Below are 55,001 nucleotides of genomic sequence, written 5' to 3' on the forward strand. Positions count from 1 at the left end.
GCCGCATCGTGATCACAGGCGCCGGTGGCGCGCTGGGCCGCGCCGTCACCCAGGCGTTCGCGGACGAGGGGGCACGGCTGGCCCTGATCGACCGGGACGTGGAAGTCCTGCGCGCGCATGCGCCGATACCCGAGGCCGCGGGCTGGCATCTGTTGCTGGCAGCGGACGTGACCTCGACGGACAGCATGGCCGTGGCGGCGCGCAGCATCCTTGACGCCTTCGGCGGCGTGGATGTGCTGGTGCACGTGGCCGGCGGCTTCGAGATGGGCGAGCCCGTGCATGCGCTCAGCCGCGAGTCCTGGATGCGGATGATGGATCTGAACGCCTGGTCGCTGGTGGCGGTCACGCAGTATCTGGTGCCCGCCATGCTCGCGCAGGGCGCCGGCAAGGTCGTGGCTGTGACCGCGCGTGGCGCCGCTAGCGGCGCCGCCGCAATGGGCGCCTACTGCGCGTCAAAGAGCGCGTTGCAGCGTCTGGTGGAGAGCCTGTCGCATGAGGTGCGCAGGGCTGGCGTCAACGTCAACAGCGTCGCGCCGGGTACGCTCGACACCCATGCCAACCGCCAGGCCATGCCGGCCGCCGATCCGTCCGACTGGGTCTCGACCTCGGCGGCGGCGCGCGCCATCGCCTTCCTGGCCTCGGACGCGGCGCAGGCCATCCATGGGCAGCACGTGGTGCTGGATGGGCTGAGTTGAGTGGGGGAGTTGAGTGGCGTTGAGTTATGCCTTGCGCCGCGCCAGCGGCAATGTCGCCAGCCGCTCCAGCACGATGGCCCGCATGCCCGCCGGCGCTGGCAGTTGCTCCAGCAATGCTGGCCAGCGCTCGTGTGCCATCGCCACGGCGTCTTTCACGGCAGCGGTGGCGATGCGCTCGGCGATCCTGGCCTCGCGCGCGAATTCGCGGTAGGTCTGCAGGGTTTGCTCGCGCTGCTGGCGGTCGATGGCCACGTTCTGGCCGAAGCCGGCAAAGCCCGGCAGGGCGGCCACGCTGACGATGTCGTAGGCCGGCGAGAGCTCGGGTGCGATGCCGTTGCGGTACAGGAAGGAGAAATTCTTCAGGTGGGCGTCGCTGTTGCCCAGCAGTGTGTTGACGGCTTGGCGGATAAAAAACTGCCGCACGTCTTCGATGCCGCGCACGCTGAGGCGCTCCAGCAGTTGCACCAGGGCGACGTAGGCGTTGTGGCCGGCGTACTTGCGGTTGGGCATGCGGGTGAGCAACTGGCAGCCGTCCTCGGCATGCACGCGCCCGCCGGGCTCGCGGTCGAAGCGGTCCACGGCGAGGAACTGCAGGTCGGCGCCCAGGGCATCGGCCAGGCCTTCCACTTCGATGGCGGCAAGCGGCACGGGCCGGCATGGCGCCACCGCTACGCCGGCGGCCTGCGCCAGTTGCATCGAGACGTATTCGTTGAAGACCTGGCTGTCGTCGTTGCGTGCGGGCAGCTTGGCGATCAGGTCGGAGAGGTGCCCGTGGGTGGGCAGGGTGTAGCGCTTGCCGGCATGCGCGGTGGACAGCGCGAGCTTGTTCTGAACGCCCGAGACCGAGGCCGCGCCTTCGGTGGCGCCTTCGATCACGGCAATTTCCAGGTTGTCCGCGCCGCCCGTCACGCCGACGGTGCGCACGTGCTCGGGCAAGGCGTCGATGGGCGCGGGACGCACCACCACCGCGCCCGGCAGGTCGTCGCCGGCAGCGGCCAGGATGCCGAAATCGTCGCGGTCCTCTGGGCTGTGGCGAGTGGCTTCCAGGCGCTTGCGCAACTCGCTCTCGGGCAGCAGTCCGGCGAAGTAGGGCGGCAGCGCCGCGTTGGTGTTGTACAGCGCGGGATGGAAGGGGTTGGACAGCACCGCGGCGGTCAGCGTGTCGTTGCCGGGGAAAGTCAGCGACAGGCTGAGCGTGGGCCGCAGCGGGTCGCCGCGAAAGGCTTCTGCCGGCACGAAGCGGCAGGTGCGCTCGACCTCGCAGAGGTGGCCGCACAGCACGCCGTGCAGGTGCACTTCCAGGTAGCGGGGGCGCAGCCCGGCGCTCATGATGCCTGTTCCAGGAACATTTCCACCGAGGTCTTGGCCTCGCGGTCCGGCCCGCTGTCCTTGCCCTCGATCAGGCGCTTGACGGCGAGCAGGTGCTCGCGTGGCACCAGCACCCATTCCGCATCGAGCGCGGCGCCCACGGCTTCGAGTGTGGAGGCGCGCACATCGCTGCGGCCGCTCAGCGCCGTGGTCAGGTTGGACGGCGCCATGCCGATCAGCCGGGCCACTTCCCCCAGCGAGGATTTGCGCGCGGCGCGGCGTGCCTGGAGCTGATCGTAGAATGATGCCATGACATAGTTTCAGATCAAATGATATGAAATAGCATAGCACACGGCTTTGTGCTCTTATGTTAATACATAATTTATAACAACTTATTATGTCATGACATAGTATCGCGCGCGACATGCCGCAAAGGAAGATAGCCAGCGAGCACGGGGCCCGTCGACCCGATCAGGCCGCCTTGCTACGGGCGGCCGCTTGCTCTGCGGATTCCAGTATGCGGAAGCGGCCGAGCTCATCCGGCGCGCACTGCGCAATCAGCCCGGTTTCCCAGGCCAGGTAGGCGCGCGCGGCGTCCTTGTTGCCCTCGTGGCGGTCGTGCACAAAGAACAGGTAATCGATGCGCGCCTCGGGTGGCAGCCGCACCGGCTCGGCGGCCTCGGGGAGGCCCGCGGCCTGCCAGGTGCGGTAGCCCTCCGCCAGCCGGTACACATGCCGGTAGCCAGCGGCCTGCAGATCCTGACCGGCGAGGCTGGCAATGTGCGGCTCGCTGGCAATCAGGATGACCGGCTGGTCGCGGGCGGCGCCGAGGCGCTCGAGCGTGGCGGGCAGGCGCGGGCGGATCGACCAGACCGCGCCTTGCGCATGGCCGCGCGCGTATTCGGCGCTTTCGCGCAGGTCGATGCGCAGCGCGTCGGGCGCTTCGGCGTGCAGCGCGCGCAGCAGACTGGCGTCGAGCACCGGCAGGGCGTGGGCGGGCAGGGTGCGCGGCGGCGCGCTCGCCTTGACGGCGGCGTTGACGCCATGCGCGAGCACCGCGCTCTCATAGCCCAGCTGGTACAGCCAACTAGCTATCACCGGTGCGCGCACGCCATCGTCGTCGAACACGATCACGCGGCTGCCGCGCACGCCGATGTACTGGTCGGTGGCCTGCACCAGCTGGCCACCGGGCGCATGCCGCGCGCCGTCGATCGATCCTTGCGCGAACTCCTCGGCGGTGCGGATATCCAGCAAGTAGGTGGTGCGGCTGTCGTCGTCAAGCCACTGCTGCGCCTGCGCGGCCGACAGCGCGGGCAGGCCGGCGCGCTGCAGCAGCCGCGCCGAACGCGCGCGCCTCGGCCAGCTCGCTGGCTGCCGGGGCCGGCGGGTAGCGGCGCTGGCTGCCGTGCTCGAGCGCATGGCCGGCCAGGTACCAGCCCTGCGTGCCGTTCTCCAGCGCCAGCACGGGATTGGGCAGGCCAAGGTTGTGCAGCGTCTGCGCGCCGATGATGCTGCGCGTGCGGCCGGCGCAGTGCACCACCACGGTGGTCTGCGCATCCGGCACCAGTGCTGCCAGGCGCAGGGCCAGCTCGCCGTTGGGCAGGCTGTGCGCGCCGGGGATGGTCATCTTCTGGTGCTCTTCGAAGGTGCGGCCATCCACCAGCACCAGCGGTTCGCCGCTGTCGCGGCGCGCCACTAGCTCGGCAGCGCTCAGGCGCGGCGTGTGCTGCTGGTGCTCGACCAGTTCGCCAAACGTCTTCGATGGCACGTTGACGCCCCTGAACAAGGTATAGCCGGCCGCGGCCCACGCCGCAGCGCCCTCCGCCAGCAGCGTGAGATTGCCGTAGCCCAGGTCAGCCAGCCGCTGTGCTGCCCGCTCGGCCACGCCGTCGCCGTCGTCGAACAGCACGATGCGCTCGGCCAGGCGTGGCGCCAGGCGGGCAACATCAAGCTCCAGCCGGCTGTAGGGCAGGGGCACGGCGAAGAAGGGATGGCCCTCGCCATATTGGCCGTGCTCGCGCACGTCGAACAGCGCCAGGGGCTGGCCGTCGTTAAGCCAGCCGCGCAAGGTGACGGCGTCGATGGATTGGGTCATGGAGTGCTCCGCGTGAACAAGGGATTGGGGCCGTCGTCTTGGTCGCAATGTCAGGCTGCGGCTTTTTCGCTGCGGTTCAACTGGGTGGCGTTGTAGTTGACGATGCGCCCGGTTTCCAGCTCCACGCCGATGCGTCCAGTCAGCGTTTCGAGCGGCCGGCCATAGAGGTGGAAGTGCAGCGTGGGGGCGTCGCCCACCACGTGGATGCTGTGGATGTCCTGCGGCAGGAAGCTGATCGGCGTGCCCGGGCGAACCACCAGTTCGCGCTCCAGTTCGATGCTGGCGTGTTCGGGGTTGCTGCCGTCGTCGGTGCGGCGGTAGACGCGGTTGAGCTCATCGCCTTGCACCGCCACGATCACGGCCCACGTGTCATGGTTGTGCGGGATGGTCTTCTTCCCCGGCACGATCGAGTTGAGATAGAGCGCCGGCAACTGGCCTTCCTCGCTCAGGCGGTAGCGGGTGGAGGTGGTAGTGCCGTCGCTCGGCGGCGGGAAGTCGGCAAAGCCGAACAGGTCTTTCTGGTCGGCCAGTTTCTGCAGGGCGGTGGTTACCTGCCCGAGCGTGGCGCGATCCACTTCGTTGTGCGCCGTCAGTGCGCTGACCTCGGCGAGGGTGGCGGCAATGGCCGCATTACGCTGGTTTTGCTGGCTGGTTTGGCTGGTTTGGGTCGTCATGGGGGAAATCCTCTTATGAGTGCGATGCCGTGGCAGGTGGCGGCCGTGCTCCACTCTACGGAGTGCCGGGCCGTAGAAGAACTAACAATATCGCCGATGCATATTCGGTTTTGCTCCGGCACAAGGCGGCACAAGGCGGCACAAGGCGGCACAAGGCGGCATAAGGCCTGCGGCCGCGCATCACGCATTGCATTACCAACGGCGGAAAGATTCGTTGCCGTGGCCCGGGGCCGGCTCCTAGAGTGGGTCGCTAGTTCATACGGCACCCGCCAGGGAATCACCATGCTCCGCAAGCCCTTTTTTGCACTCTCAGCGCTCCTGCTCTCCACGCTGGCCGCCGGCCCTGCGGTTGCCGCCGCAGACCCGGCGACCGACGCATGGCCGTCAAAGCCCATCCGCTACGTGATCCCCTGGCCGGCCGGCGGCAGCGCGGACCTGTATGGCCGCGTGCTGGCGCGCGCGCTCAGCAAGGTCACCGGCCAGCCGGTGGTGATCGAGAACAAGCCGGGCGCGACGGGCTCGATCGGTGCGGAGGCGGTGGCGCGCGGTGCGGCCGATGGCTACACGCTGCTGCAGGCCAACAACGTGGTGATTGTCGGCAACACCGTGCAGAACAAGCACCTTGAGCTCAAGCCCTTGCGCGACCTGGCCCCGGTGGCAGTCACGCTGGAGTCGCAGGGCGTGATCTTCGTCAACGGCGAGCTTGGCATCCGCTCCTTCCAGGCCTTGCAGGCCAGGGCGCGTACATCGGGCGAGCCGATTGCCTTTGGCTCGTCGGGGCCGGGTTCCATCTCGCATTTGTCGGTGGAGCAGATCAGCAAGCATTTCGGGCTGAACCTGCTGCACGTGCCTTACAAGGGCACCGGCCCGCTGTATTCCGACCTGCTCGCCGGCCATGTGCAAGTGGGCATGGTCGACTATGCGCTGGCCGAGCCGCAGGTCAGGAACGGCCGCTTGCAGCCGCTGCTGGTGATCGGCTCGCACCGGCTGGCAGCGCTGCCCAATGTGCCGAGCACGGCGGAGTTGGGCGTGCGCGAGCCGGATTTCGGCGGCTGGAGCGGCATCTTCGTGTCGCCCCGCACGCCGCCGGCGCGCATCCAGGCCATCAGCCAGGCGCTGGCGCGCGCGCAGGCCGAGCCCGAGGTGAGGGCGTTCACGGCCAAGCCGGGCAACCGCGCGATCTTCCTTGGCAGCGCCGAGGCGCGCGGACGCATCGAGCGCGATGTGGCCGCCTGGGAGCGCTATGTCAACGGCAGCCAGGACAGCACGATCGCGCGCAACGACAAGCCAGAAGGCGCGGGCAATCGCTAAGGCGCCGCACCCCAATGAGAGAACCAGCATGAGCCAACCACTGCACGAACGCCTGCAACCCTATCCCACGGAGAAACTGCAGGCGCTGGCGGCGCAAACGCCGCTGCGTACCAGCCTGCCGCCGATCAGCTTCAGCTGGGGCGAGCCGCAACATGCCACACCGCGCCTGGTCGTGGAGGCGCTGGCCGAACACGCTGGCAGCATCGGCCGCTATCCCAAGGTCGCTGGCAGCGACGCGCTGCGCGAGTCCATCGCCGCCTGGATCGCGCGCCGCCACGGCGTGGACGGCCTCGACCCGGCGCGCGAGATCGTGCCCGTCAACGGCGCCAAGGATGCGTTGTTCAGCCTGGCGCAAGCGGTGCTGCGCGCCAACCGGCCGCAGGATGGCGCGCCGGTGGTGCTGGTCAGCAATCCCGGCTACCAGGTCTATGAAGGCGCGGCGCTACTGGCCGGGGCCGAGCCGTATTACCTCGACATCGACCCCGCGCAAGGGCTGGCCGCCGCGTTCGATGCGGTGCCCGCGCACATCTGGCCGCGCGTGCGGCTGGCCTACCTGTGCTCGCCGGACAACCCTTCCGGCCGCGTGTACGCGCTGCCCGACTGGGAGCACGTGCTGGCGCTGGCCGAGCGGCACGATTTTCATATCGTGTCCGACGAGTGCTACTCCGAGCTGTACTTCGATGAGGACGCGCCGCCGCTGGGCGTGCTGGCCGCGGCCCGCGCGCTCGGCCGGGACCGCCAGCGCATCCTGGCCGTGGCCAGCTTGTCCAAGCGCTCCAACGCGCCCGGCCTGCGCTCCGGCTTTGTGGCAGGCGACGCCGATGTGCTGGAGTGCCTGCGCCTGTACCGCAGCTATTCCGGCGGCGTGCTGAGCCCGGCAGTGCAGGGCGCCAGCATCGCGGCCTGGCAGGACGAGGCGCACGTGGTGGAAAACCGCCGCTTGTACCGTGAGAAATTTGCTTTTGCCATTCCACGGCTGCAGCAGGTAGCCCGCCTGCTGCAGCCGCAGGCGGGCTTCTTTGCCTGGCTCGACATCCGCGCCAGCGGGCTGGACGACGTGGCCTTCACGCGCGAGCTGCTGGCCGAGCAGAACCTTGCCGTGGTCCCGGGGACCTTCCTGGCGCGCACGGTGAATGACCACAACCCCGGCGCGGGCCATGTCCGCATTGCGCTGGTGGCCGGTGCCGAGGAATGCGCGCAGGGCGTGGAGCGGCTGGTGGCCTTTGCCCGCGAGCGGAAGCCCGTGGCGGCTGCGGCATGATGCCCGCGCCAGGCACGGCATAACGATCTGCGATCTGATTCGTTAGCGCCCGGCGCAACTTCTTTTAGGCTCCAACTTGCCCAGAATTTTCAAGAGCTTCTCGCCATGACCATTACCGACCTGTCCCAGACCTTGGCCGACGCCGACCCCGCCGCTGCCAGCCACGTGAGCGGCGCCCGCGCCGCAGCGGTGGCCGCCTTCATCGCCCGTGCTCGCGAGATCGCAGGCGGGCACGCCGCCGACAAGACGCCGCTGGCCGCGATCGCCGACGAACTGGTGGCACTGGCCGGCCAGGCGCATCTGTTCCCGCCGGCGCATTTCCCCGTGGATGCGGCCCGGCCCGCCGCGATCTACCGGCTGGCGGAAGACCCGGACGGCCGCTTCGCCTTGTTCGCCTCCGCCGGCCTGCCGGGCAAGGCGCAGCCCCCGCACGACCACACCACCTGGGCGGTGATTGCCGGCGTGCGCGGTGTTGAGCGCAACGTGATCTTTCACCGCAGCCAGGGCAGCAAGCCCGGGCTCGACACGCTGGAGCCGCTGCGCCAGCTCGACGTACAGGCGGGCAATGCCATTACGCTGTCGCCCACCGATGTGCACACCATCGAGCTGATCGGCGACACACCTGGCCTGCACCTGCACTTCTACGGCCTCACGCTGGCTCGCCTGACCGAGCGCGTAAAGTTCGACCCCGCGCCCGAGGGTGGCACGCAATACAGCTACCGGACCTTTGCCGCACCGGCGCTGATTCGCCATCCGCTGGTGAGCCCGGCCGCGCTCAAGCGCGCCATTGCCGAGGGGGAGGAACTGGCCGTGCTGGACGCGCGGGAGGAGGGCGCCTTCGCGCGCGAGCACCTGCTGTTCGCCGCGCCCGCGCCGCTGGGCCGGCTCGAGACCACGATCGACCGGCTGGTGCCGCGCCGCACCACGCGCATCGTGGTGACGGATCTGGTTGAGGATATCGCCCACGCTGCCGCCGCCAAGCTGCTGCGCGTTGGCTATACCAACGTATCCGTGCTGGAAGGCGGCACGCGTGCTTGGCAGGCCGCCGGCTATGAAATCTTCAGCGGCACCAACGTGCCCAGCAAAGCCTTCGGCGAAGTGATCGAGCACGAGCTGCAGACCCCGTGGATCACCGCCGAGGCGCTCAAGCTGCACCAGGAGCGCGGCGACAACGTGGTGGTGGTGGACAGCCGCCCCTTCACCGAGTTCCAGAACATGAGCATTCCCGGCGCGCTAGACTGCCCGGGCGCGGAGCTGGTCTACCGCATCGGCGAGATCGCACCCGATCCCGAGACGCTGGTGGTGGTCAATTGCGCCGGCCGTACGCGCAGCATCGTGGGCGCGCAGACGCTGATCAACGCCGGCATTCCCAATCGCGTGGTGTCGCTCAAGGACGGGACCATGGCATGGCTGCTGGCCGGCTACCAGCTCGACCACGGCCAGACCCATTTCGCGCCGCAGCCCGGCGAAACCTCCCAGGCCGCCGCGAGTGAACGCGCTGCCCGCGTGGCGCAGCGCGCCGGCGTGCAACATATCGATGCGGCGCAGCTAGCCGCCTTCGCGCAGCAGGCGAGCGAACGCACGCTGTACCGCTTCGATGTCCGCTCGCCCGAGGAATACGCCGCAGGCCACCTGCCGGGCTGGCGCAGCGCCCCCGGCGGCCAGCTGGTGCAAGCCACCGACGCCTACGCCGGCATCCGCCGTGCCCGCATCGTGCTGGCTGACTGGGACGGCGTGCGCGCACAGATCACGGCAGCCTGGCTGGCCCAGTTCAGCGGCCACGAGGTCTATCTGTTCCGTCCGGCACCGCTGGCACCGCGCGAATCCGGCCCGGAGCCCGTGCGCGTGCTGCGCGCCTCCGAAGTGGAAGCGCCGTGGATCGAAGCCGCATCGCTCAAAGCGCAGCAAACGCAGGGCGGGGTCACGGTGGTGGACGTGGATAGCAGCCTGGCATTCCGACGCGCACATGTGCCCGGTGCATGGTTCGCTACGCCGGAGAAGGTATCGCTGGCGCTGGAGCATGCGGGTGCCGACGACATCATCGTGGTGACGTCTTCCGATGGCGTGCTGGCGCAATCCGTCGCTGCAGAATTGCGTCGCACCAGCCAGCGCGACGTGCGCGCACTGCTAGGCGGCAACGCACGCTGGCAAGCACTCGGCTTGCCAGCGGAATCCGCCGAGGCCGGCGCTGCCGCGGCAGCGAGAGTGCTTACCGGTGACGAAGACGCGTGGTACAGCGCCTACGCTTACGAGGACGAAGGCCGCCGGAAGTCAGAGATGCACGCCTACCTGAACTGGGAAATCGGCCTGGTGGATCAGCTCAAGCGCGATGGGGACTTGCCGGTTCGGCTGGTGGATTACAGGCAGCAGTAGGCGCAAGGGCATCGCTTCGGCGAGCGCCCGCCCTCTCCCCCGGCCCCTCTCCCACAAGTGGGAGAGGGGAGCCAACCAGCGGGAAGCGAACGGATTCGCAAGCAACAGCGCAACCGCCAAATCCAGGTTCTGTGTAGCCGTGTGAAGCGCCCCCAGGCGGGGAACACCCAAGCGCGATGCGAAGCGAGCCGTCAAGGTGTGCCAAGGCCGTATGGGGCGCCTCGGGATTTCACGAAAAGAGCGGAAAAGAGGGACCCATGTCTGAGTATCCTCAAGGCGATGCGAGTTTGGGTCCCGGCCGCTCTTTTCGTGAAATCCCGAGGGGGTGTCGCCCCATCCGGCGCGCTTTTTTGCCTACTTTTTTGGCAAGCGGCAAGACAAAAAAGTAGGTCGCCGCCCCGCAGGGGTGGTGAAACTGCAGTTGCTTTTGACCTTGACGTTAAGCAGTTGCAGTTGCAGTTGCAGTTGCAGTTGAGCCAACCCAACCCAAAGCCCCTCACCGCAACGATATCCCCGAAGCCGCAATGACCAAAGCATACTTCGGCAAATCCCGCGACAACGTAGCATCCAGCTCCTGCGCCGAAGACCCCACCACCACATAGCCAGCATCCTCCAGCTGGCTACGCGTGGCCGGCACATTGAGCACAGCCGCTACATCGCGACTAATGCGATCCACCACGACCGTCGGCGTAGCCGCAGGCGCAATCAGCCCCTGCCAACTCTCTACGGCAAAACCGGTAGCGCCAGCCTCCGCCATGGTCGGCACCTGCGGCAGCGCCTTCGAGCGATAAGGCGTGGTAACCGCCAGCGCGGTCAGCCGGCCGGAGCGCACGTAATCGGTCACCGCCGCGAGCGTGATCAGCGTGGCGTCGATGTGCCCGCCAAGCAGGTCCACCGTGGCGGGCGCGCCCCCGGCGTAGGGAATGTAGTTGACCTTGATGCCGGTCTGGCGAGATAGCATTTCATGGGCCACGTGGGCAATGCCGCCATTGCCCGGCAGGCCAAGCGTGACCTCGCCAGGCTTCTTGCGTGCCAGCGCGATGTAGTCCTGCAGGTTGCGCACGCCAAGATCCGGCCTGGCGACCAGGATCTGCGGATTCACCACAGCCTTGCTGACACCGCGAAACGCGTGGCTCGTATCGTACGGCAGCGTCTTGAACAGCGAGGCGTTCAGCGTCACGCCTTCGCCGCCCAGCAGCAAGGTGTAGCCGTCCGGCCTGGCCCGCGCCACCTGCGCGGCGCCCATGGTGCCGCTGGCGCCCACTACGTTTTCCACCACCACGGGCTGGCCCCATTTCTCGCTGAGCTTGAGGGCCAGCGTGCGCGCGAGCTTGTCGGCGCTGCCACCGGGTGCCACCGGCACCACGATGCGCACGGGACGCGCGGGGAAGGTCTGGGTCTGCGTGGCCTCCGTGGCATGGCTGTAAAAGGGTACGCCCGCGATGGCAGCCGCGGCGGCGGCGACGGGCAGGCAGAGGAGGGTGCGGAGCAGGGTGCGACGTTGCATGACGGTGTTGCCGGAGGCGAATCGAGCGCAAAGCTTAGAAAGCGTGGCCCACGCCGCCAACGAATCTTTCCGCGCATGGATATGCGGCCACGCTGTGCTGCCGCGGGGCAACGGAGATCGCATAACGATCGGCTCTTTTATTCGTTCCCTGCCCGTCGGCGCTTGCGTACAGTTTGTCGACTGCATCACACAAACCGCGACTTAGCCAATAAGAACTCGAACACACCATGACCCGCACTCTTTCGCTGCGCTCCCCGCGTCCTCTCGTCTTCGCTGCCGCCATGCTGGCCGGTACCTTCTTTGCCGGCGCCGCGCAGGCCGACGCCACGCTCGACAAGATCCGCCAGCGTGGCAAGATCGTGGTCGGCATCATGCTGTCCGGCAGCGCCTTTGGCTCGATCGATCCCGCCACGCAGAAGCCCGTCGGCTTCAACGCGGACCTGGCGCAGGACCTGGCCAGGCAACTCAATGTGGAGCTGGAAACGGTGCAGGTGCAGCCGTCCAACCGCGTGCAGTTCCTGCAGCAGGGCAAGGTCGACGTGCTGATCGCGGCGATGGAATACAACGCCGAGCGCGGCGAGCAACTGGGCCACGTGCCCACGCCTTACTACCGCGTGGGCGGCGCCGTGATCGTGCCCAAGCAAAGCGATATCCGCCGCTGGGAAGACTTGAAGGGCAAGACGGTGTGCATCTCGCAGGGCAGCAGCTATACGCGGCCGGTGCAGGTGGAATACGGCGCCATCCCGAAGGGCTTCAAGGGCTCGGCGGAATCGCTGCTGGCGCTGCGCGGCGACAACTGCGCTGGCGCCGTGCACGACAACACGCTGCTGCAGCCGCTGGTGCGCGGCAACCCGGAATGGCAGAACTACCGCATCGTGCTGCCGGAACTGAACCCGGCGCCGACCGTGATCTGGACCCGCAAGGGCGAGCAGGACACCATCCAGGCGGTCGACCGCATCGTGCAGAACTGGCACCGCAGCGGCTGGCTGGTTGCCACCGAGAAGAAGGCTGGCATCCTGCCGCCGTCGCCGGCGCTCACCGAGCTGCACGACAAGTTCAAGGGCGGCCGTTCCTGATGGAAGCAGCGATTGCCTGGTGGATCGATGCGGCGCACCGCATCGGCTTGAACTATGCGTTCCTCGCCGATGCCTATGACCGCAGCGCATTCGTGCATGGTGCCTGGGTGACCATCCAGCTGGTGCTATGCACGCTCTCCGGCAGCCTGGTTGCGGGGGTGGGGATGGCGGCGTTGCTGACCTCGCGCAGCCCGGTGCTGGCCGGTGCCACGCGCGCCTTTGTGGAAGTCACGCGCAACACGCCCACGCTGGTGCAGCTGTATTGCGCCTTCCTGGTCTTGAACATGCTGATCACCCATGCCTTGCAGGACGCGCAGCGGACCAATCCGCTCACGCCGTTCCTCTGGGTGGTGGTGGTGCTGTCGCTGCACAAGGGCGTGTTTCATGCCGAAGCCTTGCGCGCCGGCATCGAGGCCGTGCCCAAGGTCACGCTGGAAGCGGCGGCGTCGCTCGGCTTCGATCGCCGCACATTGCTGTGGCGCGTGCAGTTGCCGCTGGCGGTGCGCTTCGCCCTGCCGGCCCTGGTCAACAACTCCGTGGAGCTGGTCAAGGCCACGGCGGTGGCGTCCGCGATTGCGGTGGGCGATATCACCTACGCCTCCATCATGATCTGGACCCAGCGCGACAACGTGCTGGAACTGATGGTGCTGTTGCTGCTGTTCTTCGGCCTGCTGACCTGGGTGGTCAGCCAGGCGGGCAGCTGGCTGGAACTTCGACTGAGGATGCCCGGCTATGGCGAGCGCTGATTCTACTGATCCCGCTTTCCCGGCGGCGCCGGCTTGGTCGCGTGCCGGCCGTTACTCGGGGCTGCTATGGCTCCTGCCGCTGGTGGCGGTGGCGTTCGCCGCTACCCGCCATCCGGACCTGGCGCGGGCACTGGCCAGCGCCTGGCAATGGTCGCCGGCGCTGGTGCGCGGCTTCCTGGTCAATATTGGCGTGAGCTTGCTGGCGATTGTGCTGGGCACGGTCGGCGGGCTGCTGGTCGGCGCGCTGCGGTTGTCGCCGGTGGCGTTGCTGTCGCGCCCGGCGCATCTGTATGTGCAGGTGTTCCGCAATGCGCCGTGGCTGGTGCTGATCTATTTCTCCACCTACGTCTTCCCGTTCGAGGTGAATATCGGCAGCCATATCGTGCCATTCCCCGACTGGTTCAAGGTGGTGGTTGGGCTGGCGCTGCCGGCTAGTGCCAATGTGGCCGAGGTGCTGCGCGGAGCCGTGCAGTCGATCCCGCTCACGCAGTGGGAGGCGGCCAGCTCGATGGCGTTCTCGCGCTGGCAGATCCTGCGGCTGATCATCGTTGCGCAGTGCGTGCGGCGCATGCTGCCGCCGTGGATGAACCTGTACGCGACGCTGACCATGGGCACCGCGCTGGCCTCGCTGGTGGGCGTGCACGACTTGCTCGATACCGCGCAGATCGCCAGCAATACCGTCAACCAGACCGCGTTTACGGTGCTGATCTATTTCACCGTGCTGGCGATGTTCTTTGCCTGGTGCTACCCGATTTCGCGCTTCACCCGTTTCCTGGAACAAAAATATGCTGTTGCCTGAACATAGCGGCGGACCCGTATTGTCCGCGGTCCCCACGGCGGCCGCGCCGCTGGTAGCGCTCAAGGATGTGCACCTTGCCTTCGGCGGCAACCCGGTGCTCAAGGGCATCGACCTGGAAGTGCGGCGCGGGCAGGCGGTGTCCATCATCGGCCCGTCCGGCTCGGGCAAGTCCACCATCCTGCGCTGCATCACCGGCCTGCTGGAGCCGCAGCAAGGCACGGTCACTGTTGGCGGCGTCTCGGTGCGCGAGCTGCGCAGCGAGGCCGAGCGCATTGCGCTGCGCAAGCGCGTGGGCTTTGTCTTCCAGCAGTACAACCTGTTTCCGCACCTGACGGTGCTGCAGAACCTCACCATCGCGCCGTTGCGCGTACTGGGCCGTGGCCGCGCCCAGGCGGAGGCCACCGCCATCGAGCTGTTGCGCAAGGTTCGTCTGGCCGACAAGGCGGGCGCGTATCCGGGCGAGCTCTCCGGGGGCCAGCAGCAGCGCGTGGCGATTGCCCGCGCGCTGGCGATGGAGCCCGAGCTGATCCTGTTCGACGAGGTGACCTCCGCGCTGGACCCGGAGACGGTGGGCGAGGTGCTGACCGTGATCGGCGACCTGGTCGAGGAGGGGCTGACCTGCCTACTGGTGACGCATGAGATGCGCTTTGCCGAGGAGATCAGCGACGAGGTTTATTTCACCGAGGGCGGGCGGATTGTCGAGCATGGCCCGGCCCGCCGCATCTTCAGCGCGCCGCAGAGCGAGCGCACGCGCGCCTTCCTCAACCGCTCGCTGGGCGCGGCACCGCGCGCGCAGGCCGATCCCTTCGTCTTCTCCTTCGACAAGCTGCGCTTCGCCGTTTGAGCGCGGCCCAAGCCAATCACCCTATCCAGGAACCATGAGCCATCATCGCGATACCCAACTGATCCACGCCGGCACGCCGCCCTTTGTCCAGGGCCACGGCCCGGTCAATGTGCCGGTGGTGCGCACCAGCACCGTGCGCTTCGAGAACTCGGACGCCTATGACGATGTCCGCGCGCGCCATGCGCGCGGCGAGCGTGTCAGCTCCTATGGCCGCCAGGGCATGGATACGCACCGCGCGCTGGAAGACGCGATTGCCGGGCTCGAAGGCGGCAACCGCACCTTCCTGGCGCCCTCGGGGCTGGCAGCGATCTCGCTGACCTTCCTGGGGCTGCTGTCGCCGGGAGACCATGCGCTGGTGGTGGACAGCGTCTACGCGCCGGTGCGCAGGCTGGAGCAAACGCTGTTGCGCCGCCTGGGCATCGAGGTCAGCTACTTTTCGCCCAGCCGGGACGATGTGCAAGCGCTGATCCGCCCGAACACGCGCTTGCTCTACCTGGAGTCGCCCAGCTCTCTGTTGTACGAGGTGCTGGACCTGCCGCGCCTTGCGCAGATCGCGCACCGCCATGGCGTGGTGGTGGCCACTGACAATACGTGGGCTTCCGGCCACGTGCTGCAGCCGCTGGCGCTCGGCGTGGACGTATCGATCCTGGCATCGACCAAGTACATCAGCGGCCATTCCGACCTGATGCAGGGCGCGGTGGTGGTCAAGGACGAGGCGCTGGCGCGCCGCATTGCCGACGCCTACGATGGCTTCGGCCTGGCTATCAGCGCGGACGATGCCTACCTGGCGCTGCGCGGCATCCGCACGCTGGCCGTGCGGCTGGCCCAGCACCAGCGCAATGCCTTGGCGGTGGCGCAGTTCCTGGAAGCGCATGAGGCGGTAGGGCGGGTGTTCTATCCGGCCTTGCCCTCGGATCCGGGCCACGCGCTGTGGCTGCGGGATTTCTCGGGCGCCAACGGGCTGGTCTCGTTCGCGCTGCCCGCCGCCGACGTGGCGGCGGCGCGCAAGCTGGTGGATGCGCTAAGCTTGTTCGGGCTGGGGGCTTCGTGGGGCGGCTATGAAAGCCTGGTGCAGGTGGCCGCGCCGGAGCGCCTGGCGGAACACTCGTACTGGCGTGGCGCCGAGCCGGTGATCCGCCTGCATGTCGGGCTGGAAGCGTCGGAGGATTTGATTGCCGACCTGGAGCAGGGGCTGCAGGGGGTGGCGAGCGCGGTGCCAGCATCAAGGCCGCAACGGCGCGCAGCAGCCTGAGGCCAAAAAAAGAAGCGGGACGGGTGATTGCCCGCTTCGCAAAAAAGCCAGTGTCATCGTTGCGCTGGCTTTCAGTACCCGCTAGCGTGGATGCACCGCGCGGCCTGTCAGCCCGCGCGGTGCATCCTTGGCCGCGGGCAGTGCCGCGGCCGTCAAGCTTCAGATCGCCCAGCCGCCGCCGTAGAACACGGCCAGCGCCAGCGCAATCGCCACGGTGCCCACGTTCAGCTTGCGGTATTCACCGGCCACGATGCGGCCGATCACCAGGGTGCAGAAGCCCAGCATGATGCCGGTGACGATATTGCAGGTCAGCACGATAAAGACCGCGCAGACCAGGCCGGCCATGGCGTCGACCATATCGTCCATGTGCAGCTTGCTGACGCTGCTCAGCATCAGGAGGCCCACGTACATCAGGGCAGGTGCCGTCGCGTACGAAGGCACCAGCCCGGCCAGCGGCGAGAAGAAGATCACTGCCAGGAAGAGCAGGCCTACTACCACCGCGGCCAGGCCGGTCTTGGCGCCGGCCGCCACGCCAACGCTCGATTCGATGTATGCCGCGGCGGGCGCGCCACCGAAGAAGGCCGAGAAGATCGAGCTGAGCGAGTCCGTGGTCAGGGCACGGCCGCCGTTGGGGATCTGGCCTTTCGCATCGAGCTGGCCGGCTTGACCTGCGACGGCGCGAATGGTGCCGGTGGCGTCGAACACGGCCGTCATCACCAGTGCCAGCACGCTGGGCAGCACCGTCAGCGACAGCGCGCCCTTGATGTCCATCGCACCGATCAGCGAGGCATGGCCCGGCGCGCTCAGCGCGGGCAGCGCAAACACGCCAGAGAACTTCACGGCGGGATCGAGAGCCAGCCCCAGCGCGGAGATGGCGACGATCACCAGCAGGATGCCGCCCGGCACCCGGCGCCGTTCCAGGCCGAAGATCGCGGCCAGGCCGAGGACCGACATCACCACCGGGAAGGCCGTGATCTTGCCCAGCGCGACCGGCAGGCCGGCGCCCGGGTTCTTGATCACCAGGCCCACTTCGTTGGAGGCAATCAGCAGCAGGAACAGGCCGATGCCGATGCCTGTGCCGTGCGCCACGCCCGCAGGCAGGTTGCGCAGGATCCAGGAGCGCACGCCGGTCACGGAAATCGCGGTGAAGACCACGCCCATCAGGAAGATCGCGCCCAGCGCCACGGCGGGGGAGAGCCCCTGCCCGAGCACCAGCCCGAAAGCGGTGAAGGCGGTCAGCGAGATCGCGCAGCCAATGGCGATGGGCAGCTTGGCCCACATGCCCATCAGCAAGGAGCCGAAGGCCGCGGTCAGGCAGGTTGCGACGAACACGGCGCTGGTATCGAAGCCCGCCTTGCCGAGCATGCCCGGCACCACGAACACGGAATACACCATGGCCATGAAGGTGGTGACGCCGGCCAGCGCCTCGCGGCGCCCGGTGCTGCCGCGCGCGCTGATCTGGAAGTACCGGTCTAGGAAGCCATTGACTTCGATGGATTCGATGGCGTCGATGGCCTTGGCCTCGATCGCGTCGGTGCCGGGAGCGGTGGCACGGCCGGGGAACGGCTGTTCAAGCATGGCGGAGTGTCTCCTTTGTGGTGCGCTGGGGCGGCGGCTACGTCGCTCATACCCAGGCTGTCTCGCTTTTTCGTTGTCGTTGCCGAGGCCGTCATGCGGGCCGCTGCGCACATATTTGTGTCGCGCTCGGCACTGCATGTAGCCCGGTACGCCGCTGTCGGCCGGTTGCTCGCCACTCCGTGCTGGCGCTGCTGGTCCGACATGGCGCAAGACTAAGGGAGGGGCAGCATTCGTTCATAACGGCGCGAACATGGCTGACATTGGGAAATGAATATGAGTGACGGGTTGCGCTGGCGGCTGGCGGGGCGTTTGGAAAAGCGCGGATTGTGGCTGGGCGCGGGCAGGAAGGCAACTACCAGAGCGGCGATTGTGTGAACGCCGCCCGATTTGTCACGACTGCCCGGACATTTGGTAAGGGTTCCGCCGGCGGGCGCGGCAACTAGACGTATTCGTCTCTTCGCCCCTACACTGCATGGCCGCTCCGGCCCATCAACCGCCTCCACCTGGCTACGCCATGCAAGTAACTTTTCGTTGCGATCCGCTGTTGCAGGAATGCCTGCCGCGCCCGCAGCCTGCCCAGCAGGCGCTGCCGGACTGGGTGCGGGCGATGCGCCCCAAGGCGTTCTCGCCCCTGCACGGCCGGGACATCCGCACCATCAAGCAATGCCCGCCGTTCATCGATGCCATGACCCACGGCTTTGTGATCCTGCTGCCATGCGATGTGCGCGTGGAGCGGGGCGTGTTCTCCTGGGATTGGGACTTGCCAGAGCCGGGCATCGACGGCCATCCGCGCGCGCCGCTGAGCTTTCACGTGCCGGAGCAACTGGGCGGCACGCTACTGCATTCGGATACCGTTGCCCTGAAATTCAACAGCTTCTGGACCATCGAGCTGCCGCCGGGCTGGTCGCTGCTGGCGATGCATCCGGCCAACCGCTGGGATCTGCCGTTCCGCACGCTGAGCGGGCTGGTCGACGCGGACCGCTTCCATGACGTGGGCATCAATTTCCCGGCGCTATGGACCGATGCGGAGTTCGACGGCGTCCTGGCCAAAGGCACGCCAGTTGCGCAGTGCTGCCCGGTGCCGCGAACGGAGTTCGAGCTGTCCTTCGGCACGATCGACGCAGAGGGGGCCGGACGCTACGAGAAGCTGGCGGCGGAGGTGCTGACCACGCCCGGCGTGTATCGCAAGCGCTTTCGCGCGCCGCGCGAGCGGGGTGGTCAGTCCTGATTGCTGCCGAGGCTGCCGAGGCTGCCGCGGCTGGCCAGCAGGGCGCGCAGGGCGCCGAGGTCGGCCCATAGCCGGCCGTGCGGTCCCGAGCACAGCGCTTGCGCGATGCGGCCGAAGGTGTCTGGCGCAACGCGGTAGGCGTGGGCATAGGCGGCAAGGGCCGCGTCGGGCTGGCCGTCTTCCTGCAGCACGATGCCGAGGTTGACCGCCGCCGGCGCGGCGTCCGGACGGCAGGCCAGCGCACTGCGCAAGGCGGCCTGCGCGCCCCGCAGGTCGCGCCGGTCTTGCCGCACCAGTCCGAGCTGGATCCAGCCGTCGTAGTCCTGCGGATGCGCGCCGAGCAGGGCTTCCAGCGTGGCTTGCGCGGCGGGCAGGTCGCGCAGCTCCTGCTGCGCGATGGCCAGGTTCAGGCGCGCCTCCCGGCTGCGCGGCTCCAGCGCCACGGCCCCGCCGAAGGCGCCGGCGGCCTCGGCCTTGCGCCCGAGCGCATGCAGCACTTTGCCCCGCTGGAAATGCGCGCGCGCGATGTTGCCGTCCAGCGCAATGGCGCGGTCCAGCGCCGCCAGCGCGGCTTGCTGTTCGCCGCCTTCGCGCATCGTCTGCGCCAGTTCGATCCACGCCGGTGCAAAACCCGGTGCTCGCTGGATCAGCAGGCCCAGTTCCGCCACGGCATCGGGTGTGCCGCTGCGCAACCTGGCGACGCAGGCGAGATAGCTTGGCTCCAAGGCATTGCCGCTGAGCGCGCAGGCGCGCAGCAGATGCGGCAGCGCCTCTGCCGGCGCGCCATCGGCCAGCGCCGCCCGGCCGGCTATCAGGAGCGAGGGCAGGTGGTCCGGGCGCAGTGCGAGTCCCTGCGCGATATGGCGCCGCGCCAACGCGGCATCGCCGCGCTGCAGGGCAATCTGCGCGCTCAGCTGGCAAACGGCGGGATGCGCCGGATAGCGCCCCATCAGCGTGGCCGCATAACCGGCGGCCGCGTCGATGTTGCCCTGGTTCAGCTGCGCGATGGCCGCCGTCAGTCCGGCTTCCAGCCCGGTATGCGGCTCAGCGGCCAGCGCCGCGTCGGGTCCGCTCTGCTCCGTAGTCGGCTTGGTCATGGCAAGCGGCGTGGTTGCGGTGGGGCAAGCTTAACCGGTCTTGCCTGCCGGCGGCATGCTTGGGCCTGCTTCAGTCAACGTTAGCCAACACTGGCGTGCTGGCCGAACTCCTCCAGCAGCCGCGCGCGATGCTCGTCCAGCCTTGGGGAGCGCTGGAAGCTGCTCGCGCCTGCCTGGTTGCCGATCTTGATCGGATTGCCGGCCAGGGTGATCGGGCGGCCCTCGCCGATGCTGGCTTGCAGCAGCATGCCGCGCGCTTGCACGTGCGGGTCCTCGACGATGTCGGCCACGCTTTGCAGCGGGCCGTGCGGCACGCCCGCACGCTCCAGCGTGTCTGACCACGCGGCACTGTCCGCGTCGGCCAGGCGCGCTTCCAGGCTTGCCTTGAGCTCGGCGTGATGCTGGTTGCGCGCCACCACGGTGGCAAAGCGCGGGTCGGCTGCCAGGTCCGGCTGGCCGAGCGCGGCGCAGAGTTTCTGGAACAGGGTGTCGTTGCCCGCCGCGATGACGATAAAGCCGTCGGCGGTCTTGAACATATCGAACGGCGTGATGGAGGGATGGCGCGTGCCCAGCGGCGCTGGCACCGCGCCCGTGGCGGAGTGCCGCGCGATGGCGTTCTCCAGCAGCGCGACCTGGCAGTCGAGCATGCCGATATCGACGCGCTCGCCCAGCCCGGTGCGGCTGCGCTTGAGCAGCGCGGACTGGATGCCGATGGCGGCGTACAGCCCGGCGCCCAGGTCGCCGATGGACACGCCGACCCGCACCGGGGCGCCGCCGGTCTGGCCGGTCACGCTCATCAGCCCGCCCATGGCCTGCACCACCATGTCGTAGGCGGGCCGGTCTCGGTAAGGGCCGGTCTGGCCAAAGCCGGAGATCGACGCATAGACCAGGCGCGGGTTGGCCGCGTGCAGGGCCTCCCAGGTAAAGCCGAGCTTTTCCATCACGCCGGCGCGGAAGTTCTCCACCAGCACGTCCGCGCCCGCGATCATCGCCGCCAGCACTTCGCGGTCGCGCGGGGATTTCAGGTCCAGCGCGATGGATTCCTTGTTGCGGTTGACGGAGGCGAAGTACGCCGACTCCCCATCCACGAAGGGGCCCACGTGCCGGGAGTCGTCACCGCCTTCGGGGTTCTCGATCTTGATCACGCGCGCGCCAAGGTCGGCCAGCATCATGGTGCAGTAGGGGCCGGCGAGCACACGGGTCAGGTCCACCACGGTAAGGCCCGCGAGCGGGAGGTCTGCGGCAATGCGATTCATGGAAATCCTCTAAATCATTCGGGACCGGGCGAGCCCGGATACAGCGGGTGAGAGGGCAGCGCGCGCCGTGGCTCAGTCGATCTTGGCGCCGCTGCTCAGGGTCAGCTCCGTGACCGTCTTGCCTTCACGTTGCGCAAACTGCTTGAATTCCGCGGGCGACGCCGACGGCGAGACTTCCTCGCCGCGGCTCGCCAGCCGGGCCCGCAGGTCCGGCCTGGCGAGGGCCTTGGCCGATGCGGCAAAGAGCTTCTCGATCACGGCCGGTGGCGTTTGCGCCGGGGCAAACAGCCCATACCAGTTGGTTACGTCGTAGCCCTTGATGCCGGCTTCGGCGATGGTCGGATAGTTCGGCAGCACCGACGAGCGCTTGGCGGAGGTGACAGCAATGCCGACCACCTTGCCGGTATCGATCATGGCCTGCACGGAAGCCGGCGTGGCAAAGGTGAGCTGCGCGTCGCCGGCGGCCACCGCCTGCGCGGACGGCGCGCCTCCCTTGTAGGGCACGTGGGTGAGCTGCACGTCGGCCAGCTTGGTGAACTGCACACCAGCCAGGTGCGTGATCACGCCGTTGCCGGAGGACGAGTAATTGAGCGCGCCGGGATGCTGGCGGGCTTTTGCCAGCAGGCTGGCGACGCTGGTGATGCCGGATTCCTTGTTGGCCGCGAGCAGCAGCGGCGAGACGGTCAGCCGCGTAATGGGCGCAAAGTCCGTGGGCTCGTAGCGGATGTTCTTGTAGAGCACCTTGTCGCTGCCCATCACGCTGGCGGTGGCGATATACAGCGTGTAGCCATCGGCCGGCGCCTTGGCCACGGTGTCGGCGGCAATGGTGGTGCCGGCGCCGGGCTTGTTGTCCACGATGACGGGCTGCCCGAGTTCCTTCGACAGCGCGTCGCCATACAGCCGCGCGACATTGTCGGCGCCGCCGCCGGCGGGGAAGCCGATCACCACGCGGATCGGCTTGATCGGGAAGGCGTCCGTCGCCAGCGCGGGGCCGGCCAGCGTGGATGCTGACGCGAGCAGGAACAGCAGGGTTGGGTGCCGCTTGATCATCGTTGTCTCCAGGTTTTGTTTTTGCGTTCTATGTGCTGCCGCGCCGGCTCTGCCGTACTTACCTGCCGGTGAATACCGCAGGGCGTTTCTCGCGCCACGCCGCGGCGCCTTCGCGCAGATCCGCCGATGCTCCGGCTCGCGCGATCTCGCGTTCCAGCGCGGCCGTGTCCAGCGCGCCGCGCGCGATCTGGTTCAGCGCTTGTTTCATGCCCAGCAGGGCAATCGGCGCCATGCCCGCGAGCGTGGCGCTAAGCGCTTCCACCCGCGGCGCCAGCGCGTCGGCGGTGACGATCTCGGTCAGGAAGCCCACCTTCAGCATCTCGTCGGCATCGAGCCGGGCGGCCGTCAGGAAAAGCCGCTTGGCCGTATCCACGCCCAGCCGGCTCACATAGCGTTCCAGCCCGCCCCGGTAGAAATGCAGCCCGAGCCTTGCTGCCGGCATGAACATGTCGCAGTGAGGCACGCCCACGCGGAAGTCGCAGGCCAGGCAGAGGTCCGTGGCGCCGCCATACACGCCGCCGTTGACCGCCGCGATGGTGATGGGGCGCGCGGCTTCGATCAGGTCGATCAGTTCGCCAAACTCCGGCGCCCCCGCGGTATCCGCGTTGCCGAGCGAGCTGATGTCGTAGCCGCTGCAGAAGTACTTGCCGGCGCCGGTGAAGCGCAGCACCAAAACGTCCTCCATCGCGTTGACAGAGTTGATATGCTCGCGCAGTACCTGCAAATCATGCGGACTGAGCCGATTAGCCATCTCGGGTCGCTCGAAAGTGATCGTTGCGACGTTTTTATCGATACTGAGCCGGGGTTCGCCTTGTTTTTGCATATAAGATTGATGTTTAGATATATTGAAATTGATTTTAGATATGCCCAAAGAGTCGTCAAATCGAGGTTTACCCGTGCAATCGCTCCAGGACAGGATCCGGGAGGCCATTGAGGAAGAGATCCACGCCGGCAAGCTGAAGCCGGGTTCGCAGCTGGACGAGCGCGCGCTGGCGGAGCAGTTCGACAGTTCCCGCACGCCGGTGCGCGAAGCCTTGCTGACGCTGGCGGCCCAAGGGCTGGTGACGATTGCCCCGCGCGCCGGGATCTTCGTGCACAAGGCGAGCGTGGCCGAGCTGGTGGCGATGTTCGAAACGCTGGCTGAGATGGAGGGCGTGGTGGCACGGCTGGCCACGCAGCGCATCAGCGAGCCCGGCAGGGCGGCGCTGGCGTCGGCATTCGAGCACGGGCGGGCCTATGTGGAGGCGGGCGACCACCCTGGCTATGTGGCATCCAATCGCGACTTCCACGATGTGCTCTACCACGCCTGCGCCAACCCATACCTGGCTGATCAGATCCGCATGCTGCGCCGGCGCCTGTCGATCTACTGGCGCCATCGCGGGCTGATCAATCCTGCTCGCGTGCCGGGTTCCTTCCAGGAACACGGCGTGATCGTGGCAGCCGTGCTCGACGGCAACGGGGACGCGGCTGCCGCGGCGATGCGCGCGCACATCTCGGCGGGCGGCAAGGCCATCGCCGACCTGGTGCTGCTGGCGCAGGAATCCTATGACGAATCCGCCGCTGGTTCGGGTACGCGATAACGGGGCGGCGAACGCGTCCGGGTGACAACTGGTAGCATCGCAAACAGCTTGTCCGGGCCGGCTGTGTGCCTACCCGACGACTCCGTATGGAGGGGGCGGCAAGCGCGCAAAAACGCTTGCAATAAGCAGCCGCCCCCGGTCTTCAACGCTCTCTTGCCGAGTGTCTGCAACGTGTCCGCCGAACCCTATTTCTACGAGCCCGCCAACGGGCATGGCCTGCCGCATGATCCCTTCAACGCCATCGTCGGGCCGCGCCCGATCGGCTGGATCTCCTCGCGCGGCAGCGACGGGATAGTCAATCTCGCGCCCTATAGCTTCTTCAACGCCTTCAACTACACGCCGCCCATCGTGGGTTTTTCCAGCATTGGCTACAAGGACAGCGTGCGCAATATCGAGCAGACCCGTGAGTTCTGCTGGAACCTGGCCACGCGGCCGCTGGCCGACGCCATGAACGCGAGCTGCGCGGCCGTGCCGCCGGAGGTCGACGAGTTCGAGCTAGCCGGGCTCACCCCGGTGGCCTCGCGCAGGGTCGCGGTGCCGCGCGTGGCGCAAAGCCCGGTCTCGTTCGAATGCAAGCTCACCCAGCTGGTCCAGCTCGAAGGCGTCGATGGCCACAAGGTGCCGACCTGGCTGGTGCTGGGCGAGGTGGTCGGCGTGCATGTGGACAAGGCGCTCCTGAAGGACGGCATCTATGACACAGCCGCAGCCCGGCCGATCCTGCGCGGCGGCGGCCCGGCCGACTACTTCGAGATCGGGCCCGAGGCGCTGTTCCGCATGCGGCGCCCGCGCTGAGCGCTTGCTGGGCGCTGTTGAGGGATTCCAGGCCGGCAGATTGCCGGCTTTTTCATACCTGCAAATTTCGCCTTGACAGACAGATCTGTCTACGAAAATAATGCAGACAGATCTGTATCATTTGCTGTTTGCCAAACGCGCTACAGGCCACCCTTTTGAATCCCGTTCTGTCGCAGCCAGGAGAAGTCGATGTCGTCCAACCCCGAAATCCGTCCGCCCGTGCCCCCGTTCACCCGTGAAACCGCCATCCAGAAGGTGCGCGGCGCCGAAGATGGCTGGAACAGCCGCGACCCCGAGCGCGTGGCGCTGGCCTACACCGTCGACAGCGCCTGGCGCAACCGCGCGGAGTTCGTGAACGGGCGCGAGGCCATCGTCGGCTTTCTGGCGCGCAAGTGGCAAAAGGAGCTGGACTATCGCCTGATCAAGGAACTGTGGGCCTTCGAAGACAACCGCATCGCGGTGCGGTTCGCGTACGAGTGGCATGACGATTCGGGTAACTGGTATCGCTCCTACGGCAACGAGAACTGGGAGTTCAACGAGGCCGGCCTGATGCAGCGCCGCTTTGCGTGCATCAACGATGCACCGATCAAGGAGGCCGACCGCAAATTCTTCTGGCCCCTGGGGCGCCGGCCGGACGATCACGCCAGCCTGAGCGATCTAGGCCTTTAAGCCACTCGGCCCGATCAGGGATAATCCCCCCACTTTTCGCAGCAAGGAACACTTCAGCCATGGCCACGCCTTCCGCCCGCGAGCGCATCCTGGATACCGCGGCCCGCCTGTTCTACCAGGATGGGCTGCGCGCGACCGGCATCGACAAGATCATCGCCGAGTCCGGCGTGGCCAAGATGTCCTTGTACCGGCATTTCGCGTCCAAGAACGAGTTGATCGCGGCCTTCCTCGACCGGCGCCACGAGAGCTGGATGGGCTGGTTCGAGCAGGACGTGGAAGCGCGTTTCACCGCCGGCCCTGGCTTGGAGGTGATCGCGGACGCGCTGGCCGACTGGTTCACCGGCGGGGATTTTCGTGGCTGCGCGTTTATCAATGCGGTGGCGGAGGCGGGCGCCTCCGGCGAGGGCACCCAGGTGGCGCAATCCGTGGCACACAAGGCGGAGCTGGCGGCCTTTATCGGTTCGCTGGCCAGGCGGCTTGGCCTGCCGGAGCCCGAGGCCATCGCTGAAGAGGCGATGCTTTGCGTGGAAGGCATGATCGTGCGGTACCAGATGACAGCCGATCCGGGCGTGGTCGATGCCGGGCGGCGCTTGCTGCGCCGGCTGCAACAAGCGCACTGAAGGGGCGGGTTGCCTCTAGCCCGCCTGGGCCACGCTTTGGGCCTGGCTCCTTTGCCCTTCGTCCGCGGCGATGGCCACCCGGTTGCGCCCGGACGCCTTCGCCTCGTATAGCGCTTCGTCACTTGCATTGAAGAAGACCCGCAGGCTTGCGAAACGTGCGCGGCCCTCTGCGATAGCCACACCGATGCTGACTGTGAGTACCTGGTTGGCGCTCCCCGCATTTGGGATCGCCAAGCTCTCGACTGCCGAGCGAATCTTCTCGGCCACGGCGATGGCACCTTCCACGCCTGTGTTGGGCAGCAGCACGGCGAATTCCTCGCCGCCATAGCGGGCGGCATAGTCGCCAGGCCTGCGGATATTGTCGGCAATGCAGCGGGCGACCGCGGCCAGCGCGTCGTCGCCGCCCGCGTGCCCGTAGCGGTCGTTGAAGCTCTTGAAATGATCGACATCGATCATGAGCAGGGACAAGGTTTGCTGGTTGCGCCATGCCCGGCGCCATTCGATGTCGGCGGCTTCATCCAGGGCGCGCCGGCTGCCGACACCGGTCAGGCCGTCCGTGTTGACCATGAGCCGCAGATGTTCTTCCATCGCCAGCCGGCGTCTGAACTGCTGGGCAATCAGCACCGAGAGGGCGATGAGCATGATGTCGAGGGCGAGGATCAGCCCGCCAAGCAGCCACGCCCTTTTGCGCCATTCCGCGTAAACGTCGTCAGTCGACAGGCCAACGACAACCATCAGCGGGAAGCCGGTAATGTGGCGGAAGTCATATAGCCGTTCAGTGCCATCCAGTGCGGCAATGCCGACATAGGATCCTTGCGAGGCTTGAGTAAGCGGAGCGAAGGACGGGCTGCTGGCAATGCTCTGCCCAATGGTGCCTGGGTTGTCCGGGCGGCGCATGAGAACGATGCCATCGTCCCGCAGCAGCGTGATGGTGCCCCCCGGGCCAAGCTTCGTCCCCTCGAAGAGCCGCCTGAAATAGTGGATGCGCAGCGTGCCGACGACGATGCCGGCAAAGCTGCCGTCGGCGTGCGACAACCTTCGGCTAAGGCCGATCGACTGGCCACCGTCCGTCATGCGAGGCTGGAACGGCTGGCTGAGATACAGCCCTGCAGTGGCCGAATCGCGATGCACCTTGAAGTAATCCCGGTCAGCGAGATTGACGGGACGCGCAGGGGTCGAGCGGGAGTCGAGCACGAGTTGGCCTTGCTCGTCCGTCACCAGCAGGGAGCCCACGTCCGTTGCGGTCGTGGAGCGGTCAAACAACACTAGCTGGCGGATGGCGGGAGGCAACCGGAGAATCTCGGGATCCTTGACGCCGTCGATCACCGAGTGCATCGACAGCTCATAGATTTCCAGATTGCGGGCGATATCGTGCTCCAGGATCAGCGAGAGATTGGCGGCCCCCTCTTGTGCGCGTGCAAACGCGTCCTGACGCATTTCAAAGAGCGCACAGCCTCCGATGGCGGCGATGGCAACAGCAAGCGCGACGCTGCTGGCCACGAAAAGATTGGGGGACTTGAAGTTCACTTTTTTGACGCCGGCCAAGGCTATCTGGGGTTTTTGTTTGGGATTGTCACTCCGCCCAAGCGCGAGCGCGCCGATTGTACTCGCTCAAATACACGTGCCCCGCACTGATCCTACTTCATCATGTTGCTCCTGGCCCAATGCCTTGGGAAACCTCGCGCCGGCGGGTTGCTTCTCGTGTCGGTGAGCGACTTCAGCACTTGGCAGATGCGCGCGCCGTCAACACGATGATGTTCTGCCCGGGCAGCGGTCGCGCGCTGCACGCGGGGCAAGTATAAATTCTGATAAGGGCCGGCGGGCGCCATCCCGAGCGCGTTGGGATAGTGGCGTAGCGTACAAAGTGCAGAGAAATCCCGGCGTAGGCTCAAAATGACAAAGGCCACGGGAGATTTGAGTTACCGGCGGGCGCACATACCGGCCCCGGCGTCGCTAGGTGCGACGCTGTGTCCCACCCGTATCGAACCGAATGAAACTGAAAGGGGCGGCCTTGGCAGCCGCGCGTCCCTATAATCAGCCACCCATTTTCTCGGCACCAAATGTCATTCGCACATCGGATTGTCTTGTGGCTCGCGTTGCTCGGCATGGCGCTGCACACGCCATGGCCGATGATGGCCCACGGGCAATCCGCCGAGGGAGTGATCGATCACACGATCTGCAGTGCAGGCGGGATCCCCGTCGTCTCCATAGACGATCAAACGTCCCCGAATAAGGACGCCCCCGGCGGCCACGAGAGCCTCAGCGATTCCCTGTGCTGCCTGGTCTGCGCGGATCTCGGCAACACCAATGCGATACCGCACGTACCGTTTGCCTTTCTGCCTCACCTCAGACAGCTTGGCTTCGCGCGGCCAGTGTTACAGCGGAATGCTTATCGGCCCCCGGGAGTTCTTCGCGCGACGGCCCGAGCGCCGCCCTTGGCATGAGTGGCTTTGCCTGACCACCCGCGCGCTCCACACAGCGCGCGCCCATGCCACGGGCGAATTACCGGTTCGCCCCCGTATTGCCCAGAACACCATGAATCCGATCCTTCGCGCCGGCACCGCAGGTGCCGCCTTGCTATGTCCCGCATTTGCGTTCGCGTGCGCAAGCTGCGGCTGCACCCTGAGTTCTGATTGGGACAGCCAGGGGTTCTATTCCGACTCCGGTCTGCGCCTCGACCTGCGCTATGACTACCTGAACCAATCCCAGTTGCGATCGGGCACGGGCGCGGTTAACCGCGCGGCCTATCCCATCCCGAACGACCGTGAGCTCGAGCAAGGCACAATCAACCGCTACACCACGCTCGGCATTGACTACAGCTTCAACTCGGACTGGGGCGTCAACGTCCAGGTGCCCTATGTGAGCCGGACCCACTCCACAATCTCGCCTGGAGACACCGATGTGTCGGGCTCGTCCGGCAACGGGCTGGGCGATGTCCGCGTGATCGGCCGCTACCAGGGGCTTCTGGAGACCAAGAACTTTGGCCTTCAGCTCGGCGTCAAGCTGCCAACCGGCGGGTTCCACCAGAATTTCAATTCGGGGCCATCGGCCGGCACCCCGCTCGACCGCGGCCTGCAATTCGGCACCGGCACCACCGACCTGATGGCGGGTGTCTACTACTACAGCCCGATCAGCCAGGATTTCGACGGTTTCGCCCAGGCGATGGTGCAGCTGCCGCTTGATTATCGGGAGCAGTACAAGCCGGGTATGTCCCTATCGGTGAACGCCGGGGTGCGATACGTGCACTTCGAGGCCGTCACTCCCCAGTTGCAGGTCAACACGCGGGTGGCCAAGCGCGACCTTGGCGACAATGCGGACACGGCGAACAGCGGCGGCACGCTGGTGTACCTGAGCCCGGGCGCCACGGTGAGCCTGAGCAAGCAGGTCAAGCTCTACGCCTTTATCCAGTTGCCGATCTACCAGCGTGTCAACGGGCTGCAACTCGCCCCGCGCTGGACGGGGACGATCGGCACCCGCTACGTCTTCTGATCCTGCTGATCCTGCCAGGCCGGCCGGGGCCACGGGGCCCGGCCGGCGATCCGACGGCCTACGGCCTGAGCAGCGGTACGACCTGCTTCTCCAGCAATTCCAGGTCGACGGTGGGCTCTGCATGCCAGCCGTCCCTGCGCAGAATGCCGTGCTGGTCGACCACGAATGTCACCGGGATGCGCCACAGGCGCCCGAAGCCCTTTACGTCGGCGTCGCCGACGAAGGCCAGCGGGAAGGTGTAGGACTTCATCACCGTCTGTGCTTCTGCCTGGTCGCTGGCCTTGTCGATGCTCACGGCAATCACATCCACGCCTTGCGCGTGATATTTTCGATAGAACTCCTCAAGCGCCGGCATTTCTTTACGGCATGGCGCGCACCAGGTCGCCCAGAAGTTGATGATCGTAACTCGGCCAGCCGCAACGGCCGGCGTGACGTGGTGACCGTTGGTGAGCTTGATATCGAAAGCCGGGACCGGCTCACCGACCTCCAGTCCGCCAGCCACGGCTGACATCGAGAACAAAGCACAAGTCAGAACCGAGAGCATGCGCATTTGATGGCACTCCAAAGCCATTTAGTAGTCCGCATTTTACTGCCGCAGGCAGATTCATAAACGCACCTCGCTGCGTCGCCCACCTCATCGCAGGCGGGGGGGCGCATGCGGATCGAGCAACGGCAGCAAATTGGGAAGTCCGTATTGTCGATTGTTGGGTAGGGGCGGCATTGGACAGGCGCTTGTGGCGCGGCCGCACAAGCAGCCGGTTTCGATAGGGGGGGCAGAAGAGTTTGAAGCCGGACTTGCGACGCGGTGCGAGAGCACCGGTATGGCAATACATGGCCGTAGCAAGCTTTGACGCCGCTGCCACTTGTGTTTCGCATGGCGAATACCGCGTTGCAGATGCGCGATTCACGCCCGGAACGGGTAGCGTGCAGCGGCGTTGATGCGTCATGCGCCGTAGTAGAAGGGGCTGCGCACGGCATCGATCCGCGGTTGCATGCTGGCGCTGGCCTGAGACTGGCCTTCAGCCTGCGGCGGCGTGCTTGCCGCGGCCCCCTTCGCTGCTGCGGCATCTTCCGCTGCCACCTTGGCTTCGGCCGCTTGAATGTCCTTGGGATAGGTCGCGTCGTCGCCACGGCTCGGCTGGTAGCCGGCCTGTTCCAGCCGGATCAGATCGGCGCGGACTTCGGCGCGGGTGAGGGGTGCCTGCTCGCTTTGCGCGAAGGACAGGGCCGGCGCTGCCAGGGCGCAGGACAGCAAGACAGTGCGAACGATGGCTTTCATGATGCGTTACCTCTTTCAGTTGGAATGCCCCGGTGTCGCTGGGGCCGTCGCGCTTTCATCGAGATAATGAAAGGCTGAAACCAGTATTGGTTTTGCACGGTGACCTCGACCTGACCATCTCATTACATTCCCGTCATGCACCGCTAGTGCCCCTAGTGCCGCTAGGGCCGCTTTTTTACGTTGGCCGCAGTGATCGATGGCCGCATTCCAGGAAGCCAGGGCCGCCGGTAACGCCGTCGAATCGATTACAGATTTGTCATTCAGGCGCGCCGCGCCAACGGCTATCATCCGAGCATGCAGGGCGCCCGGAGCGCGCCTTGCCGGCACTGGCTAGGCGAGGGCAGACATGAGAATTCTGGTGGTGGAGGACGAACCCAAGACTGGCGAGTACCTGCGCAAGGGGCTGACCGAATCGTCCTTCGTGGTCGACCTGGCGGTGACCGGCGCCGATGGCCTGCACCAGGCGCTGGACGCGGCGTACGACCTGGTCATCCTCGACGTGATGCTGCCCGGCATGAACGGCTGGGATGTGCTCAAGCAGCTGCGCGAGCACAAGGACACGCCGGTGCTGTTCCTGACCGCGCGCGATGAAGTGGAGGACCGTGTGCGCGGGCTGGAGCTGGGCGGCGACGACTATCTCGCCAAGCCCTTCGCCTTTGTCGAGCTGCTGGCGCGGGTGCGCACCTTGCTGCGGCGCGGCCCGGTGCGCGAGGCCGACCGCATCGAGATCGAAGACCTGGAGATCGACCTGATCCGCCACCGCGTGACGCGCGCCGGCCGGCGCATCGAGCTGACGCCGCGCGAGTTTTCCCTGCTGCATTTCCTGGCGCGCCGGCACACCGAGGTGCTGAGCCGCACACAGATCGCCTCCCATGTCTGGGACATGAATTTCGATAGCGATACCAATGTGGTGGATGTGGCGGTGCGCCGCCTGCGCGCCAAGATGGACGACGATTTCCAGCCTAAGCTGATCCACACCGTGCGCGGCATGGGCTATGTGCTGGAGTGCCGGGAAACCTGATGCGCAGGCTCTCGCTCACTGCCCGCCTGGCGCTCGCCTTTGGCCTGGTTGCCGCGATCGTGTTCGGCGGCGCGGGCGCTTACCTGTACGGCGCGCTGGCCACGCAGGTGATAGAGCGCGACGATGCGGAACTGCTGCGCAAGGCGGCGCGCGCGCGCACCGAGCTGATGGAGCAGGGTGCCCAGCCCAACAGCGACTGGCGGGAAGTGGCCGGCGTGGTGTCCGGCAACGACGAGTATGCGCTGGTGGTGCGCGCCCCCGGCGGCGCCGTGCTGCTTGCCGCCAATGCCGGAGAAGGGCTGCCCGCCGTGCAGCCGGTGGCGCCGGTGGCACCCGATGCGCAGCTCGGATTCGAAGCGATCCGCGCCTGGACCACGCAGCAGGGCTACCCGGTGCACGGCGTGCAGGTGTTGGTCCCCATCGGGCCCGGCGCGGGCGCCACCTCCACTTCCACCTCCACCACCACCCCGCAAACGCTGACCTTCACGCTCTACCAGACCGCCATCTCCCGCACCACGTTGCTGCGCGCATACCGCGCGAAACTGCTGCTGACGGGACTGCTGGGCACGCTGGGCGTGGCCGGGTTTGGCTACCTGGTGCTACGCGCCGGCATGGCGCCGCTGCGGCGCATCGCCGCCGGGGCATCGTCGGTCACGGTGCGGCGGCTCGAACTGCCGATCGACCCGGCGCAGCTGCCGCCCGAACTGGCGGAACTGGCTGCGGCCCTGCAACAGATGATGGACCGGTTGCGCGATGGGTTCGAACGTCTTTCCCAGTTTTCCGCGGACCTGGCGCACGACTTCCGCACGCCCATCGGCAACCTGCTCGGGCAGAGCCAGGTAGCGCTGTCGAGCGAGCGCAGCGCCGACGAATACCAGGCGCTGCTGGCGTCCAATATCGAGGAATACGAACGGCTCGCCCGCATGATCGAGAACATGTTGTTCCTCGCGCGGGCTGAGAACGCCCGCGTGGCGGTCAATCCGGCGCGCCTGGACCTGGCGCGCGAGCTGGGCGCGCTATCCGACTATTTCGAGGGACTGGCGGAGGCGAGCGGGGTGGCGATCGCGGTGGATGGCGGGGGCGCCGTGCTGGCCGATCCGCTGCTGCTGCGGCGCGCGGTCAGCAACCTGGTGGCCAATGCCATCCGCTACACGCCCGCCGGGCAAACGGTGGTGATGGCGGCGCGCACAGGTCCCGCAGGCAGCAGTATCGAAGTGCGCAACCCCGGGGCCGGCATCGCGCCGGAACACCTGCCCAGGCTGTTCGATCGCTTCTTTCGCGGCGATCCCGCCCGTACCAACTCGGGAGAGTCGGCGGGCATAGGCCTGGCCATCGTGAAGTCCATCATGGACTTGCACCATGGGCACGTTGAGGTGGAATCCGAAGTCGGGGGAACCACGGTCTTCAGGCTACTGTTTCCGGCGAGCATGGCAGATCCTGCGTCGTAGGATGTCGTTGCCGGTGTTACTGCCGCAGCGACGTGATCAGCCGGATGCCGAGCAGCGCCATCACGCCGCCGGCCGCGCGATCCAGCCACAGCTTGAAGCGCAGGTAGAAGGCGCGCGGCCCCGCCGACGACAGCGCGATCGCCACGATGGCGTACCAGCCCGTCTCGATGGCAAAGACCATCAGCGGCAGCGCCAGCAGTAGCGGCGCCGGCACCTGGGCGGGCAATAGCGCGGCAACCACGCTGGCGTAGACCACCGCCGTCTTGGGGTTGCTCAATTGCGTGGCGAAGCCGCTCAGCAAGGCGCGGCCGCGCCCCGGGGCGGGCGATCCACCGCCTGCCGGCGCGCCGGCAGCCATCGCTAGGGGCGCGCTGGCGCCGAAAGCCAGCGCCGATAGCCAACGTCGATAGGCCCGCTCAGTCAGTGCCGAACCCCGCCCCGCTCAGCGCCGCAATCGTCTGCACCAGCTCCTCGCGCAGTGTCGCCACGAGTTGCGCTGCCGGCAGGGCGCGCGCCAGTGGCGCGGCTTGCCCGGCCCATTGCGCGGCGTAGTCCGCATTGCCGCGCGCCTTGGCCGCCGCATGCAGCGCCTTGCCGGCGTCATAGGTGATGGGGTAATCGGGGATCGCCGGGCGGTCCGCCGCCTCGCCCAGCTCGGTCAGCCGGTTGACGAAGCCGCGCGCGGCCCGGCCGGAAATGGCGCGGGTCAGCGTGGTGCTGGCCGGCGGGTCCGCCAGCAGTGCGGCGCGGTAGGGCGCGTCGGCCACGGTCTCCGGGCAGGCGACGAAGGCGGTGCCGAGCTGCGCGGCCTGCGCGCCCAGCGCCAGCGCCGCGGCAATGCCGGCGCCGTCCATGATGCCGCCGGCGGCGATCACGGGCACGCTGGTGTTGCGGACCAGCAGCCGTACCAGCGCCAGGGTGCCGAGGCCTTCGTCATGCCCCTGCGGCTTGAACGTGCCGCGGTGGCCGCCGGCTTCCACGCCCTGGGCCACGATGGCATCGACGCCGGCATCGGCGATCTGCCGCGCTTCGTCCAGGCTGGTGGCCGTGGCCATCAGGAAGATGCCGGCTGCGTGCAGCGCGTCGATCCGGGCCTGCGCCGGCAAGCCGAAATGGAAGCTCACTACCGCGGGCCGCTCTTCCAGCAGCATCGCGAACATGGCATCGTCGGCGACAAAGCTGGTGTAGATCTCGCGCAGGGCGGCGGGCGGCGTGGCGCCGAATTCGGCGAAGCTCGGCGCCAGGTAGGCCAGCCATTGCGCCTCGCGCGCCGGGTTTGCGACGGCGGGAGCATGGCAGAACAGGTTGATGTTGAAGGGCTTGTCCGTCAGCGCGCGGGTCTCGCGGATGGTCTTGCGAGCGCCGTCGGCGTCCATGGCGCCGACGCCGAGCGAGCCCAGGCCGCCGGCATTCGACACGGCCGCGGCAAGCGCCGGCGTGCCGACGCCTGCCATTGGGGCCTGGATGATCGGGGCGGCTAGGCCGAGCCGGGAGAGCAGCGTACGCGGTTGCGTGGCGTGGATGGGGTTGGTCATTGACGGTTTCCTCGTTGAGGGGTGGGTTCTGTGCCGCGCGCCGGGCATGCGATGGCCTTCACAGGAAGCACAAGGCGGCAGAGGCCAGCAACGCGACAGCGGCGGCGGCAAGCGGGCCGCTGAAGCTATGGCTGTGCGCCATCAGCGCATCGGATACCAGCGGGCCGGCGATCTGGCCTACGCCATAGGCGGCGGTCATGATGGCAAGCAGGTTGAATGTCACGCGGTGTGCCACGCGCTTTGCGGCGGGCATGGCGATGGTCACGGTGCCCACGAAGGTGCCGCCCACCAGCAGCGCGCTAGCCAGGTAGGCCACGGCCGCGTGGCTGAGCGCGGGCAGGATCACGCCCACCGCCTGCACCAGCAGGTTGAGCGCAAGCGCGCGCCGCGTGCCGAGGCGGCCGTGCAGCGCATGCCAGAGAAAACACGAAGGTGCCGCGCCAAGGCCGAAGGCGGCCCAGATATGGATGGGATCGATGTGGCCGAGCGCGTCGCGCACAAAGAGCGGCAGGTAGGTTGCCGTGACGATGTAGCCGAATCCCGCCAGCCCGTAGCTGGCCACCAGCGGCCAGGGCCCCGGGCCGCTGGCATTGGCCTCGCCCGTGGCACTGGCAACGCCATGCGGCTGGTGTGCTTGCACGCGGCCCCCAAGATACGGCCATGCCAGCAGGCTAAGCACGGCGGCGCCGCCGCCTATCGCGATCCACAGCAAAGGGCTGTGCCAGCCCGCCAGGTTGCCGGCGGCGATCAGTTCGGCGGACAGCAGGATGCCGGCACCAACCCCCGAGAACAACAGTGGCGCGCCATGCGGATGGCCGACCACCTGGAACAGCCACACGGACGCGCAGATCAGTGCGATGGCACTGAGCACGCCCGCCAGGAAGCGCACGCCGATAAAGAACCAGGGGGCGGCCGGCACTGCCAGCGCCACCAGGCACAAGGCGGTGCCGAAAAGGGCGATGCGGCAAAAGCGCGGCGCAACGCGCTGCGACATGCGGGTGACCGCGAGGGCGCCCACGAGATAGCCCGCATAGTTGGCGGACGCGGCCAGCGAGCCGGCGCTGACGCTCAGCAGGCCGTCGCGCACCATCAGCGGATACATGCCGGTGAACGCGAAGCGTCCGAAGCCCATGCCCACCGCCAGCACCAGCGCGGCGGCCAGCGATGGCATCCAGGGCGCCATGGCATTGCCCAAAGACTGCGGCGCTGCTGTGACGTTGCGGGTCCTAGCCATGCTGCAGCTCCGTCAAAAACGCCTCGTATGCCGAGGTGGCAAAACCCGAACGGCGCACCAGCAAGGTGTGCGCGGTACGCACTGGCACGGCTTGCAGGCCTGCGGCATCGGGGTGCAGCGCCAGCAGCGACCTTGGCAGGATGGCCACGGCCGAGCCCGCCGTCACGCAGGCCAGGATCGCGTGGTAAGACGCCAGTTCCAGCACGTTCAGCGTCAGCCGGGGGCCCTCGCCGCTGGCGAGCCAGGCCTCGGCGCACAGGCGGTACGTACAGCCGCGCGAGAACGTAGCCAGGCTGCGCAGCTTGATGTCCTGCGGCGTGCGCACCGGCGGATGGCTGTGCGGCAGCACCAGCAGCAGTTCTTCGGAGAACAGGAACGTGCCTTCCAGGCCCGGGCCGAGCACGTCCATGTCCAGCGTGTCCGGCGCGCCTTCGGATGGATGGGCCACCACGGCGCAGTCGATGCGATGCGCCAGCAGTGCGTCGATCAGGGCTTGCGTGGTGCCGGTCTGGATCTCGATCCGCACATCCGGCCATTTGCCGTGATAGCGCGCCAGCGGGCGGGGCAGCCGGCTGGCGGCCGAGCTTTCCATGCTGCCCACGCGCAGCGTGCCCGAGGGCACCTCGCTGCGCATGGATTGGCGGGCCTCCTCGGCCAGCGCCAGCAGCCGCTCGGTGTAGCCCAGGAAGCGCTGGCCTTCCGGCGTCAGGGTCATGCGCTTGCTGTCGCGCAGGAACAGGACGACGCCGAGCTCCTCTTCGAGCTGCTTGACGCGCGTGGTGACATTCGACTGCACGCGGTCCAGGGTCTTGGCGGCCCGCGTGACGCTTTCTTCAAGCGCAACGGCCCGGAAAATCTCAAGTTCGGCCAGATCCACGGCAATCCTTTGGTTGAAATTTGTTCTTGAAACGAGAACAAATTTCAGATAACTATCATATATAAGGATTGATAAGTCAAGGAAGCCCTGAGGCCAGCAGGGTCGGCGGGCCGGGAAAGATTGGGGCGTGGCCTGCCGTTCAGCGGCGCTTGCGGCCTGGGGACGGCGCCGGGCGATAGCGGGCGCGCAGGGTTTCCAGAAGCATGGGCAGTGCCGGGGCAGGATTGCCTGCCGCATAGACCACCGCCACGCCGATGCGCAGGTCCGCCTGCTCCTTGAGTTCCTTGTAGACCACACCGGCTCGCTCCATCGCTTGCAGGGAGGACGGCACCAGCGCCACGCCCTGGCCGTCGGCGATCAGGCCCAGCAGCACATGGTGGTCCGCCGGCTCCGGCACGCGCGGCGGCGCAAAGCCGAGCGCGCGGAAGACGGCCTCGTAGTGGTCGAAATAGGCAGGGTTGAGCTTGCGCTGGGACCAGAACAGCGGATCGTCTTGCAACTCCAGCAGTGAAAGGCGCTTGCGCCTGGCCAGCCGGTGGGTGGCCGGCAACGCCGCCACCAGCGGATCGTCGAACAGGCGCTCCACCACCAGCTCGCCGGTGGCCGACGGCAGGCCGATCAGCGCTGCGTCCAGGGCGCCGCGGCGCAGGTCGGCGATGGACTGCTGCGAGATCTGGCGTTTTTGCAGCAGCCGGACCTCCGGCGCCTGCGCCTGCAATGCCGGCGCGAGCCAGGTGAACAGGGCGGCATCGAACACGGTGGTGATGCCCAGGCGCAGCCCGCTGTTGCGCGTGGCGCGCTGCCGGGCCCGGGCGAGCAGGGCATCGGCGCTGGCCAGCAGCTCGCGCGCCTCGGGCAGCAGGCGGCTGCCCGCCGGGGTCAGCGCCACGCCATTGCGATCTCGCTCGAACAGGCGCGCGCCGATGGTTTCCTCCAGCGCCTGGATTTGCCGCGTCAGCGGCGGCTGCGTGATCGACAATCGTTCTGCCGCGCGGCGAAAGCTCAGTTCATCCGCAACGGCGACAAAGTACTGCAACTGCCAGAGTTCCAGGCGGGTCTGCATCGGGAGGCCGGGTTGTCTTGTGATACGCCAAAGGTATCACGCCGAAGGCATTGGCGGCATGCGAGCGTGCTGGCTAAGCTTGCCTCACTGTCAACCCAACGCATAAAAGGAAGCCGCATGAACACGCAAACCATGGCGCTCGGCCGCGCCCAGCTCGCCGCCATCGAACAAACGACCGAGCCCTCCATCCTCGATGCACTGCGGGACATCGCCCCCGACCTGGCGAGCCTGGCGATCGGCTTCGTGTACGGCGAGATTTATCCGCGCCCCGGGCTCGACCTGCGGCAAAGGCAGCTCGTGACCGTCGCCGCGCTTGCGGCGATGGGCGGGCTGGAGCCGCAACTCAATTTCCATCTGGCGGGCGCATTGCACGCCGGCTGCACGCCGGATGAACTGGTGGAGCTGATGAACCATCTCGTGGTGTATGCCGGGTTTCCGGCGGCGCTCAACGGTGTGGCCGCCTGCAAGGCGGTCTTCGCGAAAGAAGGTGTTAGCGTCAATGCCGACACTCAGGCGCCGGCGCTCGTGCCCGCCGGTTCGCGCTTCGATACGGGCCTTGCCAGCCTGCGCGAGATCGATGGAGAAGCGGGCGAGCGCGTGCTGGCGTCGCTCAAGGACATAGCGCCCGACCTCGGCCGCTACATCATCGAGTTTGCCTTTGGCGATATCTACACCCGGCCCGGGCTTGACCTGGTCTCTCGCGAACTGGTGACGGTGGCCGCGCTGACGGCGCTGGGCTCGGCCACGCCGCAGCTCAAGGTGCATATGCACGGCTTGCTGAACGTGGGCGGCACGCAGGAGCAGATGGTGGAGGCCATCATCCATCTCGCGGCCTATGCGGGGTTTCCGCGCGCCGTCAACGCGGCGCTGGCAGCAAAGGACGTGGTGGCCGAGCGCGCGCAGAGCCGGCATTGAGGGTGCGGACTGCCTCAGGGCTGCCTCAGAGCGGCGGCAGATCGATCTCGTCACGGAAGCGTTCCGCCGCCCATTCGATGAAAACCCGAACCTTTGCCGTCAGGTGCCGGTTGCGCGGATACAGCGCCACGATCGGCAATGTCCCCGCATTCCAGTGCGGCAGCACCGGTACCAGGCGACCACTGGCCAGGTGCTCGCGCAGCACGCGGTTGGCCGGGCTTTGCATCAGGCCCATGCCGGCCACGGCGGCGGCAATGTACGTGTCGGTATCGTTCGCGGCCACCCAGTGCGGCCGGGTGATTTCATAAGCCTCGTCCCCGCGCCGGAAGTCGAAGGGAAACACGCGCCCGGTCTTGGCCGAGAAGAAGTTCACGAAGCGATGCTGCTCAAGGTCTGCCAGCGTGGCTGGCGTGCCGTGGCGCTGCAGGTAGTCCGGGGCGGCGCAGGTCACCACCGCCATCGCGCCCAGGTGCCGCGCGACCAGGCTTTCGTCATGCACCAGACCGCCGCGAATCACGCAATCCACGCCCTCGGCAATCAGGTCCACCGGGCGGTCCGAGCTGCCAAGCTCCAGCACCACCTGCGGGTAGCGGCGGAAGAAGTCCGGCAGCGCAGGCGCGATCACGTGGCGGCCGGTGGCGGCCGACACGTCCACGCGCAGGCGTCCCGCCGGCGTCACCACCGCATGGCCCAGTGCGGCTTCCAGTTCATTCATTTCCTGCAGCATGGCAACGGCCCGCTGGTGGTAAAGCATGCCGTCGTCGGTCAGGCTCAGGCGCCGCGTGGTGCGATGCAGGAGGCGCGCGCCAAGATGCGTTTCCAGGTCCTGGATGATGGTGGTGACGCGCCCCTTGGGCAGGTGCAGCGCCGTGGCGGCGCGGGAGAAGCTGGCCAGCTCCACCACCCGGACGAAGACTTCCATGGATTTGAAACGGTCGATACTCATCGTGGTGAGGGCGGTGGCGTAACAGATTGTTCTTTTTATCGGGAACAGTAATTTACAGAAATGATAGTTTATTCGCCTTTATCCGCACAATAAACTCACTCCATCGCTTAACCGATCGAAGGAGCTCGAAATGACCCAATCCCAAGACATGGCTTTCACCGCCCTCGGCACGCAGGGCCCGCAACAGGTTTCCGCCCTCGGCCTTGGCTGCATGGGCATGTCCGATTTCTACGGCGCCAGCGACGAGTCACAGAGCATCTCGACCATCCATGCGGCGCTGGATGCCGGCATCAACCTGCTGGATACCGGGGATTTCTACGGCGCGGGCCATAACGAGATGCTGATCGGCCGGGCGCTGAAAGGCCGGCGCGACCAGGCGCTGATCTCGGTCAAGTACGGCGCGCTGCGCGCGCCCGACCACGGCTGGCTCGGCATGGACGGCCGTCCCGTGGCGGTGAAGAACTTCGCCGCCTACAGCCTGCAGCGCCTAGGTACCGACCACATCGATATCTACCGCCTCGCCCGGCACGATCCCGCAGTGCCCGTGGAAGACACCATCGGCGCGGTCGCCGACCTGGTCAAGGCGGGCTATGTGCGTCATATCGGCTTGTCCGAGGTCGGCCCGGAGATCATCGCGCGCGCCCACAAGGTGCATCCCATCAGCGACCTGCAAATCGAGTACTCGCTGCTAAGCCGCGGCCCGGAAGCCAGGATTTTTCCGCTGCTAAAGACGCTCGGCATCGGAGTGACCGCCTATGGCGTGCTGTCGCGTGGGCTGCTAGGCGGCTCCAAGCCCAAGGGGCCGGCCGATTTTCGTAGCCACCTGCCGCGCTTCAGCGGAGAAAACCTGAACCGCAACCAGCAGTTGGTGGCCGCGCTCGGCCAGGTGGCGCAAGGGCTGGGCGCCACCAGTGTGCAGGTGGCGATTGCGTGGGCGCTGGCCAAGGGCCGCGAGCTGGGCCTGCAACTGGTGCCGCTGATCGGCTCGCGCACGCTGGCGCAGCTCGACGGCGCGCTGGGTGCGCTAAGGCTGACGTTATCCGCGGCGGACATGGCGCTGATCGAGCAAGCCGTGCCGCAGCAGGCAGTGGCCGGCACCCGCTACGGCGAGGAGCAGATGGCGTTTCTCGACAGCGAGCGTTGAGGGACGGTTCCGGCGCAACCCGCAGGAACGAGCTAGCATTCAATAGAATCCGGCAAGACAACGGCGCCTGCCGGGCGCTACGCGTGATGATTCCGGCCAGGCACGGCACGATCGTGAATGTGGGCTTGTATGCCTGCGGGGTGGCGCTGCCCACCATTGCCGCTTGCGCCGCGTCCAAGGGCGCGGTGGCGCAGCGCACGCGCGTGCTGGCCGCCGAAGCCGGCGAATACGGGATTCGCGTCAACGCGGTGGGGCCTGGCGAGATCGTCACCGGCATCCTCCTTGATGAGCAGATGCCCAACGGCCGCGAGTTCCTCATCGAACTTGGCAAGTCCAGCTTGCTGGCGCGCGGCGCAGCCGGGGGAGATTGCCGAAGTCATCCTGTATCTCGCCCCGGACAAGGCGAGCGCTATCACCGGCGCGCTGGTCATGGCCGATGGCGGCCACACGGCGGTCCGAGCGGGCCGCAGCGCGCTGCCCGGGCCGGCGCGGCGCGGGCACACGCCGCGGGACTAATGCGGATTCTGGTATTGCGAGGGTTGGGTCGGCACGGGTTGCTGCTGCGAATGCCGCTGCGCCGCCGGTGCCGACCGCGCCAGGAGCGCACGGATCGACGCAAGGTAGCGGTCTCCAACCTCCCGGCTGGCCCGGCTCGACTGGGCGCACAGGGTGCGGCGGGCCGGTGGCGTGACATTCAGGCTGCGGCAGATCGTTGACAGGTATGGCTTGCGGTCTCCCGCCAGCCGCTGCGCCGCGGCTTGCACCGCCGCGTCGCCTACGCGTTCGCGCAGCCAGGCCAGGACCTGCCTGTCGTATTCGTTCTGTACCCGGACCAGGTGTTCCATGATCGGCTCCCGTAGATACTGTTCATCCATACAGTTACTGTAAATATATACAGTAATCCGGGTTTTTCAAGGACGAGATACGGGCGCAGCGTGTCCTGGCGAGCCGGATTGGCTCGCGTGCGCCATTTCAGGCTATCGGCGGCTTGTGGGGCAGGACTCGCAACGAATGCACGCATTCGTAACCGGCGAGGGAAAACCCTCCTTTTCCGGATCGAAGTCCGTCTTCTAAAATCTGTCCATATTGTAGTCATGATATCCACAATATGGACAACGGCATGCCACTCGATACACCTGACACTGAACCGCTTACTCCATACCAATTTCCCAACCCGAGGGATGCGCGGCCTGAAATCGTCGTGCCGCACGCCATCCCCGCTGACGAGCGCCTGTGGGTGCCGCAGGCGGAAAACGTCTGGTTTCGTCCGCTGTGCCTGAATGCGAGCCAAGGCTATTGGATGAACCTGCTGCGCGTGCGCAAGTCCGGGGTCCTAAGCCGCCATCGTCATCCGCAGGCTGTCCACGGGTTCGTTCTCAAGGGCCGTTGGAAATATCTCGAGCACGACTGGGAAGCGACGGAAGGCAGCTATGTCTTTGAGCCGCCGGGCGAGACGCACACGCTGTACGTGCCACCCGACGTGGAAGAGATGATCACGTACTTCCAAGTCAACGGGGTCATGTACTACACGGATCCATGGGGGAAAGGCATGGGCTACGAAGACGTGTTCACCAAGATCGAATTGTGTCGAAAGCACTTTGAGGCGATCGGCCTGGGGGCCGACTACGTCGAGCAATTCATTCGGTAGCGATGAAGCAATCTCGTGCGCACTACGATTTTCAGGAAAGCGTGATCGTCATCACTGGCGGCGCGGCCGGCATCGGCGCCGAGGCTGCCGCGCTATCGGGGTATGCGGGTCCGACTGGTATCGCAGCAAACCAAGATCATCCTAAAAGAGCAATGGAGACAAGTCCTGTGAAAAAAATCGCCTTTCGCTTCTATTGTGGACTTCACTTGGGAGTGGCGCTGCTGGGCAGCGCTGCCACCCTGGCTCACGCGCAGAGCACTGCCTATCCCACTCACGCTATCGAGTTGGTGGTGCCCTTCCAGGCGGGTGGCGGAACGGATGCGTTGGCACGAGCGTTTGTGGAATCTTCGCGAAAACACCTGCCGCAGAACGTGATTGTGGTGAACAAGCCTGGCGCAAGCGGGGCGATCGGCTGGGCGGAGGTGGCCAACGCGAAGCCCGATGGCTACAAGCTGTCCCTTCTGACGGCCGACATCACGATTGTTCCGCACCTTGGGCTGACCAAGCTCACATACGAAAACCTCACGCCGGTTGCGCGACTGAACGCCGACCCTTCAGCAATCACCGTGCGCAGCGATTCACCCTACACGACCGTGGAGGCGTTCCTCGATGCTGCCCGAAAGGATCCGGGCGCGATCCGGGTCGGGAATGCCGGCAATGGATCGATCTGGCACCTCGCCGCAGCCGCGCTTGAAGACAAGACCGGCACCAGGTTCAATCACATTCCTTTCCAGGGCGGGAATCCCGCGGTCCTCGCCTTGCTGGGTGGCCATATCGACGCGGTGACAGTGAGTCCCGCTGAAGTCTATCCCTATGTAGCCGCTGGCAAGCTGAAGACGCTGGCGGTCATGTCCGACAAGCGAGTGAAGGGCTTTGAGGCCGTGCCGACGTTGAAGGAAAGCAAGGTGGACTTGTCCATTGGCACCTGGCGCGGCGTTGCCGTGCCGCTTAACACACCGCCAGAAGTGGTGAGCGTGCTTCGCGAATCGATCGCCAAGACCGTCCGGGAGCCCGCGCTCAGGGACATGATGGATAAGCAGAACCTGGGCTTTTCCTATGCGGACCAGGACGAGTTCAGGGCCGCGATCGCGAAGGACAACGCTTACTTCAAATCCCTGATCGGCAAGATCGGCCTGCACCAGTGACTTTCAAACAGCGGCAGGGCGCTGGGTTGACTGCTGCCCGCCACAGCTTTCGTTCGGATCATCATGACTTTTCAGCCTGACCTCTTCAAGGGCAAGCATGCCCTTGTCACCGGTGCGACCCAGGGCATTGGTGCCGCAGTGGCCAATGTCCTTGCTTCGCTCGGTGCCAGCGTTACAGCAGTTGGTATCGATCAAGGTGACGGCTCGCTAGACGCCCGCGTTGACGTCACCCTCGCGGACGTGAGCAACGACGCCGATGTTGCTGCACTATTCCGGAAACTGGCCACGTTGGACATCCTGGTGAATTGTGCCGGCATTATTCGTCGCGGCGCGGAGCATGACGTGGCGGTGTTTGAGCAGGTTGTCGCGGTGAATCTGACCGGCACGATGCGTATTTGCAGCGGCGCCCGTCCCTTGTTGGCTGCGCGGCGCGGCGTCATCGTGAATACGGCTTCGATGCTCAGCTTCTTCGGGGGCGCATTGGTCCCGGGATATGCCGCCAGCAAGGGGGGCATTGCGCAGCTGACAAAGTCGCTTGCATTGGCCTATGCTTCTGACGGCATTCGTGTGAACGCCGTCGCGCCAGGATGGATCGCCACGCCGCTTACTCAGGCGCTGCAGGAAGACCAGGCGCGCAGCGGCTCCATATTGCAGCGCACGCCGCTGGGTCGCTGGGGCCAGCCCGAGGACATCGCAGACGCTGTGGCCTTCCTTTGCGCTCCCGCGTCCGCCTTCATTACAGGGGTCATCCTGCCGGTCGACGGCGGCTACCTGGCTGCCTGAGCGTGCAACGCGGTGCGGGACGCCGGATGTCCGATCCATTTTGCAAAGGGAAGGAATAATGAGTGACGTAATCCATGAACGCCAAGAGGTGGATCGCGATGCCACGCTGTTTTTTTTCCTGGCGGTGCGGTCATGAACGCGATCGATGCAGCACGGGTGATCGCGCTGGATTGGGGCACGTCATCCCTGCGCGCTTTCTTGCTCGGCGATCAAGGGATCGTGCTCGAGCAACGCGCGGCCCCGCTGGGTGTCATGCACGTCCCGCCAGGCGGCTTTCCCGATGCCTTCGAACAGGTCGCGGGAGACTGGCGGCGGGCTGCACCGGGCTTGCCCGCGATCGCATCCGGGATGGTCGGCAGCACGCAAGGCTGGCGAGAAGCGCCCTACTGTGAAGGGGCCGCTGGCCCGGCTCAAATGGCAGCCGGCTTGCTGGAGATCCCCTTAGAGGATGGCGGCTCGGTGCATATCGTGCCCGGTATCTCGATTGACGGACCACGACCTGAGGTCATGCGCGGGGAAGAGACGCAGATTTTCGGTGCATTGGCATTGCGCCCGGCACTACGTGACGGCGTTCGGTTGCTACTCCCCGGTACACATAGCAAGTGGGTCGATTTGTCCGACGGTTGCATTGCCGGATTTCAGACCTTCATGACCGGTGAGCTGTTCGCGATACTGCGCGATCATTCGATACTCGGGCGATTTGCGCGGGAAGGCGCTGCCAGGACATTGTCAGACGAAGCCGCATTCGACGACGGTGTGGCTTCAGCACGGGAAAGCAAGGATGGCATCGCTCCTCTCTTGTTCTCGGCGCGCGCACGTGTGCTGCTCGGCGCGTTGCCGGGATCTGCCAGTCTTGACTATCTGTCCGGCTTGCTGATCGGCGACGAGTTACGCTGCGCCCTGGCCATGTCAACGCCGCGCATCGCGATGATTGGTGAGGCCCGATTGGGTGCTCGCTATCGTAGGGCACTGGCGGGCTTTGGCATCCACGACGTTCCCGAGATAGATGGGGCGGCGCCGGCCGGGCTCTGGTGCATCGCAAGCGAGGCAGGACTCATCGGCACAGTGCACATCTAGCTCACATCTAGCGTCAACAACGGGTAGCGCACCATGATGCAACCATTTCTCGATCGATTTCCCCTTGTCGCGATCCTGCGGGGTGTCACGCCCGATGAAGTCGTTCCGATCGGTCAGGTCCTCGTCGCGAATGGCTTCACGATCATCGAGGTGCCGCTTAACTCGCCCGAGCCGATTGAGAGCATTCGCCGCCTCGCGCAGGCGTTGGGTCCCGATATTCTGGTTGGTGCCGGTACCGTGACCCAAGCTGACCAGGTAGGGGTGATCGGCAGGGCTGGTGGACGCCTGGTGGTCATGCCGCACAGCGACGCCGAGATCGTGCGCGCGGCCAAGGCTGCGGGCATGGCTTGTGCGCCAGGCGTTGCGACACCGACGGAGGGGTTCGCGGCATTGAAGAATGGCGCCGACGCATTGAAGCTTTTTCCGGCCGAGGCCATGACGCCTGCAGTGCTAAGGGCGTGGTCCACTGTGTTCCCCGAAGGAACCCGGTTCCTCCCGGTAGGTGGCATTACGCCGCAAGCGATGGAGCCATATATCGCGGCTGGAGCCACGGGTTTCGGCCTTGGATCCGCGCTCTACAAGCCAGGATTCGATGCCCGCACCGTGGGCGAGCGTGCTGCTGCGTTTGCTGCCGCATGGACTCGATTCAAAGATACCGGGCCAACGGCACGTTGATACGCCGCGGGTGGTGCCAGCCCGCTCGCGATCTGTTGCAAGAGCCACCTGGGACGTCACATCGGTGAGCGCGAAGGCAGCTGCCTGGTAGCCACGGGCAGCCTCTCGCATGCTTTGCCCGGTATCAAATCGGTGATAATGGCTATCCTTCGGACCTCTGGCTTCCTGTTCTTCCCATGCCGAATTCCTTGCCTCGCGAGAGCGATTCGACCACCAAGGTGGCCGGCACGGCTGCTTTCTCGAAGTTCATGCTGGTATTGCAGTACGTGGCTGATGCCGACGAGCCCATGACCATCGCCGCACTGGCCAGATTGAGCGGTTATCCCCGCCCGACCGTCCACCGGATCGTGGCTGCCCTGGTAGCGGAAGGCATGCTCTGCGAGAGCGGTCGCGACGGCACGCTCGCGCTTGGGCCGCGGCTGATGCAACTGGCCAGCCGGAGCTGGTCACGCTCCGACCTGCGCCTGGCGGCAGTCGATGCCCTGAAGACCTTGCGCGATATCACCGGCGAAACAGTGCACCTGGCGGTACCTGACGGTGTCACCATGATCTATATCGAGAAACTCGAAAGCACAAGCGCGGTTCGCATGGCATCGCGCATTGGCACGGCCGTCTCGATGCATTCGACGGCGGTCGGAAAGGCATATATGTCGATGCTGGACAACGTTGGTCGCCAGGGCTTGCTGCAAAATTTATCCCTGCATCGCTACACCGCCAACACGGTGACCAGTCTGGACGCATTGAAAGCGCAGCTGGAGACGTTTCGAAGCCAGGGTTGGTCGGTGGATGATGAGGAGAACGAGGCAGGCATCTATTGTTTCGGCGCTCCCATACTGGGCCACCGAGGACAGCCGATTGCGGCCGTGAGCGTTAGCACCCTGCGTTTTCGGCAAGATCCCGATCCCATAAAGGCATACGTCGAACCGCTATTGGAAGCATGTCGCGTGATCGGAAGCAGGGTGGCGGAAACGCCGGCGTTGGCAGCTTCGCGCGAACTGTAGCGAGGCAGGGCGGCAGGTTCTTATCCGGGGCCTTCGGCCGGGGTGGTGTGGTCTCGTGAGACAGGACATTCGGTTTCAGATCGAGCCGGTGCGTCTACAACACCATGCAGGCAGCGGCGCCTGCGCCCGGACGCTGGGGCACGCGGCCGTGCCCGGCGGCCCGCGTTCCGTGACGGCGGCGCTGGTTCGCCGGCAGGTCTTTCTCCAGGACCTCGTCGGGTGCGTCCGTGCCTGGTCTTGCAGCACGGTCGTCGCGGAACGCCGGGTGGTGTTTTTCCACCCAGCGTGCCCCTCGCCATAGCGCGAAGATGAACGCGATTGCGTAGCTGCAGTAAATGATGATTAACACAGGCACCTCGCTGCGCGCCCTGTTGGGGGCGAGTGGTTCAGGAAGGTGCGAGTATGCGCAAGATCACAGTCGGCGCGATATCACTCAATAGTAGGGGGGCTGGGCTCGCACTTGCCGCAAAGCCAGGCGGGTGGCCGACCTCGGGCAAATGATGGCACCGGGGGGCGAGACAATTGTTTGCAGTTGTCCAGGCCAGGTGCCATGCGTATCGATGCGGCGCAGCACATTGCGCCGCGCCGCCACTTTTCTACGCCCCCCGGCCCGCCCGGTGGCTCGCGCCCATCCGGCATGCCAGGTCAAAGGCATTGGACATGGCGGCGCCGTTGGCATTGCCGAGGCCGACGATGTCGTAGGCGGTGCCATGAGCCGGCGTGGTCACGGGGATGGGCAGGCCGCCCTCCACGGTGACGCCTACCTCGAACCCCAACAGCTTGGTCGCGATCTGCCCCTGGTCGTGGTACATGGTGACGATGCCGTCCAGGTGGCCGTTGCGGGCCCGCACAAAGATGGTGTCGGCGGGATAGGGGCCTTCGGCGGGATAGCCGGCGGTGCGCGCCTGCTCGATGCCGGGGGCGATGATGTCGCCCTCCTCGCTGCCATAGTTGCCGTTGTCGCCGTTATGCGGGTTCAACCCGCAAACGCCGATGCGCGGCGCGGAATTGCCAGCGGCCTTCAAGGCATCGGTCAGCATGCGGATCGCGCCGTCGATGCCGGCGGGCGTCAGCAATGACGACACTTCCTTGAGCGGCACGTGGGAGGTCACGCGTGCCGTCCAGAGTTTGTCGAGCACGTTGAATTCGCCGCAGCGGCCCTGGTAGTCCAGCAACTTGGCAAACCAGCGCATCTCGTCTTCTTCGTGCATGCCGCCCAGGCGCATCGCACCCTTGTTGAGCGGGCCAAAGCACAGCGCATCCGCGCGGCCTTCGCTCACCATGCGCGCGCCCAGGGTCAGGCCCTCCAGCATGAAGGCGCCATTCTCGCGAGTGGCCTGGCCGGGCGTGAACGTGGCGCCCGTGCCGGGCCAGTCGATGATCTCCAGCCAGTAGGACGCTTGCGGCAGTGCAACGCCGGCCGCGTGTGCGCCGGCCGCCAGCGCGGCGCGGCTGGCGATCAGCGCCACGCTGGCCCGCGCGGGCAGTTGCGGGTCGGCCAGCAGGCGCGCGACGATCTCGGGGCCGATGCCGGCGGGGTCGCCAATAAACAGTGCAATACGGGGCAGCGTGGCCATGGCTTGATTCACTTAATCCATCTTGATGTTCTGGTCTCGGATCAGCTTGCCGAAGCGGTCATAGTCCGCTCTCTGCAGCTGGATGAACTGCTCGCGCGAGAGCGTGCCGGGATCGCCGCCAAGGCCGCGCAGCTTGCCCTGTACCTCGGGCAGTTGCAGGGCGGCATTGAATTCCCGAGTCAGGCGTTCCAGCGCGGGCGCGGGGGTCTGGCGTGGCGCGTAGAACGCGTACCACGTGCTCATGTCCGCGCCCTTGATGCCGAGCTCCTGCAGCGTTGGCACATCCGGCAGCGCGGACGCCCGCTTGGGCGTGGTCACAGCCAGCGCGCGCAGCCTGCCCGAGCGGATATGCGGCATGGCCGAGGACGATGTATCCAGCATGATCTGCACCTGGCCCGCCATCAGGTCCACATGGGCCTGCGAACTGCCTTTGTACGGTACGTGGACCATCTGCGTGCCAGTGGCCTTCATGAACAGTTCCGCAGCCATGTGCTGCACGCTGCCAATGCCCGAGCTGGCGTAGCTGAACTTGCCGGGCTGCGCCTTGATCTGCGCGACCAGGGACGCCACGCTGTCGACATTGACCTGCGGCGCTACCAGCAGCACGTGCGGGACCACCAGGGCCAGGCCGATCGGCGTCAGGTCCTTGAGCGGGTCGAAGTTCAGCCGCATCAGCTGGGGCGCGATCACCTGCGGCGAATTGGTCGCGGCCAGCAGCGTGTAGCCATCGGCCGGCGCCTTGGCGGTGAGGTCCGCGGCGATGGTGTTGGCCGCGCCGGGGCGGTTGTCGACCAGCATGGGTTGCCCCATGGGGCCGCTCATCTTGTCCGCGAACAGGCGCGCCACCACATCGGTGCCGCCGCCCGGCGGGGCGCCGACATTCACGCGGACAGGCTTGTCGGGGTAGGCGGCGAAGGCTTGCGCGCAGAGCCCGAGCAGGGACACTGCGCAGAGGGCGCGCAACCGCGCGCGAGGTGTTTGCATGGGGAGTCTCCTGGCCGTCGCGCGCCGTCATGGGCGCGCTTATCGTGATTCCTGCCCCGCACTATGCCGGCACCAGGCACCGCCGGCCATCAACCTTTCGGCGTTCCTGCGTTCACATTTGGTGAATCCACCCCCGCCAGCAGCGGTATCAGGGCCCGGGCGGCGGAGGATAGCTCCATCTGCGGCTGGTGGCACAGCACGAAGCGCCGGCATGCCCATGTCTCGTCGATGGCGAGGTGCCGGAATGCCTTGCCGCGCGCGAACATCGCGGCCACCGACGCCGGCATGATGCCGATGCCGATCTGTCCGGCGATCATTGCGATCATGCTGTCGAAACTGCCCACGCGAACGCGCATGCGCAAGGGCCGGCTGGCCGCCACTGCCAGCCGGCCGAGCGTGATGGAGATGGAGGCGCCTTCGGTCAGGCCGATCACTTCATGGGCCAGCAGGTCATCGATGGTCACCTTGCGCAGGCCAGCGAGCGCATGCGCGTGGTGCGCCACCAGCACCAGCCGGTCCTCGCGATAGGGCAGCGTGGGCAACGCGATTGGCCCGACCGTGCTCTCGAAGACGCCGACGTCCGCCAGCCCGCGCTTGACCGCCTGGATCACACCCACGCTGTTGAGCTCCTGCAGGTCCACCTTGATGTCCGGCCACGCCGCATGGCAGCGGCCAAGGTCGGCGGGCAGGAACTGCACCACGGCCGATGTACAGGCGGCGATCCGGATCACTCCCCGGTCGCCGTGCAGGAACGCGGCGGCGTCGTCCTGCATCCGGCCAACGGCATGGATCAGGCTGCGCGCATGCGCCAGCATCGCGCGGCCCGCATCGGTCAGCGCCATGCCATGCGGGCGGCGCTCGAACAGCGGCAGGCCGAGCTGCGCCTCCAGCTCGCGAATGCGCCGTGACGCGGCGGCCGGCACCAGGCACAGTTGCTCCGCGCCACGCGTGATGCCACCCAGCTCCGCGGTGGCGATGAACAGGCGCATGGTGGTCAGGTCGAAACGCAGGCTGGCAGCGGTACTGGCCGCCAGGCGGGCAGCGGGGGAGCTTGGCATGGGCGTCGGGGATCCGGTCTCGGGTGCCTTGGGGGAGGCTGAGGCCAGAGTTTATGGCATGGCCGGCCGTCCCGGCAGAGGCCTCACGACAGCGCGGCGATCAGCTTGCTCTGTGCAGATACCGGCTGGCGACCCCGCTTGCGCCGGTAGTTGCCGTCCGCGTCCATTTCCCAGGTGTCGCGGTTGTCCTTGAGGTAGACCTTCAGGCCTTCCTCGATCACGCGATCCTTGAGGGCTTTGTCCAGCACGGGGAAGCACACCTCGATGCGCCGGAAGAAGTCGCGGTCCATCCAGTCGGCGCTCGATAGCCGCACGTCTTCGGCCTTGTCGTTGTAGAAGTAGAAGATCCGCGCATGTTCCAGGAACTGGCCAAGCACGGAGCGCACCCGGATATTCTCGGACAGGCCCGGAACGCCGGGACGCAATGCGCAGGCCCCGCGCACGATCAGTTCGATCCGGGCGCCGTCGCAGGATGCCTGGTACAGGGCCTGGATGATCTTTGGCTCCAGCAAGGCGTTCATCTTGGCGATGATCAATCCCTTGCGGCCAGCCTTGGCGTGCTTGCCTTCGCGGCGGATGGCTTCGAGCAGCGCCGTGTGCATGGTGAACGGTGATTGCCAGAAGTGCGCCAGAGTGCCGGGGTGGCCAAGCCCGGTCAGTTGGGAGAACACGTTGGCTACATCGTCGACGATGGCTTCCTTGCAGGTAAACAGGCCGAAGTCCGTGAAGCTCCTGGCCGTCTGCGAGTGATAGTTGCCGGTGCCGATATGCGCGTAGCGCCTGAGTTTCTTCCCTTCGCGCCGCACCACCATGGCCATCTTGGCGTGGGCCTTGTAGCCAACCACGCCGTACACCACATGCGCGCCGGCTTCTTCAAGCTGGGCTGCCCAGTTGATATTGGCCTGCTCGTCGAAGCGGGCCAGCAGCTCCACCACCACGCTGACCTCCTTGCCCCTGCGCGCGGCGCCGATCAGCGCTTCCAGCAGTGCCGAGTCGTTGCCGGCGCGGTACACCGTCTGCTTGATGGCCATCACCTCCGGGTCTTCCGCGGCCTGGCGGATGAAATCCACCACGAGCGAAAACGACTGGTAGGGATGGTGCAGCAGGATATCGCCGTCGCGGATGGCGCGGAACATGTCGGGCTGGTCCTGCAGCGCCTTGGGCAGGCCGGGCCGGCACGGCGGGTACTTCAGGTCGTCGCGGTCCACGCTGTCCGGGACCGGCAGCAAGCGCACCAGGTTGACCGGGCCATTCACCGAGAACACCTCGGCATCCTCCAGGCCGAACTGGTTCTGCAGGAAGCGGGTCATCTCCTCGGAGCAGTTGTCCGCGACCTCGAGCCGCACCGCATCGCCAAAATGCCGCTGCGGCAGCTCGCCCTGCAACGCATCGCGCAGGTTCTTGATTTCTTCCTCGTCGACGAACAGTTCACTGTTGCGGGTGACGCGGAACTGATAGCAGCCGCGCACGCGCATGCCGGGAAACAGCTCGCAGACGTGGGCATGCAGGATGGAAGACAGGAACACGAAGCCGTGTTCGCAGCCGGAAATCTCCTTTGGCAGCAGGATCACGCGGGGCAGGGCCCGGGGCGCCTGCACGATGGCCGCGTTCGCCTCCCGGCCAAAGGCATCCTTGCCTTCGAGCTCCACGGCGAAGTTCAGGCTCTTGTTGAGCACGCGCGGAAACGGATGCGCCGGGTCCAGGCCAATGGGGGTGAGCACCGGCATCAGTTCACGGAAGAAATAGCTGCGGATCCACTCGCCCTGTTCCTGCGTCCAGTGCGGCCGGCGCAGGAAGCGGATCCCCTGGCGGTCCAGGTCCGGGACCAGCACTTCGTTGAACAGGCGGTACTGTTCCGCGACCAGCTTGTGGGTGCGGGCGCTGACAAGCGCGTAGATCTGCCGCACGTCCAGTCCGTCCGGGCCGGTGGTCGCCGGCGCCTGCAGCTTGATCTTCTCCTTCAGGCCGGCAACGCGGATTTCGAAGAACTCGTCCAGGTTGCTGCTGAAAATACAGAGGAAGCGCAATCGCTCCAGCAACGGGATGTCTTGATTCTCGGCCTGGGCGAGCACGCGCCGCTGGAACTCCAGCTGGCTGGCCTCACGGTTCAGGAAGAGCTGCTGCACGTTGGCGCCGAGGTTGGCGCTGGCGCTGGCGAGGAAGTCCTCCGGAGCGCCGTGAACGTCACTCGGGGCAAGGGGGAGGGAAGGGGCGATCTCAAGTGGAGCTGCCGAGCCTTCTTCCATGATGCGCTTTAATCCTTCTCTGGGAATGGATCATCGTGCGCCGATGACCTGTTGGGTAGATATTACCGCGTGGCGTGGCGCTTGAGGAGTGGATGCGGTGCACGTTTCCCGATCTGCACCTGTGCGTTGTGGTCGGCGGGCCACGGACGGGTGTCTAATTGTGTCCGATCCAGGCTGCCTTTCGGGAAAACCCTGCTGGGAGTGAGGTCCGGCACCCCATGGGAATTGCAGTTACCCTGTCGCGCAATGATGGACTGATACCGAGAAAACACCATGCAAAAAACGCTGAAAATCGATTTTGTCTCCGACGTCGCGTGCCCGTGGTGCGCCGTTGGGCTGAGTTCACTGCAACAGGCGCTGGCGCAGCTTGGCGATGAGGTTTCGGCAGATATCACGCTGCGCCCATTTGAGCTCAATCCAGACATGGGGCCGGGAGGCGAATCGATCCAGGAGTACATGGCGCGCAAGTATGGCCGCACCGAAGCGCAAATCGTGCAGAGCCAGGCCATGATCCGGCAGCGTGGCGCCGACGTCGGCTTTGAGTTTGGCTCTCGTACCCGCGTGTACAACACGTTCGACGCGCATCGGCTATTGCATTGGGCAAGCCTGGAGGGGCGTCAGCTGCCGTTGAAGATGGCGCTGTTCCGCGCGTACTTCACCGAGTCCAAGGATGCCAGCAATCATGAGGTCCTTATCGAGGCAGCGGCTGCGGCCGGCCTCGATCCCGAAAAGGCACGCACTGTACTTTCCGGCGACTCGTATGCGACGGATGTCCGCGAGATGGAGAAGCATTACCAGGACATGGGCATCCGTTCCGTGCCTTCGATTATCTTCAATGGCCAATACCTGGTAAGCGGCGGGCAGCCGGTCGAAGCGTTTGAGAGTGCCATTCGGGAGGTTTTGGCAAAAGGCTGAAGGGGCGCTCGTCTATCGACGACGCCTGCGCTAGCACTGCAGCCATGGACGTCTTGCGCCGGCGGGTCTCGGCGCGTCGCGCAAGCAAAGTCGCTCGACGCTTGCCCCCGGAAGTGTTGCCTTCCTGCATACGTACTGTCACCTAATGCTGCGTTGCGTCATTTTCTTTGCTATAGTAGGGAAAACCCGATAAGGGTAATCCCTAGGAAAGAAAGCCATGAACACGCAAAGCGACATCAAGATGACGGATCAAATGGAACGCGATCTGATCGAGCGCGAACTTGGTCCTCGCAGTCCCGGCCTGGTGGCCGACGTAAAGAGCGCCATCTCCGCCGTCCAGCATGTACTGAGCCGCCTGCAGAACCAGGCACGCAAGGCAAAGGTCGTCTACGCGAACGGCTGATCGTTCAGGTAGCCTTGGCGTCCGACTGTCGGGCGAGATCATCGAGCAGGGCTTTGGCCTGCTTCCAGTCGGCGAGGTCGAAGCCCTCGATGAAGCTGCCATGGATATCAGCCAGCGTATTGCGCGCTGCGTCCAGCTTTCCTTGTTGGCTCCATAGCCTTGCCAGGCTCAGTGTTGCTTGCAGTTCCAACGATCTGGCACCCTGCGCGCGGGCCACCGCAATCGCCTTGTGAAAGCACGCTTCAGCCTCGTTTTGGCTCGCTAGTGTAGAGGGCCTATCTTTTGCTCGCCGGAGCAGCAATTCGCCCCTGAGCCTATGCAGCTTGGCTTCGTCGACTTGCTCCCCAGTTTCTTCGGCCAGCACGAGTGCCTCGGCCACCCGGTCAAGTCCGGCGACGACTTGACCCGCTTTTGCATAAGCATCGGCCAGCAGGGCAAGCAGACCTGGCCTTCCGAGCGCCGCACCGGTCGTCTCACATGCTCGCAGGCCATGGTGTATCCGGGCAATCCCATCTTCATGACGTCCCCCCTCGGCCAACGCCCAGCCTTGCAGGACTGCTCCCAATCCCTGATAGAACGGAAGCCCTTGCTCATCCGAGACCGCGATGGCGGCTTCGGCGTACTCGCGAGTCAGTTCGAACTCGCCCCGACACTGATGGACTTCGGCCGCGAAGATCAGGCAGAGGGCAAGGTTGTAGGCGTCAGGGCGCGTTCGGGCCAGTGCAAC

Annotated in this window: 53 protein-coding genes and 2 pseudogenes (2 of these 55 cut by a window edge); 29 read left to right on the top strand and 26 right to left on the bottom strand. The window is 66.3% G+C overall.

Features of this window, described 5'->3' with window-relative positions; genetic code table 11:
• On the top strand, positions 1–695 hold the 3' portion of the coding sequence (locus ACYP5B_RS41835) for an SDR family NAD(P)-dependent oxidoreductase (RefSeq protein ID WP_459573544.1). 22 nt of this gene lie to the left of the window's left edge; 695 of the gene's 717 nt are visible here — the last part of the coding sequence; the start codon falls outside the window, past its left edge; the stop codon is at positions 693–695.
• A 24-nt stretch (positions 696–719) separates the two neighbouring features.
• Here ACYP5B_RS41835 and ACYP5B_RS41840 read toward each other — a convergent pair whose 3' ends face one another.
• From ACYP5B_RS41840 to ACYP5B_RS41860, 5 genes are all read right to left on the bottom strand, one after another.
• Positions 720–2,024 (bottom strand): type II toxin-antitoxin system HipA family toxin, encoded by a 1,305-nt coding sequence (locus ACYP5B_RS41840; RefSeq protein ID WP_400091975.1) that lies wholly within the window; start codon positions 2,022–2,024, stop codon positions 720–722.
• Complete coding sequence (locus ACYP5B_RS41845; RefSeq protein ID WP_318234983.1) at positions 2,021–2,314, bottom strand: helix-turn-helix domain-containing protein; 294 nt, start codon at positions 2,312–2,314, stop codon at positions 2,021–2,023. The genes ACYP5B_RS41840 and ACYP5B_RS41845 overlap by 4 nt, the downstream gene beginning before the upstream one ends.
• Positions 2,315–2,474: 160 nt before the next feature.
• On the bottom strand, positions 2,475–3,257 hold the full coding sequence (locus tag ACYP5B_RS41850) for a rhodanese-like domain-containing protein (protein WP_459573545.1): 783 nt from the start codon (positions 3,255–3,257) through the stop codon (positions 2,475–2,477).
• 22 nt (positions 3,258–3,279) lie between these two features.
• Positions 3,280–4,098, bottom strand: a complete 819-nt coding sequence (locus ACYP5B_RS41855) for a rhodanese-like domain-containing protein (RefSeq protein ID WP_459573546.1) — start codon at positions 4,096–4,098, stop codon at positions 3,280–3,282.
• Positions 4,099–4,148: 50 nt separating this feature from the next.
• Entirely contained in the window at positions 4,149–4,772 is a 624-nt protein-coding gene (locus tag ACYP5B_RS41860) for a cysteine dioxygenase family protein (protein WP_400094975.1), read from the bottom strand.
• A gap of 282 nt (positions 4,773–5,054) precedes the next feature.
• Between ACYP5B_RS41860 and ACYP5B_RS41865 the strand changes: the two genes are divergently transcribed.
• The 3 genes from ACYP5B_RS41865 to ACYP5B_RS41875 all read left to right on the top strand — a co-directional run bounded on the left by ACYP5B_RS41865 (position 5,055) and on the right by ACYP5B_RS41875 (position 9,717).
• Positions 5,055–6,083 carry a tripartite tricarboxylate transporter substrate binding protein gene (locus tag ACYP5B_RS41865; protein ID WP_459573547.1) on the top strand — a complete coding sequence of 343 codons (1,029 nt, stop codon included), beginning with the start codon at positions 5,055–5,057 and terminating at the stop codon, positions 6,081–6,083.
• Positions 6,084–6,111: 28 nt separating this feature from the next.
• Positions 6,112–7,344 carry a succinyldiaminopimelate transaminase gene (gene dapC, locus ACYP5B_RS41870; protein ID WP_400094979.1) on the top strand — a complete coding sequence of 411 codons (1,233 nt, stop codon included), beginning with the start codon at positions 6,112–6,114 and terminating at the stop codon, positions 7,342–7,344.
• 105 nt (positions 7,345–7,449) lie between these two features.
• Complete coding sequence (locus ACYP5B_RS41875; protein ID WP_400094981.1) at positions 7,450–9,717, top strand: rhodanese-like domain-containing protein; 2,268 nt, start codon at positions 7,450–7,452, stop codon at positions 9,715–9,717.
• 496 nt (positions 9,718–10,213) lie between these two features.
• Here the strand turns inward: ACYP5B_RS41875 and ACYP5B_RS41880 are convergent, their stop codons facing one another.
• Positions 10,214–11,224, bottom strand: coding sequence for a tripartite tricarboxylate transporter substrate binding protein (locus ACYP5B_RS41880; protein ID WP_400094983.1), 1,011 nt, complete (start codon positions 11,222–11,224; stop codon positions 10,214–10,216).
• A gap of 227 nt (positions 11,225–11,451) precedes the next feature.
• Between ACYP5B_RS41880 and ACYP5B_RS41885 the strand changes: the two genes are divergently transcribed.
• The 5 genes from ACYP5B_RS41885 to metC are packed head-to-tail and all read left to right on the top strand — an operon-like array spanning position 11,452 to position 15,941.
• On the top strand, positions 11,452–12,300 hold the full coding sequence (locus ACYP5B_RS41885) for a transporter substrate-binding domain-containing protein (protein ID WP_400094985.1): 849 nt from the start codon (positions 11,452–11,454) through the stop codon (positions 12,298–12,300).
• Positions 12,300–13,046: an amino acid ABC transporter permease gene (locus ACYP5B_RS41890; RefSeq protein ID WP_400094987.1), complete on the top strand. Its 747-nt coding sequence runs from the start codon at positions 12,300–12,302 to the stop codon at positions 13,044–13,046. Before ACYP5B_RS41885 ends, ACYP5B_RS41890 begins: the two co-directional genes overlap by 1 nt.
• The gene (locus tag ACYP5B_RS41895) at positions 13,033–13,845 is read left to right on the top strand and encodes an amino acid ABC transporter permease (RefSeq protein ID WP_400094989.1); all 813 of its coding nucleotides are present in this window, start codon (positions 13,033–13,035) and stop codon (positions 13,843–13,845) included. Before ACYP5B_RS41890 ends, ACYP5B_RS41895 begins: the two co-directional genes overlap by 14 nt.
• Positions 13,832–14,689, top strand: a complete 858-nt coding sequence (locus ACYP5B_RS41900) for an amino acid ABC transporter ATP-binding protein (protein WP_400094991.1) — start codon at positions 13,832–13,834, stop codon at positions 14,687–14,689. Before ACYP5B_RS41895 ends, ACYP5B_RS41900 begins: the two co-directional genes overlap by 14 nt.
• Positions 14,690–14,723: 34 nt before the next feature.
• On the top strand, positions 14,724–15,941 hold the full coding sequence (metC, locus tag ACYP5B_RS41905) for a cystathionine beta-lyase (protein ID WP_400094993.1): 1,218 nt from the start codon (positions 14,724–14,726) through the stop codon (positions 15,939–15,941).
• 159 nt (positions 15,942–16,100) lie between these two features.
• Here metC and ACYP5B_RS41910 read toward each other — a convergent pair whose 3' ends face one another.
• Positions 16,101–17,519, bottom strand: a complete 1,419-nt coding sequence (locus tag ACYP5B_RS41910; protein WP_400094995.1) for an NCS2 family permease — start codon at positions 17,517–17,519, stop codon at positions 16,101–16,103.
• 514 nt (positions 17,520–18,033) lie between these two features.
• Between ACYP5B_RS41910 and ACYP5B_RS41915 the strand changes: the two genes are divergently transcribed.
• Positions 18,034–18,747, top strand: a complete 714-nt coding sequence (locus ACYP5B_RS41915; RefSeq protein ID WP_400094997.1) for a hypothetical protein — start codon at positions 18,034–18,036, stop codon at positions 18,745–18,747.
• Here ACYP5B_RS41915 and ACYP5B_RS41920 read toward each other — a convergent pair.
• The 4 genes from ACYP5B_RS41920 to ACYP5B_RS41935 all read right to left on the bottom strand — a co-directional run bounded on the left by ACYP5B_RS41920 (position 18,738) and on the right by ACYP5B_RS41935 (position 22,973).
• The gene (locus tag ACYP5B_RS41920) at positions 18,738–19,844 is read right to left on the bottom strand and encodes a tetratricopeptide repeat protein (RefSeq protein WP_400094999.1); all 1,107 of its coding nucleotides are present in this window, start codon (positions 19,842–19,844) and stop codon (positions 18,738–18,740) included. The two genes, ACYP5B_RS41915 and ACYP5B_RS41920, sit on opposite strands and share 10 nt — an antisense overlap.
• An 80-nt stretch (positions 19,845–19,924) precedes the next feature.
• On the bottom strand, positions 19,925–21,100 hold the full coding sequence (locus ACYP5B_RS41925) for a CaiB/BaiF CoA transferase family protein (protein ID WP_400095001.1): 1,176 nt from the start codon (positions 21,098–21,100) through the stop codon (positions 19,925–19,927).
• A 72-nt stretch (positions 21,101–21,172) separates the two neighbouring features.
• Positions 21,173–22,150 carry a Bug family tripartite tricarboxylate transporter substrate binding protein gene (locus ACYP5B_RS41930; protein WP_400095002.1) on the bottom strand — a complete coding sequence of 326 codons (978 nt, stop codon included), beginning with the start codon at positions 22,148–22,150 and terminating at the stop codon, positions 21,173–21,175.
• Between the two features lie 58 nt (positions 22,151–22,208).
• The gene (locus tag ACYP5B_RS41935) at positions 22,209–22,973 is read right to left on the bottom strand and encodes an enoyl-CoA hydratase/isomerase family protein (protein ID WP_400095079.1); all 765 of its coding nucleotides are present in this window, start codon (positions 22,971–22,973) and stop codon (positions 22,209–22,211) included.
• A gap of 73 nt (positions 22,974–23,046) precedes the next feature.
• On the opposite strand from ACYP5B_RS41935, the gene ACYP5B_RS41940 reads away from it, so the two are divergent.
• The 4 genes from ACYP5B_RS41940 (at position 23,047) to ACYP5B_RS41955 (ending at position 25,811) form a co-directional block, all read left to right on the top strand.
• A complete protein-coding gene (locus ACYP5B_RS41940) occupies positions 23,047–23,730 on the top strand; it encodes a GntR family transcriptional regulator (protein ID WP_400095004.1) in 684 nt (227 codons plus the stop codon).
• Positions 23,731–23,901: 171 nt separating this feature from the next.
• Positions 23,902–24,522: a flavin reductase family protein gene (locus ACYP5B_RS41945; protein ID WP_318235965.1), complete on the top strand. Its 621-nt coding sequence runs from the start codon at positions 23,902–23,904 to the stop codon at positions 24,520–24,522.
• Positions 24,523–24,711: 189 nt separating this feature from the next.
• Positions 24,712–25,191, top strand: coding sequence for a nuclear transport factor 2 family protein (locus ACYP5B_RS41950; RefSeq protein ID WP_400095006.1), 480 nt, complete (start codon positions 24,712–24,714; stop codon positions 25,189–25,191).
• A gap of 59 nt (positions 25,192–25,250) precedes the next feature.
• Positions 25,251–25,811 carry a TetR/AcrR family transcriptional regulator gene (locus tag ACYP5B_RS41955; protein WP_400095008.1) on the top strand — a complete coding sequence of 187 codons (561 nt, stop codon included), beginning with the start codon at positions 25,251–25,253 and terminating at the stop codon, positions 25,809–25,811.
• A 15-nt stretch (positions 25,812–25,826) separates the two neighbouring features.
• Here the strand turns inward: ACYP5B_RS41955 and ACYP5B_RS41960 are convergent, their stop codons facing one another.
• A complete protein-coding gene (locus ACYP5B_RS41960) occupies positions 25,827–27,356 on the bottom strand; it encodes a sensor domain-containing diguanylate cyclase (protein ID WP_400095010.1) in 1,530 nt (509 codons plus the stop codon).
• 515 nt (positions 27,357–27,871) lie between these two features.
• On the opposite strand from ACYP5B_RS41960, the gene ACYP5B_RS41965 reads away from it, so the two are divergent.
• Together ACYP5B_RS41965 and ACYP5B_RS41970 are read left to right on the top strand one after the other, a co-directional pair.
• Entirely contained in the window at positions 27,872–28,255 is a 384-nt protein-coding gene (locus ACYP5B_RS41965; RefSeq protein ID WP_400095012.1) for a DUF2946 family protein, read from the top strand.
• 91 nt (positions 28,256–28,346) lie between these two features.
• On the top strand, positions 28,347–29,300 hold the full coding sequence (locus ACYP5B_RS41970) for a TonB-dependent receptor (RefSeq protein ID WP_400095014.1): 954 nt from the start codon (positions 28,347–28,349) through the stop codon (positions 29,298–29,300).
• A 58-nt stretch (positions 29,301–29,358) separates the two neighbouring features.
• On the opposite strand, the gene ACYP5B_RS41975 is transcribed toward ACYP5B_RS41970, so the two are convergent.
• Together ACYP5B_RS41975 and ACYP5B_RS41980 are read right to left on the bottom strand one after the other, a co-directional pair.
• Positions 29,359–29,850 carry a TlpA family protein disulfide reductase gene (locus ACYP5B_RS41975; protein ID WP_400095016.1) on the bottom strand — a complete coding sequence of 164 codons (492 nt, stop codon included), beginning with the start codon at positions 29,848–29,850 and terminating at the stop codon, positions 29,359–29,361.
• 393 nt (positions 29,851–30,243) lie between these two features.
• Positions 30,244–30,579, bottom strand: coding sequence for a DUF4148 domain-containing protein (locus tag ACYP5B_RS41980; protein ID WP_400095018.1), 336 nt, complete (start codon positions 30,577–30,579; stop codon positions 30,244–30,246).
• A 346-nt stretch (positions 30,580–30,925) separates the two neighbouring features.
• On the opposite strand from ACYP5B_RS41980, the gene ACYP5B_RS41985 reads away from it, so the two are divergent.
• Both ACYP5B_RS41985 and ACYP5B_RS41990 read left to right on the top strand, forming a co-directional pair.
• Complete coding sequence (locus ACYP5B_RS41985) at positions 30,926–31,600, top strand: heavy metal response regulator transcription factor (protein WP_400095019.1); 675 nt, start codon at positions 30,926–30,928, stop codon at positions 31,598–31,600.
• On the top strand, positions 31,600–33,048 hold the full coding sequence (locus tag ACYP5B_RS41990) for a heavy metal sensor histidine kinase (protein ID WP_400095021.1): 1,449 nt from the start codon (positions 31,600–31,602) through the stop codon (positions 33,046–33,048). The genes ACYP5B_RS41985 and ACYP5B_RS41990 overlap by 1 nt, the downstream gene beginning before the upstream one ends.
• A gap of 16 nt (positions 33,049–33,064) precedes the next feature.
• Here the strand turns inward: ACYP5B_RS41990 and ACYP5B_RS41995 are convergent, their stop codons facing one another.
• The 5 genes from ACYP5B_RS41995 to ACYP5B_RS42015 form a co-directional block, all read right to left on the bottom strand.
• On the bottom strand, positions 33,065–33,406 hold the full coding sequence (locus ACYP5B_RS41995; protein WP_400095023.1) for a LysE family transporter: 342 nt from the start codon (positions 33,404–33,406) through the stop codon (positions 33,065–33,067).
• 58 nt (positions 33,407–33,464) lie between these two features.
• Entirely contained in the window at positions 33,465–34,583 is a 1,119-nt protein-coding gene (locus tag ACYP5B_RS42000) for an NAD(P)H-dependent flavin oxidoreductase (protein ID WP_459573549.1), read from the bottom strand.
• A gap of 58 nt (positions 34,584–34,641) precedes the next feature.
• A complete protein-coding gene (locus ACYP5B_RS42005; protein ID WP_400095027.1) occupies positions 34,642–35,817 on the bottom strand; it encodes a YbfB/YjiJ family MFS transporter in 1,176 nt (391 codons plus the stop codon).
• Positions 35,810–36,694, bottom strand: coding sequence for a LysR family transcriptional regulator (locus ACYP5B_RS42010; RefSeq protein ID WP_400095029.1), 885 nt, complete (start codon positions 36,692–36,694; stop codon positions 35,810–35,812). The genes ACYP5B_RS42005 and ACYP5B_RS42010 overlap by 8 nt, the downstream gene beginning before the upstream one ends.
• 139 nt (positions 36,695–36,833) lie before the next feature.
• On the bottom strand, positions 36,834–37,757 hold the full coding sequence (locus ACYP5B_RS42015) for a LysR family transcriptional regulator (RefSeq protein ID WP_400095031.1): 924 nt from the start codon (positions 37,755–37,757) through the stop codon (positions 36,834–36,836).
• A gap of 117 nt (positions 37,758–37,874) precedes the next feature.
• Between ACYP5B_RS42015 and ACYP5B_RS42020 the strand changes: the two genes are divergently transcribed.
• The gene (locus ACYP5B_RS42020) at positions 37,875–38,672 is read left to right on the top strand and encodes a carboxymuconolactone decarboxylase family protein (RefSeq protein WP_400095032.1); all 798 of its coding nucleotides are present in this window, start codon (positions 37,875–37,877) and stop codon (positions 38,670–38,672) included.
• Between the two features lie 25 nt (positions 38,673–38,697).
• Here the strand turns inward: ACYP5B_RS42020 and ACYP5B_RS42025 are convergent, their stop codons facing one another.
• Entirely contained in the window at positions 38,698–39,594 is an 897-nt protein-coding gene (locus ACYP5B_RS42025) for a LysR family transcriptional regulator (protein WP_400095034.1), read from the bottom strand.
• 172 nt (positions 39,595–39,766) lie between these two features.
• Between ACYP5B_RS42025 and ACYP5B_RS42030 the strand changes: the two genes are divergently transcribed.
• Positions 39,767–40,762, top strand: a complete 996-nt coding sequence (locus tag ACYP5B_RS42030; protein WP_400095081.1) for an aldo/keto reductase — start codon at positions 39,767–39,769, stop codon at positions 40,760–40,762.
• A gap of 86 nt (positions 40,763–40,848) precedes the next feature.
• Positions 40,849–41,278 (top strand): annotated as a pseudogene (locus ACYP5B_RS42035) (SDR family oxidoreductase).
• Here the strand turns inward: ACYP5B_RS42035 and ACYP5B_RS42040 are convergent.
• A complete protein-coding gene (locus ACYP5B_RS42040) occupies positions 41,275–41,607 on the bottom strand; it encodes a hypothetical protein (protein ID WP_400095036.1) in 333 nt (110 codons plus the stop codon). The pseudogene ACYP5B_RS42035 and the gene ACYP5B_RS42040 overlap by 4 nt on opposite strands.
• Positions 41,608–41,882: 275 nt before the next feature.
• Between ACYP5B_RS42040 and ACYP5B_RS42045 the strand changes: the two genes are divergently transcribed.
• The 6 genes from ACYP5B_RS42045 (at position 41,883) to ACYP5B_RS42070 (ending at position 47,091) form a co-directional block, all read left to right on the top strand.
• On the top strand, positions 41,883–42,410 hold the full coding sequence (locus ACYP5B_RS42045) for a 2,4'-dihydroxyacetophenone dioxygenase family protein (protein ID WP_400095038.1): 528 nt from the start codon (positions 41,883–41,885) through the stop codon (positions 42,408–42,410).
• 2 nt (positions 42,411–42,412) lie between these two features.
• Positions 42,413–43,555 carry a Bug family tripartite tricarboxylate transporter substrate binding protein gene (locus ACYP5B_RS42050; RefSeq protein WP_400095040.1) on the top strand — a complete coding sequence of 381 codons (1,143 nt, stop codon included), beginning with the start codon at positions 42,413–42,415 and terminating at the stop codon, positions 43,553–43,555.
• 63 nt (positions 43,556–43,618) lie between these two features.
• Positions 43,619–44,338, top strand: a complete 720-nt coding sequence (locus ACYP5B_RS42055; protein WP_400095042.1) for an SDR family NAD(P)-dependent oxidoreductase — start codon at positions 43,619–43,621, stop codon at positions 44,336–44,338.
• 132 nt (positions 44,339–44,470) lie between these two features.
• On the top strand, positions 44,471–45,415 hold the full coding sequence (locus ACYP5B_RS42060; protein ID WP_459573550.1) for a 2-dehydro-3-deoxygalactonokinase: 945 nt from the start codon (positions 44,471–44,473) through the stop codon (positions 45,413–45,415).
• 33 nt (positions 45,416–45,448) lie between these two features.
• Complete coding sequence (locus ACYP5B_RS42065) at positions 45,449–46,090, top strand: 2-dehydro-3-deoxy-6-phosphogalactonate aldolase (protein ID WP_459573551.1); 642 nt, start codon at positions 45,449–45,451, stop codon at positions 46,088–46,090.
• A gap of 176 nt (positions 46,091–46,266) precedes the next feature.
• Entirely contained in the window at positions 46,267–47,091 is an 825-nt protein-coding gene (locus ACYP5B_RS42070) for an IclR family transcriptional regulator (RefSeq protein ID WP_400095047.1), read from the top strand.
• Positions 47,092–47,687: 596 nt separating this feature from the next.
• Here ACYP5B_RS42070 and ACYP5B_RS42075 read toward each other — a convergent pair.
• The 4 genes from ACYP5B_RS42075 to ppk1 all read right to left on the bottom strand — a co-directional run bounded on the left by ACYP5B_RS42075 (position 47,688) and on the right by ppk1 (position 52,956).
• The gene (locus tag ACYP5B_RS42075; RefSeq protein ID WP_400095049.1) at positions 47,688–48,680 is read right to left on the bottom strand and encodes a 4-hydroxythreonine-4-phosphate dehydrogenase PdxA; all 993 of its coding nucleotides are present in this window, start codon (positions 48,678–48,680) and stop codon (positions 47,688–47,690) included.
• Positions 48,681–49,652: a Bug family tripartite tricarboxylate transporter substrate binding protein gene (locus tag ACYP5B_RS42080; RefSeq protein WP_400095051.1), complete on the bottom strand. Its 972-nt coding sequence runs from the start codon at positions 49,650–49,652 to the stop codon at positions 48,681–48,683. It lies immediately after the preceding gene.
• Between the two features lie 89 nt (positions 49,653–49,741).
• Complete coding sequence (locus ACYP5B_RS42085; RefSeq protein WP_459573552.1) at positions 49,742–50,710, bottom strand: LysR family transcriptional regulator; 969 nt, start codon at positions 50,708–50,710, stop codon at positions 49,742–49,744.
• Between the two features lie 83 nt (positions 50,711–50,793).
• Positions 50,794–52,956, bottom strand: coding sequence for a polyphosphate kinase 1 (gene ppk1, locus ACYP5B_RS42090; protein WP_318237819.1), 2,163 nt, complete (start codon positions 52,954–52,956; stop codon positions 50,794–50,796).
• Positions 52,957–53,229: 273 nt separating this feature from the next.
• On the opposite strand from ppk1, the gene ACYP5B_RS42095 reads away from it, so the two are divergent.
• Together ACYP5B_RS42095 and ACYP5B_RS42100 are read left to right on the top strand one after the other, a co-directional pair.
• Positions 53,230–53,871, top strand: a complete 642-nt coding sequence (locus ACYP5B_RS42095; protein ID WP_400095055.1) for a DsbA family oxidoreductase — start codon at positions 53,230–53,232, stop codon at positions 53,869–53,871.
• A gap of 217 nt (positions 53,872–54,088) precedes the next feature.
• Positions 54,089–54,274, top strand: a complete 186-nt coding sequence (locus ACYP5B_RS42100) for a hypothetical protein (RefSeq protein WP_400095057.1) — start codon at positions 54,089–54,091, stop codon at positions 54,272–54,274.
• Between the two features lie 4 nt (positions 54,275–54,278).
• Here the strand turns inward: ACYP5B_RS42100 and ACYP5B_RS42105 are convergent.
• Positions 54,279–55,001 (bottom strand): annotated as a pseudogene (locus tag ACYP5B_RS42105) (adenylate/guanylate cyclase domain-containing protein); it runs 2,583 nt beyond the window's last position.

Source organism: Cupriavidus sp. 8B, from assembly GCF_054589115.1.

What these genes read in the sequence shown, in the direction of transcription:
- ACYP5B_RS42080 (WP_400095051.1), bottom strand. Translation starts at nt 49,652, where the DNA reads ATGCAAACACCTCGCGCGCGGTTGCGCGCCCTCTGCGCAGTGTCCCTG.
- ACYP5B_RS42005 (WP_400095027.1), bottom strand. Translation starts at nt 35,817, where the DNA reads ATGGCTAGGACCCGCAACGTCACAGCAGCGCCGCAGTCTTTGGGCAAT.
- ACYP5B_RS41955 (WP_400095008.1), top strand. Translation starts at nt 25,251, where the DNA reads ATGGCCACGCCTTCCGCCCGCGAGCGCATCCTGGATACCGCGGCCCGC.
- ACYP5B_RS42040 (WP_400095036.1), bottom strand. Translation starts at nt 41,607, where the DNA reads ATGGAACACCTGGTCCGGGTACAGAACGAATACGACAGGCAGGTCCTG.
- ACYP5B_RS41845 (WP_318234983.1), bottom strand. Translation starts at nt 2,314, where the DNA reads ATGGCATCATTCTACGATCAGCTCCAGGCACGCCGCGCCGCGCGCAAA.
- metC (WP_400094993.1), top strand. Translation starts at nt 14,724, where the DNA reads ATGAGCCATCATCGCGATACCCAACTGATCCACGCCGGCACGCCGCCC.
- ACYP5B_RS41970 (WP_400095014.1), top strand. Translation starts at nt 28,347, where the DNA reads ATGAATCCGATCCTTCGCGCCGGCACCGCAGGTGCCGCCTTGCTATGT.
- ACYP5B_RS41980 (WP_400095018.1), bottom strand. Translation starts at nt 30,579, where the DNA reads ATGAAAGCCATCGTTCGCACTGTCTTGCTGTCCTGCGCCCTGGCAGCG.
- ACYP5B_RS42065 (WP_459573551.1), top strand. Translation starts at nt 45,449, where the DNA reads ATGATGCAACCATTTCTCGATCGATTTCCCCTTGTCGCGATCCTGCGG.
- ACYP5B_RS41950 (WP_400095006.1), top strand. Translation starts at nt 24,712, where the DNA reads ATGTCGTCCAACCCCGAAATCCGTCCGCCCGTGCCCCCGTTCACCCGT.
- ACYP5B_RS41895 (WP_400094989.1), top strand. Translation starts at nt 13,033, where the DNA reads ATGGCGAGCGCTGATTCTACTGATCCCGCTTTCCCGGCGGCGCCGGCT.
- ACYP5B_RS41995 (WP_400095023.1), bottom strand. Translation starts at nt 33,406, where the DNA reads ATGGCTGCCGGCGCGCCGGCAGGCGGTGGATCGCCCGCCCCGGGGCGC.
- ACYP5B_RS41920 (WP_400094999.1), bottom strand. Translation starts at nt 19,844, where the DNA reads ATGACCAAGCCGACTACGGAGCAGAGCGGACCCGACGCGGCGCTGGCC.
- ACYP5B_RS41840 (WP_400091975.1), bottom strand. Translation starts at nt 2,024, where the DNA reads ATGAGCGCCGGGCTGCGCCCCCGCTACCTGGAAGTGCACCTGCACGGC.
- ACYP5B_RS41990 (WP_400095021.1), top strand. Translation starts at nt 31,600, where the DNA reads ATGCGCAGGCTCTCGCTCACTGCCCGCCTGGCGCTCGCCTTTGGCCTG.
- ACYP5B_RS41965 (WP_400095012.1), top strand. Translation starts at nt 27,872, where the DNA reads ATGTCATTCGCACATCGGATTGTCTTGTGGCTCGCGTTGCTCGGCATG.
- ACYP5B_RS41925 (WP_400095001.1), bottom strand. Translation starts at nt 21,100, where the DNA reads ATGAATCGCATTGCCGCAGACCTCCCGCTCGCGGGCCTTACCGTGGTG.
- ACYP5B_RS42000 (WP_459573549.1), bottom strand. Translation starts at nt 34,583, where the DNA reads ATGACCAACCCCATCCACGCCACGCAACCGCGTACGCTGCTCTCCCGG.
- ACYP5B_RS41875 (WP_400094981.1), top strand. Translation starts at nt 7,450, where the DNA reads ATGACCATTACCGACCTGTCCCAGACCTTGGCCGACGCCGACCCCGCC.
- ACYP5B_RS41975 (WP_400095016.1), bottom strand. Translation starts at nt 29,850, where the DNA reads ATGCGCATGCTCTCGGTTCTGACTTGTGCTTTGTTCTCGATGTCAGCC.
- ACYP5B_RS41930 (WP_400095002.1), bottom strand. Translation starts at nt 22,150, where the DNA reads ATGATCAAGCGGCACCCAACCCTGCTGTTCCTGCTCGCGTCAGCATCC.
- ACYP5B_RS42055 (WP_400095042.1), top strand. Translation starts at nt 43,619, where the DNA reads ATGACTTTTCAGCCTGACCTCTTCAAGGGCAAGCATGCCCTTGTCACC.
- ACYP5B_RS42025 (WP_400095034.1), bottom strand. Translation starts at nt 39,594, where the DNA reads ATGGAAGTCTTCGTCCGGGTGGTGGAGCTGGCCAGCTTCTCCCGCGCC.
- ACYP5B_RS41880 (WP_400094983.1), bottom strand. Translation starts at nt 11,224, where the DNA reads ATGCAACGTCGCACCCTGCTCCGCACCCTCCTCTGCCTGCCCGTCGCC.
- ppk1 (WP_318237819.1), bottom strand. Translation starts at nt 52,956, where the DNA reads ATGGAAGAAGGCTCGGCAGCTCCACTTGAGATCGCCCCTTCCCTCCCC.
- ACYP5B_RS42045 (WP_400095038.1), top strand. Translation starts at nt 41,883, where the DNA reads ATGCCACTCGATACACCTGACACTGAACCGCTTACTCCATACCAATTT.
- ACYP5B_RS41890 (WP_400094987.1), top strand. Translation starts at nt 12,300, where the DNA reads ATGGAAGCAGCGATTGCCTGGTGGATCGATGCGGCGCACCGCATCGGC.
- ACYP5B_RS41935 (WP_400095079.1), bottom strand. Translation starts at nt 22,973, where the DNA reads ATGCAAAAACAAGGCGAACCCCGGCTCAGTATCGATAAAAACGTCGCA.
- ACYP5B_RS41915 (WP_400094997.1), top strand. Translation starts at nt 18,034, where the DNA reads ATGCAAGTAACTTTTCGTTGCGATCCGCTGTTGCAGGAATGCCTGCCG.
- ACYP5B_RS42100 (WP_400095057.1), top strand. Translation starts at nt 54,089, where the DNA reads ATGAACACGCAAAGCGACATCAAGATGACGGATCAAATGGAACGCGAT.
- ACYP5B_RS42085 (WP_459573552.1), bottom strand. Translation starts at nt 50,710, where the DNA reads ATGCCAAGCTCCCCCGCTGCCCGCCTGGCGGCCAGTACCGCTGCCAGC.
- ACYP5B_RS42070 (WP_400095047.1), top strand. Translation starts at nt 46,267, where the DNA reads ATGCCGAATTCCTTGCCTCGCGAGAGCGATTCGACCACCAAGGTGGCC.
- ACYP5B_RS42015 (WP_400095031.1), bottom strand. Translation starts at nt 37,757, where the DNA reads ATGCAGACCCGCCTGGAACTCTGGCAGTTGCAGTACTTTGTCGCCGTT.
- ACYP5B_RS41865 (WP_459573547.1), top strand. Translation starts at nt 5,055, where the DNA reads ATGCTCCGCAAGCCCTTTTTTGCACTCTCAGCGCTCCTGCTCTCCACG.
- ACYP5B_RS42050 (WP_400095040.1), top strand. Translation starts at nt 42,413, where the DNA reads ATGAAGCAATCTCGTGCGCACTACGATTTTCAGGAAAGCGTGATCGTC.
- ACYP5B_RS41885 (WP_400094985.1), top strand. Translation starts at nt 11,452, where the DNA reads ATGACCCGCACTCTTTCGCTGCGCTCCCCGCGTCCTCTCGTCTTCGCT.
- ACYP5B_RS41985 (WP_400095019.1), top strand. Translation starts at nt 30,926, where the DNA reads ATGAGAATTCTGGTGGTGGAGGACGAACCCAAGACTGGCGAGTACCTG.
- ACYP5B_RS42060 (WP_459573550.1), top strand. Translation starts at nt 44,471, where the DNA reads ATGAACGCGATCGATGCAGCACGGGTGATCGCGCTGGATTGGGGCACG.
- ACYP5B_RS41900 (WP_400094991.1), top strand. Translation starts at nt 13,832, where the DNA reads ATGCTGTTGCCTGAACATAGCGGCGGACCCGTATTGTCCGCGGTCCCC.
- ACYP5B_RS42020 (WP_400095032.1), top strand. Translation starts at nt 37,875, where the DNA reads ATGAACACGCAAACCATGGCGCTCGGCCGCGCCCAGCTCGCCGCCATC.
- dapC (WP_400094979.1), top strand. Translation starts at nt 6,112, where the DNA reads ATGAGCCAACCACTGCACGAACGCCTGCAACCCTATCCCACGGAGAAA.
- ACYP5B_RS42030 (WP_400095081.1), top strand. Translation starts at nt 39,767, where the DNA reads ATGGCTTTCACCGCCCTCGGCACGCAGGGCCCGCAACAGGTTTCCGCC.
- ACYP5B_RS41860 (WP_400094975.1), bottom strand. Translation starts at nt 4,772, where the DNA reads ATGACGACCCAAACCAGCCAAACCAGCCAGCAAAACCAGCGTAATGCG.
- ACYP5B_RS42095 (WP_400095055.1), top strand. Translation starts at nt 53,230, where the DNA reads ATGCAAAAAACGCTGAAAATCGATTTTGTCTCCGACGTCGCGTGCCCG.
- ACYP5B_RS41910 (WP_400094995.1), bottom strand. Translation starts at nt 17,519, where the DNA reads ATGCTTGAACAGCCGTTCCCCGGCCGTGCCACCGCTCCCGGCACCGAC.
- ACYP5B_RS41855 (WP_459573546.1), bottom strand. Translation starts at nt 4,098, where the DNA reads ATGACCCAATCCATCGACGCCGTCACCTTGCGCGGCTGGCTTAACGAC.